The following is a 55,605-nucleotide window of genomic DNA, read 5'->3' on the forward strand; positions in this document are numbered from 1 at the left end:
CCAACCTCACCGCGGCATTTCCGGAGAAGTCGCCGGAAGAAATCGAAACCATCCTGATGGGCGTGTGGGACAATCTCGGCCGCGTCGGTGCCGAATTCGCCCATATGGACCAAGTCTGGGATTACGACCGCGATCATCCGGAAAAGAGCCGGATCGAACTGCCCCAGCGCAGCATCGAGCTGTTCGACCAGATCCGCGACGACGGCAAGCCGGCGCTGATCTTTGCAGCCCATCTCGCCAACTGGGAACTGCCGGCGCTCGCCGCCGTCGCGCATGGGCTGGACACTGCGATCCTCTATCGCCGGCCGAACATCGCCTCAGCGGACCGCATCATCCAGGAGATGCGCCAGGTCAACATGGGCACGCTGATCGCTGCGGGGCGCGACGCGCCTTTGCGCCTCGCGCAGGCGCTGAAGGACGGCAAGCACGTCGCCATGCTGATCGACCAGTATCTGACCGGCGGCGTCGAGGTCACCTTCTTCGGCCGCAAGACCCGCGCCAACCCGATGCTGGCGCGCCTGCTGCGCCAGGTCGAATGCCCGATCCATGGCGTCCGCATCGTCCGCCTGCCCGGCAACCGTTTCCGCGGCGAGCTGACCGAGGAGATCAAGCCGGTGCGCGACGCCGACGGCAAGATCGACATCCAGGGCACGACGCAGGCGATCACGAGCGTGGTGGAAGGCTGGGTGCGCGAGCATCCCGAGCAATGGTTGTGGCTGCACCGCAGGTGGCGGTAGCGAGCCGTCAAACGGCTAACGTGGCTACCTATTCCTCATCCTGAGGAGCGCGGAACGCGCGTCTCGAAGGATGCAGGCCCGGCCGGTGGCCTCGCCCTTCGAGACGCGCGCGAAGAGCGCGCTCCTCAGGGTGAGGGTCTGGCCTTCTCTCTACCGAAAGACTTCGTCCCAAACAAAAAGGCCCCGGCGCATGACCGGGGCCTTCGCGTTCAAGCTCTCGAACCGTTCAGTACTTCGCGACCACCGGTCCACCGAACGTGTAGTTCACACGCACCGTGCCGATGTCGATGTCCTGGCTGATGCGGTGGGTGCTTGGCGGCGCGGCGAAGGGGGCAATGGTGTTCGTGGTCACGTCCCGGCTGCCCATGAACAGATGATCGTATTCGACGGCGACGGACCAGCCCGGCGCGAAGCCGAACTCGATTCCCGCTCCCACGGTCCCTCCCCAGCGCGTCTCGGAGCCGACGGCGCCGGTCTGACCTGCGACGACGGCGAAGAACGGCGCGAGAGCGGCCGCGCCGGCCGGCGTCACCGTGAGCGAGTATTTGTCGTGAACGACGGCCGCACCGCCCTTGGCATAGAGCAGCACATTGTTGAAGGCGTATCCGACCTGCCCCGTGAACAGGCCGAAGGCGTCGACCTTGGTGACGTCGTTGAGGAGAGAGGTGGTGCCAAAGACAGCATACTGGCTCGCGTTGCTGCCCCTAAAATCGGCCCAGTTGCCCTGCGCCTCCAGGCCGAACACCCAGTTGGTCGCCTGCCAGCGATAGCCGATCTGTCCACCGACGGTGGCGCCTGTCGCGTTGTGGCACCCCTCGGGAACTGACGGCACGATCGGGAAGCCGGAATCGTTGAAGATGTCCCAGCAGGTGTGCGCAGAACCGCCGCCACCGTTGATACCGAGATAGAGACCGCCCCAATTGTAGACCGGCGCCACGACAGGAGCCTTGGTGTAACGCGGGGCCATGTCAGCCGCCGACGCCGCGGTGACGAACAGCAACGAGCCGGCCGCAGCCAGAACAAATTTCTTCATCGGGGCAATTCCTATGAACGAATGTATTCCGGTTCCATACACCGGAACAGCGCCGGACGCTGTCACCCCACGGACACATCCGGATACCATCGCAACGACGTCAGGTTGTATGCGCAATCTGAGAAGACCGGCCGCAGATCGGCACCGCGCGCGCTGCTTCAGGTCATTGCGTCCGCGCGTCGATGAAGCCCAGGCGTCATCGCGACTTAAGCACCGCCACCGCCGGCGACCCGCAGGTGACGCTTCTACTGTGCATGGGGTTGTTTTGCAGATTTTGGCTTCCGGGCGGTCCCCAGAGCGACTACCGCCCTGTCTTCACCTTGGTCCACAGCCGATTGATCACCCGCTGGGTCGCAGGCTCACGCGCCGTGATGACGAACAGTTTTGCGAGCGTCGCCTCGTCCGGATAGATGTTCTTGTCGTTCAGGATTTTCGGATCGACCAGCTTCTGGCTGGCGAGGTTGCCGTTGGCGTAGGACAGGAAGTCCGAATTCTTGGCGGCGACATCAGGACGGTAGAGATAGTTGATCAGCTCGTAGGCTTCCTTGACGTTCTTGGCATCCGCGGGGATCGCGAGATTGTCGAAGAACATCTGCGCGCCCTCCTTCGGGATGGCGTAGCCGATCTCGATGCCACCCTTCGCTTCGGCGGCGCGTGCGCGAGCCTGCATGATGTCGCCGGACCAGCCGACCACGAAGCAGATCTCGCCGGTGGCGAGCGCGCTGAGATATTCGGACGAATGAAACTTGCGCACGGAAGGGCGGACCTTCGCGACGATTTCGGCGGCCTTCTCGAGGTCGGCCTGCTTGGTCGAGTTCGGATCGAGCCCGAGATAGTTCAGCGCCGCGGGGAAGATGTCGTCGGCGGAGTCGAGCATGTGGACGCCGCAGTCCTTGAACCTCGCCAAATTCTCCGGCTTGAAGACGATGTCCCAGCTGTCGATCTTCGCGTCGGGCCCGAGGATCTGCTTCACCTTGGCGACGTTGTAGCCGATGCCCGTCGTGCCCCACATGTAGTTGGCGGCGTAGACATTGCCAGGATCGTAAATGCCAAGGCGCTCGGTCACCACCGGCCAGGCATTGGAGAGGTTCGGCAGCTTCGACTTGTCGAGCTTCTGGAGGATGTTGGCCTTGATCTGGCGCTGGAGGAAATAGGCGGTCGGCACCACGACGTCATAGCCGGACTTGCCGGCCATCAGGCGCGTCTCCAGCGTCTCGTTGGCATCGAACGTGTCGTAGACCACCTTGATGCCGGTCTCCTTGGTGAAGGCATCAAGGACGTCAGGCGCCATGTAGTTGGACCAGTTGTAGAAGTTGACGACCCGCTCCTCGGCCCCTGCGGGGCCAGAAAGCAACGTCAGCGCCGCGGCGATTGCAAAACCAAGGCAAAGCCTGGAGCGGCCGACGTTCGTCATCTTTCCTACCTCTTGCGTCCGCGCACCGCGTCCGACAACCGCTCCAGCGCGGTGTCGAGCGTCTCGTCCTTCTTGGCAAAGCAGAAGCGGACCACGGAGGTCACCGCGTCCTGCTCGTAGAAGGCCGACACCGGGATCGCCGCGACCTTGTAGTCTTTCACGATCCGCCAGCAGAACTCGGTGTCGCTCTCGTTCAGCCCGAGCGGCGACAGGTCGACGGTGAGGAAGTAGGTGCCCTGCGACTTCAGCACGGGGAAGCCGAGGCTCTCCAGTCCCCTGGTCAGGCGGTCCCTGCTCCGCGTCAGGTCCTTCCGCATCGACAGGAAGTAGTCGTCGGACTTGCCGAGCCCATAGGCGACGGCGGCCTGGAGGTTCGGCGCGGTGGTGAAGGTCAGGAACTGGTGCACCTTGGCGGCCACCCGCAGCAGCGGCGGCGCGGCGCAGACGAAGCCGATCTTCCAGCCGGTCAGCGAGAAGATCTTTCCGGCCGAGCCGACCTTGATGGTGCGGTCGCGCATGCCGGGGATGGTGATCAGCGGGACGTGCTTGTGCTCGTCGAAGGTGACGTGCTCCCAGACCTCGTCGCAGATCGCGATGACGTCGAACTCCTGGCAGTAGCGGGCGAGCAGCTCGAGGTCCTCGCGCGGATAGACCACTGCGGAGGGATTCAGGGGATTGTTGAAGAGCACCGCCTTGGTCTTTGAATTGAAGACGCTTTTCAGCATGTCCTCATTCAGCCGCCAGTGCGGCGGCTCGAGGCGGACCAGGCGCGGAATGCCGCCGGCCTGGCGGATGATCGGCAGGTAGGAATCATAGACCGGCTGGAAGCAGACCACCTCGTCGCCGGGCTGGACCACCGCGAGGATCGCCGAGGTCAGCGCCTCGGTGCCGCCGGAGGTCACCATCACCTCGCTCATCGGATCGAGCTTGAGGCCGTGCCAGTGACCGTAATGGGTCGCGATCGCCTGGCGCAGCTCCGGCAGGCCCATCATCGAGGGGTACTGGTTGTAGCCGTTCAGCGAGGCATCGGCCGCGGCGCGGCGGATGTCCTCAGGCCCGGGATCATCAGGAAAGCCCTGGCCGAGATTGATGGCGTTGTTGTCGCGCGCGGCCTGCGACATCGCCTCGAAGATGGTGACGGGAAGGTCGGCAAAGACCTTGTTCAGCGAGGAGCTCTTGGTCGTCATCGCGAGGTCAGCCACCGACCTTGCTGGGAAGACCCGCCGCCTTCCACCCCAGCATGCCGCCGGCCAGATGCTTGTCGTAAGGCAGCCCCGCCGCCTGCGCCGCGAGCGAGGCCGTCACCGAGCGTTTTCCGGAGCGGCAGGCGAACACGACCTCCTTGCCCTGGGGATCGGGGATCGCCTTGGGATCGAAGGTCGAGAGCGGCACGACAACGCCGTAAGGATAGGCCTCGGCGTCGACCTCGTTCGGCTCGCGCACGTCGACAAGGAGATAGCGCCCTTCCGCGACACCCTTGGAGACCTCGTCCGGGGTCAGATCCTGTACCTGGTTTGCCACATCATCCTCCAACGTCACGAGCCGCCTGCCGGGGCGATCCCGGCGGGCGGCAACCTCGCCTCTCGGCAGCCGAAAATCAAGCGCTACAAAGGCTTGAGCTGCATGCCGCAAGTTAAAGCTAAATCGCAGCGACTTGAAGTGCGGCTTTCAGGATGCCTGAAACTCCTGCTTCGCATCCCACCACGCGCTCGGTGTCATTCCCCGCGAAGGCGGGGAATCCAGTACGCCGCGGCCTATCAATTCAACCACAACTGTCTCGGAGTACTGGGTCGCCCGGTCAAGCCGGCCGACGACGGCGGTGGGGCTAGATCGTGACCTGGGTACCGACCTCGACCACGCGGCCGGAGGGGATCTGGAAATAGTCGGTGGCGTCGTTGGCGGAGCGGCTGAGCGAGATGAACAGCCGGTCCTGCCAGCGCGGCATGCCGGAATGGGCGGCGGGCTTGAGCGCCCTGCGCGACAGGAAGAACGAGGTCGACATGATGTCGAACTGCCAGCCGAGCTTGCGGGCGATCGCCAGCGCCTTCGGCACATTGGGCGATTCCATGAAGCCGAACTTCAGCGTCACCTTGGAGAAGGTCGGTGAGATCTGCTCCAGCCTCACGCGCTCGGCCGGATCGATCCGCGGTGTCTGCGCGGTCTCGATGGTGAGAATGACGTTCTTCTCATGCAGCACTTTATAGTGTTTCAGACTATGCATCAGCGCGGTCGGGGCGCTGAGCGGGTCTGAGGTCAGGAACACCGCGGTGCCGGGCACGCGCTGCGGCGGCCGCTTCTCCAGCATCGCCACGAGGTCGGCGAGCGGGAATTCGAGCTTGCGCGACTTCTCGAACAGCAGCCTGCTGCCGCGCCGCCACGTGTACATCAGGATGATCATGAGCGCGCCGAGCGCGAGCGGCACCCAGCCGCCCTCGAACACCTTGAGCAGGTTGGCGGCGAGGAAGGTCAGATCGAGGAACAGGAACGGCACGATCAGGGCGGCGGCAGCGAACGGCGACCACTTCCAGACCTTCCAGATCACGACGAATCCCATCATCGCCGTGACCACCATGGTCCCGGTAACGGAGATGCCATAGGCCGATGCCAGCGCGCTGGAGGAACGGAACAGCAGCACCAGCAGCACCACCGCGACCAGCAGAAGCTGGTTGATGCGCGGGATGAAGATCTGGCCCGAATGGGCTTCAGAGGTATGGCGAATCTCGAAGCGCGGCAGCAACCCGAGCTGAATCGCCTGGCGCGTCAGCGAATAGGCGCCGGTGATGACGGCCTGGCTCGCGATCACCGTCGCGGCGGTGGCGAGAACGACCATGCAACCACGGAAAAAGCCTTGCGGGAACAGCTGGAAGAACGGGCTCACGATCGCGCCGGGATCGCCGAGGACGAGAGCGCCCTGCCCCAGATAGTTCAGCGCCAGCGACGGCAGCACGATGAACAGCCAGGCGGTCTGGATCGGCCGCTTGCCGAAATGGCCGAGGTCGGCATAGAGCGCCTCCGCACCGGTGACCGCCAGGAACACGGCGCCCAGCGTCACGAAACCAATGATGCCGTGGTGGAACATGAAGGACACGGCGTAGAGCGGGTTCAGCGCGAACAGCACCTGCGGCTGCTCGATGATCGGGTGGATTGCCGCGATCGCGATCACCGCGAACCAGACGCACATCACGGGACCGAAGAACGCGGCGACGCGGGCGGTGCCACGCGACTGCACGGCGAACAGGCCGACCAGGATGATCACGGTCAACGGAACGATGTAGGGCTCGAAGTGCAGGGTGACGTCCTTCATGCCTTCGATGGCCGACAGCACCGAAAGCGCCGGCGTGATCACGGCGTCGCCGTAGAACAGGGCGCCGGAAATGATGCCGAGCAGGACGATGGTCGCCCCGCCGGTGCCGACCGCGCGCTGGGCCAGCGCCATCAGCGCCAGCGTGCCGCCCTCGCCATTGTTGTCGGCGCGGAGCAGGATCACGACGTATTTGAGCGTCACCACGACGATGAGCGCCCACAGGATCAGCGAGAGCACGCCGAGCACGGCCGCCGGCGTCGGCACCCCCTCCGCGCCCGAGGCGGCCATCACCGCCTCGCGGAACGCGTAGAGCGGGCTGGTGCCGATATCGCCGTAGACGACGCCGATGCTGCCGAGCGTCAGCGCACCGAAACGGGCGGTGGTGTGGGCTTCGCCATGCCCATTGGCCGCCGCCGTTTCCGGGGCGGAAATCGCTACGTCACTTGTCATGGGAGAGCCCAGTGGCCTCTAGAATGCTTCACTGCACAACGGCGGAAGAGCGCGCGGCTTATAGTCCTGCGCTGCCGGCATAGCCTAGCCCGATTTTGGGCCCTTGCCATGCGAAATTTGCATGACTTGACCAATTGCGTTCAGATGGTGACTTGGGTGCCGACTTCAACCACCCGTCCGGTCGGAATCTGGAAATAGTCGGTGGCGTCGTTGGCGGACCGGCTCAGCGCGATGAAGAGGTGGTCCTGCCACAGCGGCATGCCCGACTGCGCCGAGGCCTTGAGCGACCTTCGCGACACGAAGAACGACGTCGACATGATGTCGAACTGCCAGCCCTGCTTGCGGGCGATCGCCAGCGCTTTCGGGACGTTCGGCTGCTCCATGTAGCCGAAGCGCAGTCTGACCTTGGAGAACTTGTCGCTGATCTTCTCCATGCGGAACCGCTCGGACAGCTCGACCCGCGGCGTGTGCGCGGTCTCGATGGTCAGGACCACGTTGTGCTCGTGCAGCACCTTGTTGTGCTTGAGATTGTGCAGCAGCGCGGTCGGCACGAAGGCGGGATCGCTGGTCAGGAACACCGCGGTGCCCTTGACGATGTGCGGCGGGCGCTTCTCGAGGCTGCGGATCAGGTCGTCGAGCGGCACCTCGATCCGGCGCGTCTTCTGGAGCAGGATCCCAGTCCCTTTGCGCCAGGTCCAGATGGTCCCGGCCATGACCGCGCCGAACAGCAGCGGCACCCAGGCGCCCTCGAGCAGCTTGAGCAGATTGGCACTGAAGAAGCTGATGTCGACGACGACGAAGGGCACGATCACCGCCGCAGCCGTCGCGGCGCGCCAGTTCCACAGTTTCCAGATCACGACGAAGCCCATGACGCCGTCGGCGACCATGGTGGTGGAGACCGCGATGCCGTAGGCCGAAGCCAGATTGCTGGGGGTGTGGAACAACAGCACCAGCAGCATCACGCCGATCAGCAGCAGCCGGTTCACACGCGGCAGATAGATCTGGCCAGCATGGGTCTCGGAGGTGTAGCGCACCTCGAAGCGCGGCAGGAGGCCAAGCTGCACCGCCTGATAGACCAGCGAATAGGCGCCGGTGATCACGGCTTGGCTCGCGATCACGGTCGCCGCGGTCGCAAGTCCAACCAGCGGCAGCACCAGACTCTCGGGCACCATGCGATAGAACGAGTGCTCGATCGCGCTGGGATCGGACAGCACCAGCGCGCCCTGCCCGAAATAGTTGATCAGGAGCGCGGGCAGCACGAAGAACATCCAGGCCGACTGGATCGGCTTGCGGCCGAAATGGCCGAGATCGGCGTAGAGCGCCTCGCCGCCCGTCACCGCCAGGAACACGGCGCCCAGCGTGACCAGGCCGATCGTGCCGTGCGACAGCAGGAATTGCAGCGCGTAATAGGGATTGATGGCCGCCAGCACCGACGGATCGTCGGCGATGTGCACGGCGCCCATCACCGCAAGAACCGTGAACCAGACCACCATCACCGGCCCGAAGGCCGAGGCCACCAGCGCGGTCCCCTTGCTCTGGACCGCGAACAGCAACACCAGGATGATGACGGTGAGCGGTACGACATAGTGGTCGAAGGCGGGGGTCACGAGCTTCAGACCCTCGACCGCCGACAGCACCGAGATGGCCGGCGTGATCATGGAATCGCCGATGAACATGGAGGCGCCGACCACGCCGAGCGCCATCAGAAACCAGCTTCGCCGCCCGAGCGCGCGCTGGCCGAGTGCCATCAGCGAGAGCGTGCCGCCCTCCCCGTTATTGTCGGCGCGCAGCAGCAGCAGGACGTATTTGGCGGTGACGACGATAAAGAGCGCCCAGAGAATCAGCGAGAGCACGCCGAGGACCATGACCCGCGAGACCGGCTCGCCATGGGCCGCGCCCCTGACCGCCTCGTGGAATGCGTACAGCGGCGAGGTGCCGATATCGCCGAAGACAACACCGATGCTTCCGAGCGTCAGGCCCCAGAAACCCGAGGTGACCGGCCCGTCCTGAGCGTCGGTCGATGTGATGCTCGCCGTCATGTGAGATGAGAAACGCTTCTTCCCGAGAATTGATCCGGCGCCTTTTGACCGTTCCGGCGCGCCTGTCAATCGGCACACCACCATAGCAGCCGCCGGGGCGGATGCTGTGACGGCGCAGCAACGATCGTTATTAGCGCGACGACATGCCTCAGGTAAGATGGTAGCGCAAGTGTCTAGAGCCGTCCGCTCCTAGGGAAGCGGAACGACGGGGCTCGAGATTCTGGGTTTGACGGGTTTTCTTCACGCGAAACCGGCGGCCGCTTCGCGCGAAACGCTCTACGGCTTCAAATTCGGCGGCAGCGGCGGATCCTCGCGCATCAGCGTGATCGTCACCCGCCGGTTGGCCGCGAGCGAAGGATCGTCTGGAAACAACGGCTGGGTGTCGGCCTTGCCGGCGACGGCGAAGACGTGGGACGGCGGCAGGCCCTCGCGTTCGAGGATCTGACGCACGGCATTGGCGCGATCGGCCGACAGGTCGAAGGCGCCATAGTCGCTGCGGGTCGGCACGAATCCGGCCGCGGTGTGGCCGGCGATGGAGACACGGAGCGGCGTGGCCTTCAGCGGGATCGCGAGCTTCTCGATCAGGCGGCGGGTGCGGTCATACGGCACCTTGGAGCCGTCGGCGAACATCGAGCGGCCATCCTGATCGACGATCTCCAGGTTGAGGCCCTGCTTGGTCTCCTCGAACATGATGTGCTTGGACATCTCGGTCAGTTCCGGCATGTCCTGCAGCGCCTGGCGCAGCGAGGCGGCGGCGAGCGCGAAATTGCGGTCGACCTTGATCTTCGCGCCCGACGTGCGGTCGCGGTCCTCCTGATCCGGCGTCGGCGTGTTGGAGGCGTCCTCGGGCTGGATGTGGTCGACGTTCTTCAGCCGCGGGCGGGTCGGCAGGCCGTCGGACTCGACGATACCGGCGTAGCGCGCCTCGCTCTGCACGCCGAATGCGTCGCGCATGGAGCCGGCAACGATCTTCAGCTTGTTGGCGTCCTGCGTCGAGAACGCGACGAGCATCACGAAGAAGCTCATCATCAGGCCCATCAGGTCGGCGAAGGTCACGAACCAGCCGTGACCGCCACCGTGAGCATCGCCGCGCTTCTTCTTGGCCATCTCTCGAGATCCCGGGCGGCGGCTTTACGCCGGCACCGGCTCGCCCTCGGCGTGACGATGCTTCTCCGGCAAATAAGCCAGCAGCATTTCGCGCACGAGCGTCGGGCTCTTGGAGTCACGGATCATCAGGATGCCGTCGATGATCAGCGTGCGGTTGGTTTCCTCGTCGAGCAGCTTGCCGTGCAGCTTGTCGGCGATCGGCAGACAGAACAGGTTCGCGACGAGCGCACCGTACAGGGTTGCGAGCAGCGCGGTCGCCATGAACGGGCCGAGCTTGGAGGGATCGGTCATGTTGGCGAACATCTGCACCATGCCGATCAGGGTGCCGATCATGCCGAAGGCCGGAGCGCAGTCGCCGATGGCGCGGTAGATCTTGCTGCCTTCGTCGAGGTGCATGAGGAAGTTGTCGCGGTCGCGCTCGAGATTGTCGCGGATGAAGTCGAGGTCGTAGCCGTCGGCGACGTAGCGGATCCCCTTGGCCAGGAACGGCTCGTCGGTCTCGACCTTTTCGAGGCCGACCGGGCCCTGCTTGCGGGCGATCTCGGCGATGCGGGCGAGCTCGTCGACGAGGTCGTGCGCCGACAGGCGGCTCATGGTGAAAGCGAACTTGGCGCCGAGCGGAAGGCCGTGCAGGAGCGCGCTGAGCGGAAAGCGGATCATGGTGGCCGAGACCGAGCCGCCGAAGATGATGATCATGGCATGTTCGGAGATGAACATGTGGAGGTCGCCGCCCATGAAGATCATCGCCGTAATGACGATGATGCCCGCAATGAGCCCGACGCTCGTCATGATATCCATGGGACACTCCAACGCGAACGCAACAACGGCCGTCCTGGCCGCTGGCGCGGCCCAACCCCGAACCGCATCGGAAACCCTAGAGTGCCCCCCTTAAAGCCGCGTAAAGGTTAAGTTGAGCCGGGGCGCCAGACCGGCGCAGCGCGCTGACAGGACGCCGGCTTTGCCCGCGACCGACGGGAATCTCAACACTTCGCTAACCATGATCGCGGGGCGCCAGGACGGCAGCTCAGGACGAAAGCCCGGTCAGCTCGAGGCTGAGTGCCCGCAGGCGCCTGCGCGCGCCGGCATCGTAGGCCTGCGGATTGGCGCGCGTCTCGTTCATGCCGTTGAAGAACATCCCGCTCTTGCCGGCGACATCGTCGCCTTCGACGAGGTGCAGGATCGCCGCACCGCCCTGCTCCACGGTCGAGATCGGCGTGATGCCGCCGGCGCGCACCATCGTGGTGTTCATGTAGGTGGCCGGATGCAGCGCGTTGACGGTGATGCCCATGCGCTTCAATTCCTCCGCGAAATCGATGGTGAACATGATCTGCGCGAGCTTGCTCTGCGCGTAGGCGCGCGAGCCGCTGTAGCCCCTGCCGATCATGACGTCGTCGAAATCGATCGGATGCTGACCGAGGGAGGCAACATTGACGACGCGCGAAGGTGCTGCGGACGTCAACAGCGGCAGCAGCAAGTGCGCAAGCAGGAAGCCCGAGAGGTAATTCACGGCAAAGCGCAGTTCGTAGCCGTCCGGACTCTCCTGCCGTTGCGGTCCGTCGTTCTGCGAGCCGATGCCGGCGTTGCTGACGAACACATCGAGACGCCGGTGATCGCGGAGAACGGCCGCAGCGAGCTCTCGCGTGCCTGACATCGACGACAAGTCGGCCTGGTAGAATGTCGGCGCAGCGTGGCCGGCCTGCACGATCTGGTCGATCAGCGCCTTCGCGCGCACGGCATCGCGGCCGTGGAGCAGGACCCTCGCACCTGCTTCGGCCAGCCGACGCGCGACGTAGCGGCCGACGCCGTCCGTCGAACCGGTGATCAGGACGGTTTTGCCAGTCATCTTCATTGTGCGTCCTCCGACTGCGGCCCTGCGCCACATCCGCGACGAGAGATCATGCAGTATTGTATCGCCGGGCGGCATGCTCCATCGCAGGAGCCGTTTTGCCATGTTGACGCTGTTCGGTCTTCTCACCGCGCTGCCCGCGGTACTGGCGCTCCACCTGCTCGAGCCAGGGCTCGTCCTGCCGGCGTTCAGCGTCTTGCTGTTTGTCGAGGCCGGCTTTGCCGTGATCGCAGCGCGCTTGATTCACGTCCCTGATGGTGGCGACGACATCACCCTCTGGGATCTCGCCGGCGGCTTCACCCTGATCGGATGCGCCGCCGCAGTCTTCGGCGAGCCGGATCAGGCCGCCCTGTTTCTGACGGAACAGGGCGGCCCACGGCCGGCAACGCGGCCCTAAGTCGTTCGGTCGCCCGTTAGTGAATCTCCGTCGAGCGCTTCAGCGCGGCCTTCAGCTTCTCCAGCGAGAAGTCGGGGCTGCGCGCGATCTCCAGGATCGGCGTCTCGCGGCGGCCGCAGAGTTCGGCGGCCTCGGGCAGCTTTGCGGCGATGTCGAGCGGGATCACGATGGCGCCGTGCTGGTCAGCATGGATCAGATCGTCGGACTTCACGGTCATGCCGGCGACGCGCACCTCGCCACCAAAACTTTCCGCATGCACCCAGGCATGCGACGGGCCGATCGAGCCGGCCAGCGCCTGGAAGCCCGGGGCCCATTGCGGGATGTCGCGGATCGAGCCGTCGGTGATGACGCCGAGGCAGCCGAGCGCCTTGTGCACGTTGCTCTGCACCTCGCCCCAGAACGCACCGTAGCCGACGTCGGGACCGTCGATGTCCTGGATCACCGAGATGCGCGGACCGTGGCCGGTGCCAACATATTCGTAATATTCGATGCGCCGCTTGGACTGCTCTTCGGCCGGCAGCGAGGACTTCAGCACCGAGCGGATCGCAACCGTGCGGGCATAGCCGACGATCGGCGGCAGGTCGGGAAATGGGCAGACCAGTTGCTTGGTGGTGTAGCCGATCAACCGGCGCTCCGGCGCCACGATCTCCATGGCATTGCAGATCGTCGGGGTGTCATAGCGGCCCAGCGCTTCGAGGACGGCAGCGGGCAGCGGCCCGGTCGCGGTATCAGTCACGGCGTTCTCTCCCAGATTGGCGGCCGCTGTTGGCGCGGTGCCGCCGGCACAGGGCGATATAGCCGAGATCGGGCGTCAACCCAACTCGGCCGCCTTCATGGCAGATATCCGCGAAAACCGCTCAGTGCATGATCCGGAAAAGTGCGCAGCGGTTTTCCGAAAAGATCATGCTCAAACAACGACCTAAAGCGCGATGACGATTCAGCCAAATCTCATCGCGCTTTAGTGCAGCCGTCCGGGCCGGTCATCGTCGAGCGGCGGCTCCGACAAATTGGCCAGCGTCGGCGCCGAAGGCGGCGACGGGACCTCGCCTCCGGACGGCGCGGTGGCCGCCATCGCGCGCGCCTGGTCGCGGTAGGATTTGTAGCCGAGCGGCAAACCGAGCAGATACAGCACCGTGCCGATCGACAGCACGTGCCAGGGATAGGCGATCAGGATAGCGATGAACACGATCACCGCGACGAACGCCGGCAGCACCAGCTCGGGCGGCACGCGCATGCGCTTGGTCTTGCCGGAGAATACCGGCAGGCGCGACACCATCAGGAAGGCGATCAAGAGCGTGTAGGCCGCCGTCACCGCCGCGGGCAGCCGGCCGAGATCGAGAAACGCGACGTAGATCGGCAGCAGCACGGTGATCGCGCCGGCCGGCGCCGGCACACCGGTGAAGAAATTGGCGGCGAAGGCCGGCTTGTTCGGATCGTCCATGGTGGCGTTGAAGCGCGCGAGCCTCAAGCCCCCGGAGATCGCGAACACCATGGCGGCGATCCAGCCGGCATTGCCGAGCTCGTGCAGCTGCCAGAAGTACAGCATCAAGCCGGGCGCGACGCCGAAATTGACGAAGTCGGCGAGGCTGTCGAGCTCGGCGCCGAACTTGGACTGGCCCTTGATCATGCGCGCGACGCGGCCGTCGATGCCGTCGAGCGCGGCCGCGAACACGATGGCGTAGACCGCAAGCGTCATCCGCCCCTCGATCGACAGCCGGATCGAGGTCAGGCCGGCGCAGATCGCCAGCAGCGTGATGACGTTGGGCACCAGCATCCGCACCGGGATCGGGCGGAACCGCCGGCGGCGCACGTCGGGATCTTTGAAGTCGTAGGGGGTCATGGATTACCTCAAGGCGAGATATAGCAAGCCCCGTCCCCCTCCGCCATTGCGGCGGAAGGCCCTGATGCACCTACCAATGGTTAATTGGCGCGGTAGGCGCGGCTTGGGTCGTCCCCGGCAAGATCGGCCAAAATCGTCTCTCCGGCGATCGCCGTCTGCCCTTCCGACACCAGCGCCTTGGTACCCAGGGGCAGGTAGACGTCGAGGCGCGAGCCGAAGCGGATCAGGCCAAACCGCTCGCCCGCCCCGATCGCCTGCCCTTCCCTGACGAAGCAGACGATGCGCTTGGCGACGAGCCCCGCGATCTGGATCACGCCGATCTTGGCCGTCGGCGTCGTGATCACGAGCGAGTTGCGCTCATTGTCCTCGCTCGCCTTGTCGAGCTCGGCGTTGATGAACAGGCCCGGCCGGTAGGCGATACGGTCCACCCTGCCCGCGATCGGGCTGCGGTTCACATGGCAGTTGAACACGCTCATGAACACCGAGATGCGCGGCAGCGGCCGGTCGCCGAGCCCGAGCTCGGCCGGCGGCAGCGCCATGGTGATCATCGAGACGCGGCCGTCGGCCGGCGACACCACGAGCCCCTCGCGCACCGGCGTCACGCGCACGGGGTCGCGGAAGAACAGCGCGCACCACACGGTCAGGATCGTGCCGATCCACCCGAGCGGCGACCACAGCCAGAACAGGATCAGGCTTGCCAGCGCAAAGCCGCCAATGAAGGGATAGCCCTCCTTGTGGATCGGCGGGATCTGACGCTGGATCGAATCGAGGATGGACATCGCTATCTGCCGCCTGGAAGTTGATGGCGCCGGGTCACCCCCGCGCGGTGGAGTTGTTTAGGCCAGAGTTGGGACCCGAGACAAGGTCACTCCGCGGCCGCTGATGTCGCGAGGGCGTCGTCGACCGGCGGCGGCTCCCGGTTGGGCGCCTCGCTGGAATCCGCCATCTTGGCCAGTTTCTCCCGTGCCGCCTCGGCTTCGCGCTGCCTGTTCCACATGCTGGCGTAAAGGCCGCCCTGCACGAGCAGCTTGGCGTGGGTGCCCCGCTCGGCGATCCGGCCCTGGTCCAGCACGATGATCTCGTCGGCGCCGACGATGGTGGACAGCCGGTGCGCGATCACCAGCGAGGTGCGGTTCTTCGACACGCGGTCGAGCGCGCCCTGGATCTCGTGCTCGGTGTGGGTGTCGAGCGCCGAGGTCGCCTCGTCCAGCACCAGGATCGGCGGCGCCTTGAGCACGGTGCGCGCGATGGCGACGCGCTGCTTCTCGCCGCCCGAGAGCTTCAGGCCGCGCTCGCCGACCTGGGTCTCGTAACCCATCGGCGCCATGCGGATGAAATGATCGATCTGCGCCAGCCGCGCCGCCTCTTCGACCTCGGCATCATCGGCATCCCAGCGGCCGTAGCGGATGTTGTAGCGGATGGTATCGTTGAACAGCACCGTATCCTGCGGCACCATGCCGATCGAGGCGCGCAAGCTGGCCTGCGTGACCTCGCGGATGTCCTGGCCGTCGATCAGGATCTTGCCGCCGGAGATGTCGTAGAGGCGGAACAACAGACGCGAGATGGTCGACTTGCCCGCCCCCGACGGGCCGACGATCGCGACCGTCTTGCCGGCCGGCACCTCGAAGCTGATGCCTTTGAGGATCGGCCGCGTCGGCTCATAGGCGAAGCGCACGTCCTCGAAACGCAGATTGCCGGCCGAGACCACCAGCGGCTGCGCGTCGGGCACGTCCTTGATCTCGGCCTCGCGGCCCAGCACGTTGAACATCTTCTCGATGTCGATGATGGCCTGCTTGATCTCGCGATAGACCATGCCCATGAAATTCAGCGGCTGGTAGAGCTGGATCATCATGGCATTGATCAGCACGAAATCGCCGACCGTGTTGGTGCCGTTGCGCACGCCGATCGCGCACATCAGCATGGTCGCGGTCAGCCCGAGCGTGAAGATCACGGCCTGGCCGGTGTTGAGCACCGCGAGCGAGGTATAGGCCTGAACGCTCGACTCCTCGTAGCGCGCGACCGACTTGTCGTAACGCTGCGCCTCGCGCGTCTCCGCGCTGAAATATTTCACGGTCTCGTAGTTGAGCAGCGAGTCGATCGCCTTGGTGTTCGCCTCGGTGTCGGAATCGTTCATCTTGCGGCGGATGCCGATCCGCCACTCGGTCGCGATGTAGGTGTAGTACATGTAGACCGCGACCGTGATCAGCGTCGCCACGACGTAGCGCCAGTCGAACTGCCACAGCAGCACCGCCAATAGCAGCGTGACCTCGACGATGGTCGGGATCAGCTGCAGGATCACCATGCGCACGATGACCTCGATACCCTCGCGGCCGCGCTCGAGCACGCGCGTCAGGCCGCCGGTCTTGCGCTCGAGGTGAAAGCGCAGCGACAGCTCGTGCATGTGGATGAAGGTGATGGTGGCGAGCTTGCGCACCGCATGCATGGCGACGCGAGCGAAGATGCCGTCGCGCCATTGCGTCAGCACCGCCATCAGGATGCGCGTCACGCCATAGCTTGCGGTCAGCAGCAATGGCGAGGCGATCACCCAGAGGTGCCAGTTGTCGGGCTGCACCGGTGCGGTGTTGGCGCCGGTCAACGCATCCGTCGCCCATTTGAAGCTGAACGGCACGGTCAACGTGATCAGCTTGGCGGCGAGCAGCAGCACCATCGACCAGACCACCCGCATCTTCAGGTCGAAACGGTCGCCCGGCCAGATATAGGGCCACAGATGCGCCAGCGTGCCCATCAGCGTGGCTCGCTCCAGCGATCCCCCTGCGGGAGGATCGGGAACGTCTGCGCCGTCGAACGATTGAGGTTGGTCCATCAAGAAGCCTGAAAGCCCGCCGGGTGCGGGCAGCGTTACGATTTGCGGTTTTCGCCCGTCATATAGAGCCTTCCCGATGCCAGTGCACCCCGCCAGATGGCGAATCTTTGATTGTTTGTCGCCATTTACCGGTAGATTTCCGGGTGATCCGAATCACCGATTGGGCTTGACGCCCCTGCGCTGCAATGCATCATGGCACCAATGAGCACGATCAAAACTGTCTGCGTCTATTGCGGCTCCGGCCCAGGAACCAATCCCAGCTTCACCGAAGGCGCCAAGGCGTTCGGCAAGGCTCTCGCCGAGAACAACGTCCGCCTGGTCTATGGCGGCGGCTCGCTCGGCCTGATGGGCTCGGTCGCGACCTCCGTGCTCGATCACGGCGGCACCGTCACCGGCATCATTCCTGAATTCCTCCGGAAGCGCGAGAACGCGCTGACCCGCGTGCAGGAGATGATCGTCACCCCCGACATGCACGAGCGCAAGCGGCTGATGTTCGAGCGCTCCGACGCCTTCGTGGCGCTGCCGGGCGGCGTTGGCACGCTCGAAGAGCTGGTGGAGCAGCTGACCTGGAAACAGCTCGGCCGTCACGCCAAGCCGGTGCTGCTAGCCAACATCGACAATTTCTGGGAGCCGCTGTTTTCGCTGCTGTCGCACATGCGCCAGACTGAGTTCATCCGCGCCGGCCTTTCGGTCGACATCCTCAAGGCCGATCGCGTCGAGGATATTCTGCCGAAGCTGAAAGCGGCAGCGGCACAGATCGCCGAATCTGAAACGCAGCTCGCCCCGGAAGTGGCGCGCAAGCTCTAGCGCCTTACTCCGCCGGAAACGTCACCGCCTCGATCCGGTTGCCATCGGGATCGGTCACGAAGGCCGCGTAGTAGCGAACGCGGTCATGCGGACGGATGCCTGGCGCGCCGTCGGACGCACCGCCGGCGGACAGCGCCGCGGCGTGAAACGCATCGACCTCGGCCGTCGTCTTCGCCCGCAGGCAGATGTGCACGCCGCTCTCCGCTGCCACGTGCGGCATACCCTCGCGCAGATTGATCCAGAACTCCGGATAGGCCTTGCCGAAGCCGACCGTCCGCGGCCGCACGACGAGGCGCGCGAGCCCGAGGGCCGCGAGCGTCGTCTCGTAGAATTTTGCAGAGCGATCGAGATCGGTGACGCCGACGGAGATGTGGTCGATCATATGCCGTGCTCCCTCCCCTCGTCATTGCGAGCAGCGAAGCAATCCAGAGTCCCTCCGCGGAACGATTCTGGATTGCTTCGTCGCTTCGCTCCTCGCAATGACGGCGTTTGTGGCCGCGCCGTCCCTTACGTTGCCGTCCCCTACGCCGGCGCCCCCGACTTCACCAGCTTGTAGATCACCGAATCCATCAGTGCCTGGAACGAGGCGTCGATGATGTTCGGGGACACGCCGACCGTGGTCCAGCGATCGCCGTTCTCGTCCTCGCTCTCGATCAGCACGCGCGTGACCGCGCCGGTGCCGCCGTTGAGGATACGGACGCGGTAGTCGATCAGCGTCAGGCCCTCGATGTACTTCTGGTACTTGCCGAGGTCCTTGCGCAGCGCGACGTCGAGCGCGTTGACGGGGCCGTTGCCTTCGGCGGCCGAGATCAAGCGCTCGCCGGCAACGTCGACCTTGACCACTGCAAGGGCGACGGTGACGCGCTCGCCGTGCGAATTGTAGCGCTGCTCGACATTGACGTCGAACTGCTCGACCTCGAAATAATGCGGCACCTTGCCGAGCGTCCGGCGCGCCAGCAGATCGAACGAGGCGTTGGCGGATTCATATGCGTAGCCGGCAGCCTCACGTTCCTTCAATTCCTCAACCAGCCGCGTCAGCTTGGGATCGCTCTTCTCGTAGGCAATGCCGGCCCGGTCCAGCTCGGCGATGACGTTGGAGCGTCCGGCCTGGTCTGACACCAGCACCTTGCGATGATTGCCGACCAATTCCGGCAGCACATGCTCGTAGGTCTGCGGGTCCTTCAGCACGGCGGAAGCATGAATGCCGGTCTTGGTGACGAAGGCGCTCTCGCCGACATAGGCCGCATGCCGGTTCGGCACGCGGTTGAGCATGTCGTCGAGGGTGCGCGAGACCTTGACGAGAGTTGCGAGCTTTTCGGGCGTGACACCGATCTCGAAGGCGTCGGAAAACTCCTTCTTGAGCTTCAGCGTCGGGATCAGCGAGCACAGATTGGCGTTGCCGCAGCGCTCGCCAAGGCCGTTCAAGGTGCCCTGGATCTGCCGCGCCCCGGCGCGCACCGCGGCCAGCGAATTGGCCACGGCCTGCTCGGTGTCGTTATGGGCGTGGATGCCGACATGGTCGCCCGGGATGTGCTTCGTCACCTCGGTGACGATGGCCTCGATCTCGTTCGGCATGGTGCCGCCATTAGTGTCGCACAGCACCACCCAGCGCGCGCCGGCCTCATAGGCGGCCTTGGCGCAGGCGAGCGCGAAGGTTGAATCCTCCTTGTAGCCGTCGAAGAAATGCTCGCAGTCGAGCATGACCTCGCGGCCCGCTGCCTTCGCCGCCGCGACGCTGTCGCGGATCGACGCCAGATTTTCTTCCTTCGTCGTCTCCAGCGCGACGCGCACCTGATAGGCCGAGGACTTCGCCACGAAGCAGATCGCGTCGGCCTTCGCTTCGAGGAGCCCGGCCACGCCGGGATCGTTGGAGACCGAGCGCCCTGCCCGGCGTGTCATGCCGAAGGCGGTGAAGCGCGCATGCTTGAGCTTGGGCTTGGTGCCGAAGAACTCGGTGTCGGTCGGATTGGCGCCGGGATAGCCGCCTTCGACATAGTCGATGCCGAGATCGTCGAGCATCGCCGCGATGACCTGCTTGTCGGTCAGGGTGAAATCGACGCCGTTGGTCTGCGCCCCGTCGCGCAGCGTGGTGTCGAACAGATAGAGACGCTCCTTGCTCATTGCGCCGCTCCGAGCGTCTTCTTCATCGTGGTGTTGGCGAGCCACTCGTCGTTGATGGTGATGCTGTTACGCTGCATGGCGACATAGCCGCGCTTGGCGAAGAAGTTTTGCGCGGTGTCGCTGGCATCGACGGACAGGCTAGTCGCGCCACGGCCGCCGGCGAGCTTTTCCAGCGCGTCCACCAGCATGGTCGCGATGCCCTGACCGGTCACGGCGGGATGCACATAGAGCATATGGATGTGATCGGCCCCGCGCAGCGAGGCGAAGCCGACGGGCGAGCCCTCCAGCGTGGCGACCAGCGTGAGATCGGCCGCGAGCCGCTTGCCGAACTCTTCGCTTTCCGCCGCCTCCATCCAGGCCTGCTGCTGCGCCTCGTTGTAGTCTTCGCCGGTCAGCTCCTCGATGCTTGCCGTGAAGATCGCGGCGAGAACCGGCACGTCATCAGGCAGGAACGGTCGCAAGCCGGGCTTTGGCAAAGTCTGTCCCATCGTCTTCACCACATCCCATAGAGTTTCAGCGCCAGCGCCACGGCGGCCACGAGCAGCAGGATCTTCAGCGCGATGTAATAGAGCCAGTGCCGCGGAAAAGGCGTGTCGGGCCGCTTCATCGCGCGACCTCCCAGGTCGTCCCGTCCTTGGAGTCCTTGATCGCAACGCCCATCGCGGCAAGCAGATCGCGAATGCGGTCGGACTCTTTGAAGTCCTTGCGGCTACGGGCGGCCGTCCGCTCCGAGATCAGGCGCTCGACTTCCCTGGCATCGACCCCGCTGGCCTGCTGCTTGCGCCCTTCCCACTGCGCAGCGCTTTCGGAGAGGAAGCCGAGCAGGCGCAACGAGCCCGCCAACGCGATCACGTCGCTGCCACGCAGGCCGTGCAGCGCCGCGATCGCCAGCGGCGTGTTGAGGTCATCGAGCAGCGGCTCGACCACGGACGCGGCCGGCTGGCCGGGCTCGGCGTCGGCCGCGACCCGATACCAGTCGTCGAGCGTCCTGGCGCTCTCCTCCAGCGACTTCAGGGTCCAGTCGATCGGCGAGCGGTAATGCGTCTTCAGCATGTTCAGGCGCAGCACCTCGCCCGGCCAGTCTGCGAGCAATTCGTGGATGGTGACGAAGTTGCCGAGCGACTTCGACATCTTCTCACTCTCGACCTGGAGGAAGCCGTTGTGCATCCAGTAGTTCGCCATGCGCTCCTGGTGGAAGGCGCAGCAGGTCTGCGCGACCTCGTTCTCGTGATGCGGAAACACGAGGTCGATACCGCCACCGTGGATGTCGAAATATTCGCCGAGATGCTTCCAGGCCATGGCCGAGCATTCGATATGCCAGCCCGGGCGACCCTGCGCAGCGATGCCGGCCGGCGACGGCCATGACGGCTCGCCCGGCTTGGACGGCTTCCACAGCACGAAGTCGGTATTGCCCTTCTTGTAGGGCGCGACGTCGACGCGGGCGCCGGCGACCATCTCGTCCAGCGAGCGATTGGACAGCGCGCCATAGCGCGGCAGGCCGGAATTGGCCGCGTTCATCGCCTGCGGCGAGAACAGCACATGGTCCTCGGCAGCATAGGCAAAGCCGCCCTTGATGAGCCTTTCGATGATCTCGCGCATCTCGCCGATATGCTCGGTCGCGCGCGGCTCGACGCTCGGCCGAAGCGCCCCGAGCGCGTCGACGTCGGCGTGAAACTGCTTGCCGGTCTGCTCGGTGACCTTGCGGATCGCCTCGTTGAGCGGGAGCCCCGGAAAATCGCGCGCGGCGCGGTCGTTGATCTTGTCGTCGACGTCGGTGATGTTGCGGACATACGTCACGTGCGCCTCGCCATAGAGATGGCGCAGCAGCCGAAACAGCACGTCGAACACGATCACCGGCCGCGCATTGCCGATATGGGCGAAGTCGTAGACGGTCGGTCCGCAGACATACATGCGGACGTTCTTCGCATCGAGCGGCACGAAGGTGCGCTTGTCCCGGCTCAGCGTATCGTAAAGGCGCAATTCCATATGGATACCCGTCGGCTGTTGGCCGGGCGTCCGAGGCTCTCAATGTTTTTGAGAAAAGACGGCTCCAGCCAGCGAATCGCTAGCTCGTAATCTCGCGGCAAATGCCACAAATGGCGAGGAGACCGTACATGCGGCCACATATGGGCTATCAGGCGCCCCCGCGTCAAGAGAGCCGCGAAAACGCCGTTTTATCTCCGCAAAGCGCGGCCGCCCCGCCTTGATGGTTCATCATCCTTAACCTTTTGAGTTTACTTGGAACCCGGCGGTTCCCTAAAGCCCCGGTGCACCCATGCGATCCCTGCTCGCGCTCGTCTCTTGTGCCTCCATCATCGCGGCATCCAGCGCGCTCGCCGAGACCCGCGTCTTCATCATCGCCAACCAGGCGGACGGCTACGGTGTCGACCAGTGCCTCGCCAAGGGTGAGAAATGCGGCGCACAGGTCGCGCGCACCTATTGCCAGTCACGCGATTTTGCCCAGGCCTCGGCCTATCGCCGGGTCGATCCCGACGAAATTACCGGCTCTGTCCCCAAAACTGGCGCAAACTGCTCCCATGGCCATTGCGACGAATATGTCGCAATCACCTGCCAGCGCTGAATTCCCTCGGAGCTGGCGGACCTTAGGACCAGTTTTCGGCCCCTGAAACGACGTGACGATACCGCAGGAAGCGGCTATTGGAGGGCGCGCGTCGGCCCCCAAAATCACGCTGGGCCGTGACCTCGCTAGAATGGCGGATATGCCTGAATTTTTGTCTCTCTCCCGTGCTCGCTCCATCCTTGCCTGCACCGTGCTTCTGAGCACGGTCGTGCTCGCCAACGGTGCTTTCGCGCAAGCCGGCCCGCCCGGCCCGCCGCCTCAGCCCGGCCAGAACGGGCTCGGCCCCAATCCGATGTGCGTGCGGCTGGAAGGCCAGCTCGCCGGGCTTGATCGTGGCGGCGGCGGTGGCGACCCCGCGCGCGAAGACCAGATCCGCCGCTACCAGGATTCCCAGGCCAAGCAGCAGGCCGAGCTCGACCGCGTCACCATGCAGGCCAAGCGCATGGGCTGCGATTCCTCCGGCTTCTTCTCGCTGTTCAACGGCCAGTCGGCGCAATGCGGTCCGGTCAACACCCAGATCCAGCAGATGCGCGCCAATCTGGACCAGATCACCGGCAATCTCGAACGCCTGCGCGGCGGCGGCCCCGGCGGCTTCAGCCCGGAGCGCGACAACCAGCGCCGCTCGGTGCTGGCGGCGCTGGCGCAGAACAATTGCGGCCCGCAATATGCCAACGCCGCGCAATCGCAAGGCGGCAACTTCCTGAACAATCTGTTCGGCGGCGGCGGCAACAACCCCAACAATCCGCAAGGCGTGCCGCCCTCCGATCTCGGACCGCAATCCGGCACCTACCGCACCGTGTGCGTGCGCACCTGCGACGGCGCCTATTTCCCGGTCTCGTTTGCCACCGTGCCGGCGCGCTTCCCCGACGACGAGAAGACCTGCAAGGCGCTGTGCCCGGCCGCGGAAGCCGTGCTCTACACCCATCGCAATCCCGGCGAGGACATGAACTCCGCGGTCTCCACCAGCGGCCAGCCCTACACGGCGCTGCCGACCGCGTTCAAATTCCGCAGCGAGTTCAACCCGTCCTGCTCCTGCAAGGCCGCAGGCCAGACCTGGGCCGACGCGCTGAAATCCGCCGACGACAAGGCGGCGGCCGAGCAGCAGGGTGACATCATCGTCACCGAGGAGAGCGCCAAGAAGATGCAGCAGCAGCGGCTCAACAAGGGCACGCCTGCGACTGCCAAGAAGAGCGCGGCTCCCGCGCCGACGACGGCCAGCGCACCGGCTGCGGCCGCGCCTGCGGATACCGGCACGGCCACCCCGTCGTCGGAGAACAAGCCGATCCGCTCGGTCGGTCCGACGTTCCTGCCGCAGCAGCAGAAGTAGGCTCTAACCCGTCATGCCCCGCGAAGGCGGCCGCCAGGTGCGGCCGTTTCGCTGTTACTGCTTACCCTCGCGGCTCCACGGGAAGAGATTGGCCGGAAAGTCCGCTGCGTAGCGCTTTCCCTTCGGGGGCGGCGGCGGCTCGTCCGGTGGATTCGGATTCGGCTCGACCACCCGCCGATAGAGGTGCCAGGTGGCATGACCGAGCACCGGCAGGACGACAGCGAGACCGACGAAGAACGGCAGCGAGCCGATCACGAGCAGTGCCGCGACGATGAGGCCCCATCCGGCCATCGCAACCGGATTCGCGGCCACCGCTCGGAGCGACGTGCGGATCGCGTCGATCGCAGTCGCATGCCGGTCGAGCATCAACGGAAACGACACGACGCTGACGCACAAGGCCACAACCGCAAACAGGAAGCCACAACCGCAACCGACGATGATGAGCGACCAGCCCTCCGGTGTCGTCAGCACGCGCGTTGCGAAGTCGGGAATGCTTGCGGCCGCCGCGTGACCGAAGATCGTGACATAGATTGCGTTCGCGACACCGATCCAGGCCCCGAACAGGACCAGCAGGAGCACGCCGAGCTCGACCATGGCGCCGAACGACGGTGCGCGCAGCACCTTGATCGCATCCCATGCATCGACCTCCTCGCCGCGCTCGCGACGCCGGCTGAGTTCATAGAGACCGATCGCGGCAAAAGGGCCGATCAAGGCAAAGCCGGCAGCCAGCGGAAACAGGAGCGGCAGCACCGAATAGCCGAGAACCATCCTGAACAGGACGAGACCGAGAACGGGATAAATCACGCACACGACGATCGCGTGGCTCGGCATCGCCTGGAAATCCTCCCAACCCAGGCGAAGGGCCTCGGTCAGGTCGGACAAGCTGATCTTGCGAATGGGGTAGGAGGCCGCTTCGCCGAACAGGTGCCGCTTTATGATGTTGTCGGGATAAAGAGTGGCCATGGACACACCCTCCTCTGCTGAAAGTCGCGGCGGCAAACGGCGCGCTTTCCGGCCGCGCGTATCCGCCCTTATGTGCGGGAGACGCGATCGAGCCGAGTACGGCAGTTCCAGGCTCAACGAGGAAGGAGCTTAGCCGGACGAAACCCGTCGCGACCTGCGCCCCGAGCTTAGCGCGCGCGATCTGGAATGACCAGCGCTCCCGGCTGGGTGAATTGTGCGTCGCATATTTTGTGCGATGCATCACATCGAGAATGCGACCGAGGCTCGCCAGCTCGCACGGCAACATCGATCGCCCACGCCGCGTAAGCGTGTTGACATGCTATTGACGCCGGGTTCGCGGGGGATCATTTTAAATGCCTGGACGCCCCCAGCGGTCGCGGTCTTCCTCTTGAATATCGCGACTGGTTGAATGGGCGAGGCAAGAGGCGCGGTGATGGCGCATATGTCAGCATAGATGTCCGCGTAGAGAAAGTCCGCCATCGCGACAGACGTGAGCTCCGCCCTGGATTCGTATCCGTAGCCTTCGATGGCAAGGATGGATCAGGATGGCTGTCGCACTGATACTGCTTCTGGTCGCGATCGGCTCGGTGCTGTTTCACCTCTACAGCCCGTGGTGGTGGACGCCGATCGCCACGAACTGGGCCTATATCGACCACACCATCAGCATCACGTTCTGGATCACGGGCTTCGTTTTCGTCGCGGTCATCGCCTTCATGGCCTATTGCGTCTTCCGCTTTCACCACAAAGAGGGACGACGGGCTGACTACAATCCGGAAAACAAAAAGCTCGAATGGTGGCTGAGCGTCGGGACCGGCGTCGGCGTCGCGGCCATGCTGGCGCCTGGCCTTGTGGTCTGGCACCAGTTCGTGACGGTGCCAGCGGATGCCACCGAGGTCGAAGTCATGGGCCAGCAATGGCAATGGAGCTTCCGCCTTCCGGGCAAGGATGGGCGGCTGGGCACATCCGATGTCCGCAACATCGCTTCCGACAATCCGATGGGACTCAATCGTGACGACCCGCATGCGCAAGACGACGTCGTAATCGAGAACGGCGACCTGCACCTTCAAATGGGAAAACCGGTCAAGGTTCTCCTCCGCTCGGTTGATGTCCTGCACGATTTCTACGTGCCCGAATTCCGCGCCAAGATGGACATGGTCCCTGGCATGGTGACCTATTTCTGGATAACGCCGATCCGAACCGGAACGTTCGACGTTCTATGTGCGGAGCTTTGTGGCGCGGCTCATTATCAGATGCGGGCCAAGGTCATCGTCGACGAAGAGCGTGAATATCACGCTTGGCTGGAGCAACAAAAGACGTTTGCCGAATTGTCGCCGGCAAGGGCTGTCGTGAAGGCGACGTACCAATCCGGTGGCAAGTAGCAAAACTGCCGCCGCGAAGATAGATCGGGTGCACGAGGCCAACGCCTCACCCCGATGGAAGCGACCGAGGAGGTTTCTATGGTCGATATTCCATATGAAGGGATCGCAGGCATCCCGCCTGCCGAAGTACCTGAAGTCGAGCTCTATCATCCAAGGAGCTGGTGGACACGGTATGTCTTCTCGCAGGACGCCAAGGTGATCGCCATTCAGTATTCGCTGACGGCCTCGGCCATCGGGCTGGTGGCCCTGGTGCTGTCGTGGCTGATGCGCCTGCAACTGGGATTCCCCGGCACCTTCTCTTTCATCGATGCCAACCAGTACCTCCAGTTCATCACCATGCACGGCATGATCATGGTGATCTATCTGCTCACCGCATTGTTCCTCGGCGGCTTCGGCAACTACCTGATCCCGCTGATGGTCGGCGCCCGGGACATGGTCTTCCCTTATGTGAACATGCTGAGCTACTGGGTCTACCTGCTCGCAGTCCTGGTGCTGGCCTCGACATTCTTCGTGCCCGGCGGCCCCACCGGCGCCGGCTGGACGCTATACCCGCCGCAAGCCATCCTCTCCGGAACGCCCGGGCAGGATTGGGGCATCATTCTCATGATGTCGTCCCTGATCCTGTTCATCATCGGCTTCACCATGGGCGGGCTGAATTACGTGGTCACGGTGCTGCAGGCGCGCACCCGCGGCATGACGTTGATGCGCCTGCCCCTGACGGTGTGGGGCATTTTCACGGCGACCGTCATGGCGTTGCTGGCATTCCCTGCACTGTTCGTTGCCTCGGTCATGCTGCTGCTCGACCGTCTCCTGGGAACCAGCTTCTTCATGCCCTCCCTCGTCGAGATGGGCCAGCTGTCGAAATATGGCGGCGGCAGCCCGCTGCTCTTCCAGCATCTGTTCTGGTTCTTCGGCCACCCCGAGGTCTACATCGTCGCCCTGCCCGCCTTCGGCATCGTCTCGGATCTGATCAGCACGCATGCGCGCAAGAACATCTTCGGTTATCGCATGATGGTCTGGGCGATCGTGGGGATTGGTGCGCTCAGCTTCGTCGTGTGGGCGCACCACATGTATGTGAGCGGCATGTTCCCGCAATTCGGGTACTTCTTCGCCACCACGACGCTCATCATCGCAATCCCCACTGCGATCAAGGTCTATAACTGGGTGCTGACCCTGTGGCGCGGCGACATTCATCTCAGGGTGCCGATGCTGTTCGCCCTCGGCTTCATCATCACCTTCGTGAATGGCGGCCTCACCGGCCTCTTCCTCGGCAACGTCGTCGTGGACGTGCCCCTCTCGGACACCATGTTCGTGGTCGCGCATTTCCACATGGTGATGGGCGTGGCACCGATCATGGTCGTGCTCGGCGCGATCTATCATTGGTACCCCAAGGTCACGGGACGGATGCTGAACGACCTCCTGGGCAAGTTTCACTTCTGGGTCACCTTCCTCGGCGCCTACCTGATCTTCTTCCCCATGCACTATCTTGGACTGCTCGGGGTTCCGCGCCGGTATTTCGAACTCGGCGACACGGCGTTCATCCCGTCCTCGGCCCATACACTGAACGCCTTCATCTCCGTGGTGGCTTTGACCGTCGGCTTCAGCCAGATGGTGTTCCTGTTCAATCTTGCCTGGAGCCTGTTCAAGGGTGAGGCCTCAGGCGGCAATCCGTGGCGGGCGACGACGCTGGAGTGGCAGACGCCGGAGACGCCCCCAGGGCACGGCAACTGGGGCAAGGAGCTCCCGGTCGTGTACCGCTGGGCCTATGACTACAGTGTGCCCGGTGCTGCGGAGGACTTCATTCCGCAGAACCAGCCGCCACGCGCGACGCAGCTCGTTCAGGGAGCTGCTTCGTGAGCGCCATCATCCTGTTCCTGGCTGTGCTTGCGGTGATCGCCGGATGGTGGCTGTCGCAGCAGCGGCTGATGGCCAAGCCCTGGCTGGAGGAAGGCTCGGTCGGTGACTTCCCCGGCGGCGATAGCATGACCTGGCCGGCAGCGAAGGTCGGACTTGGCGTGTTTCTCGCTGTCGCGAGCACACTGTTCGTCCTCTTCATCAGCGCCTACTCGATGCGCATGAGCGTGGTGGACTGGCGGCCGCTGCCGGTCCCGCGGCTGCTGTGGGTCAACACGGGCGTCCTGGTCCTGAGCAGTGTCGCGCTGCAATGGTCGTACGTGGCTGCCGGGCGAGACGATACCGAGAGCGTCAAGATCGGTCTGCTCGCCGGCGGAGCATCTGCCGTGATCTTCCTCGCCGGACAGCTCCTGGCCTGGCAACGGCTCGGGGCTGCCGGATATTTCATGGCGTCCAATCCGGCCAATTCCTTCTTCTACCTGTTGACTGCGGTGCACGGGCTGCATCTGACGGGCGGCCTGGTGGCCCTCGGGCGAACCTCGGCCAAGGTGTGGCGCGGCACCGAGATCGCCGACATGCGCTTGAGCGTGGAGCTGTGCGCCATCTACTGGCACTTCCTGCTGTTGGTCTGGCTTGTCCTGCTCGGTCTTCTCACGGGCTGGACCGACGATTTCGTCAACATCTGCCGTCAATTGCTGAGCTAGGGAGGCGAGACCAGATGGCTGAAACCGTGCTGACACATTCGGGCCAATCGCCTGCGCGGCTTGAAGGCTGGCGCGGCATCGCCGCCGACTGGGCGTCCGATCAGCGCGCCTTCAAGAACGTGTCCTGGGGCAAGGCCATGATGTGGATCTTCCTCCTCAGCGACACCTTCATCTTCAGTTGCTTCCTGCTCTCCTACATGACGGCGCGCATGTCCACGACCGTGCCGTGGCCGAATCCCAGCGAAGTCTTCGCCCTCAATATCGGGGGCAACCACATCCCCCTGATCCTGATCGCCATCATGACCTTCGTCCTGATCAGCAGCAGCGGAACAATGGCGATGGCCGTCAATTTCGGCTACCGCCGGGATCGCGTGAGAACCGCAATCCTGATGCTGGTCACGGCGGCATTCGGCGCAACCTTCGTCGGAATGCAGGCGTTCGAATGGACCAAGCTGATCATGGAGGGCGTTCGACCCTGGGGCAATCCATGGGGCGCGGCGCAGTTTGGCTCAAGCTTTTTCATGATCACCGGTTTCCACGGCACCCACGTGACGATCGGCGTGATCTTCCTGATCGCGATCGCGCGAAAGGTCTGGCGTGGAGACTTCGACGTCGAGAGGCGCGGCTTCTTCACAAGCCGCAAGGGCTATTACGAGATCGTCGAGATCACGGGCCTGTACTGGCACTTCGTCGATCTCGTGTGGGTGTTCATCTTTGCATTGTTCTATCTTTGGTGAGGTCGGCGCATGACAAACGCGGCGGTACACATGGAAGGCCAGCTCCACGCTCCGGCGCATGGCGCAGTCGCAACAGCAGCCGTGCACGCCAAGGGGCAACAGCACCCGATCAAGCTCTACCTCGTGGTCTGGGGCTGGCTGTTCGTCCTCAGCACGTGCTCCTACCTCGTCGACTACTTTGGCCTGCACGGCTACCTCAGGTGGTCGCTGATCCTGGTGTTCATGGTGCTGAAGGCTGGCCTGATCGTCGCCGTCTTCATGCACATGGCCTGGGAGCGACTGGCCCTCGCCTATGCCATCCTGCTGCCGCCGATCGCGGTGATGGTGTTTGTGACCATCATGGTGCTCGAATCCGAATACACCCACTTGCTTCGGGTGATGTTTTTCGCAGTCCCGTCGTAGCAGCAAGCTGATTTCGCACTGTCATGCCCCGCGAAGGCGGGGCATCCAGTAACCCGTGTCAGCAGTCGGTTCCTACAATGCCCGCCACGGAGTACTGGATCATCCGCCCTCGCGGATGATGACAGCGGTGGGGCGCCATCGCCTGCCCCGCCGCGCGGCTCGCATCAGCCCTCGAACGCGTCGATCGACGCCTTGCTGCCGCGTGAGACCAGCGTCTCGTCCGCCGCAGGCAACGGCTCGCCCTTGTCGCGAAAGCGGTTGGTGATGGGATAGCGGCGGTCGCGGCCGAAATTCCTGGCCGTCACCTTCACGCCCGGTGCGGCCTGGCGGCGCTTGTACTCGGCGACGTTGAGCAGATGATCGATGCGGGTGACCGTCTCGCGGTCGAAGCCGGCGGCGATGATCTTGTCGAGCGGCTCCTCGCGCTCAATGAGACGCTCCAGGATGGCGTCGAGCACGTCATAAGGCGGCAGCGAGTCCTGGTCGGTCTGGTTCTCGCGCAGCTCCGCCGTCGGCGGGCGCGTGATGATATCGGGCGGAATGACCTCGCCCGCAGGCCCGAGCGCGCCGTCGGGCTTCCAGTGGTTGCGCAGTGCGGCCAGCCGAAACACCTGCGTCTTGTAGATGTCCTTGATCGGATTGAAGCCGCCGTTCATGTCGCCATAGAGCGTGGCGTAGCCGACCGACATTTCCGACTTGTTGCCTGTGGTCACCACCATCAAGCCGGTCTTGTTGGAGATCGCCATCAGCAACGTACCGCGGGTGCGGGCCTGCAGGTTTTCCTCGGTGATATCGGGCGGCAGGTTCTTGAAGATGCCGGACAGGATGGTCTCGAAGCCGGTCACGGCTTCAGCGATCGGCAGCACCTCGTAGCGGATTCCGAGATGCCCGGCGAGCTCGCCCGCGTCCGCGATCGAGCTCGCCGCGGTGTAGCGATAAGGCAGCATCACGCCATGCACCTGGTCGACACCGAGCGCATCGACCGCAATCGCCGCGCAGAGAGCAGAGTCGATGCCGCCGGAAATGCCGAGCAGCACGCCGGGAAAGCCGTTCTTGGCGACATAGTCGCGCAAGCCCAGCACGCAGGCGGCGTAGTCGGCGTGGTCGCCCTCGGGCTGCGCGGCAATCGGCCCCGCGCAGCGCCAATCCCCGCCGTTCCTGGTGAAGCGCAATGTGGTGACGCTCTCTTCGAACGCCGGCAATTGCGCCGCGAGCGAGAGATCGCCGTTGAGCGCGAAGGAACCGCCGTCGAACACCAGCTCGTCCTGGCCGCAAACCTGGTTGAGATAGACCAGCGGCAGACCGCTCTCGGTGACACGCGCCACGGCGACAGAGAGGCGCACGTCGCTCTTGTCGCGGGCATAGGGCGAGCCGTTCGGCACCAGGATGATCTCGGCGCCGGTCTCGGCCAGCGTCTCGACCACGTTCTCGTAATCCTCGGACTCCTCCAGCCAGATGTCCTCGCAGATCGGCACGCCGATCCGCACGCCGCGCACGGTCACGGGACCTGCGGCAGGGCCGCGCGAAAACAGCCGCTTCTCGTCGAACACGCCGTAATTCGGCAGATTGCACTTGAAGCGAAGTGCGGCGATTTTTCCGCCATCGAGCAGCGCGCAGGCATTATGGAGCCTGCCGTCCTCGATCCAGGGCGTGCCGACCAGCACCGCCGGGCCGCCATCCGCGGTCTCGCGCGCGAGCGCCTCGATCGCGGCGCGGCAGGTGTCCTGGAACGCCGGCTTCTGCACCAGATCTTCCGGCGGGTAGCCGGCGATGAACAATTCCGGAAACAGCACGAGATCGGCGCCGTCGGACCTGGCTTGCGCGCGCGCGGCACGTACCTTCGCGGCATTGCCCTCGATGTCGCCCATGGTCGGATTGAGCTGGGCGAGCGTGACCGCGAATACGTTGAGACGTTCGGTCATGGCCGCCGCACTCCGCTTCAGAGGAACCCCAATCGCTCGATGATGGCGATGATCCAGAACGCGCCGGCCATCAGCAGCGCAACGCCGACCGCGGCCGAGCCCATATCCTTGACCCGCCCGATCTGCTTGTCGTGATCCATGGTCAGGCGGTCGGCAAGCTTCTCGATCGCGGTGTTGAGCAGCTCGACCGTCAGCACGAACGCAACCGAACAGACCAGCTCGACCGCCCGCAGCGCCGTCGCGGCGACGAACCAGGCCAGCGGCACCGACAGGATGAGCGCAAAAATCTCCTCGCGAACGGCCTGCTCCGACCGGAACGCGAAGGCCAGACCGTTGCGTGAATTGATCGTCGCCTTCCAGATCCGCAGCAAGGTGTTAGAGCCCCGCGGCGACCGGCATCGGCCTGGCCTTGCCGGCGCGTTCCTGCTTGAGGAGCTCCGCGATCAGGAAAGCCATGTCGATCGATTGCTCGGCATTGAGGCGGGGATCGCAGACCGTGTGGTAGCGATCGTTGAGATCCTCGTCGGTGATCGCACGGGCGCCGCCGATGCACTCGGTGACGTCCTGACCGGTCATCTCCAGATGCACGCCGCCGGCGTGCGTGCCTTCCGCCGCGTGGATGGTGAAGAACGACTTCACCTCCGACAGGACGCGGTCGAACGGGCGCGTCTTGTAGCCTGACGTCGAGGTGATGGTGTTGCCGTGCATGGGATCGCACGACCAGACCACAACCCTGCCCTCGCGCTTCACGGCGCGGATCAGTCCCGGCAGATGGTCGGCGACCTTGTCGGAGCCGAACCGGTTGATCAGCGTCAGCCGGCCAGGCTCGTTGTCGGGGTTGAGCACGTCGATCAGCTTCAAGAGCTCGTCGGGCTTGAGCGACGGGCCGCACTTCAGGCCGATCGGGTTCTTGATGCCGCGGAAATATTCGACATGGCCGTGATCGAGCTGGCGGGTACGGTCGCCGATCCAGATCATGTGGCCCGAGGTCGCGTACCAGTCGCCGGTGGTGGAATCGACGCGGGTCATGGCCTGCTCGTAGCCGAGCAGCAGTGCCTCATGGCTGGTGTAGAAATCGGTCGCGCGCAGCTCCGGATGGCTCTCGAGGTCGAGGCCGCAGGCCTGCATGAAGTTGAGCGCGTCGGAGATGCGGTCAGCCAGCTCCTTGTAGCGGCGGGACTGCGGCGAGTCCTTCAGGAAGCCCAGCATCCATTGATGCACGCTGCCGAGATTGGCAAAGCCGCCAGTCGCGAACGCACGCAGCAGGTTTAGCGTCGCAGCCGACTGGCGGTAAGCCATCAGCTGGCGCTGCGGGTCCGGCACGCGCGCTTCCCTGGTGAAGGCGATGTCGTTGACGATGTCGCCGCGATAGCTCGGCAGCTCGACGCCATCAATCTTCTCGGTCGGCGACGACCGCGGTTTTGCGAACTGGCCGGCAATGCGGCCAACCTTCACCACCGGCACCGCGCCGGCATAGGTCAGCACCACCGCCATCTGGAGCAGCACGCGGAAGAAATCGCGGATGTTATTGGCGCCGTGCTCGGCAAAGCTCTCGGCGCAATCGCCGCCCTGGAGCAGGAAGGCCTCGCCGGCCGCAACGCGGGCCAGCGACTTCTTCAGATTGCGCGCCTCGCCCGCGAACACCAGCGGCGGAAAGGTCGCAAGCTGCGCCTCGACGTCGGCCAGGGCCTTGGCGTCGGGATAATCGGGCACCTGTAGCACCGGCTTGCTGCGCCAGGACTCGGGCGTCCACCGCTCGGACATCGCAATCTCTCCGTGAAGTAAAAAAGCACAACCTGATCTGTGGGTTGCGAGGGCCGCCTTATACACAGCCCGGTCCCCCGCCGCCAGTTGTAAATCCATTTCGCACTGCAAACCCTTGCGGGGAAAGCCGAATTCGCATTTGCTGAGGGCTGGCAAGGAAACCGGCAGGACATCGGCTGCCCATGGACGCGGCGCGCGACGACGTTTTCATCGACGAGATCACCTTCCCGGCGACGGACGGGTATCCGCTGGCAGGCACCCTGTTCCTGCCGCGCGGCTCCAAACGCCATGCCGTGCTGATCAACTCCGCCACCGCCGTCCCGCGAAAGATCTATCGCGGCTTTGCCTCCTACCTCGCCCATCGCGGCTGCGCGGTCCTGACCTACGATTATCGCGGCATCGGCGATTCCCGGCAGCCGGCGATGGTCGGCTACAACCAGCCGAAATCGCTGGTCGGATTCAAGGCCTCGATGTCGGACTGGGCCGCGCAGGACGTCACCGCCGCGGTGCGCTGGATGCGCGAGCGCTACACCACCCTGCCGCTCGCCTATGTCGGCCACTCCTTCGGCGGCCAGGCGCTGGGGCTGATCGACAACAACAGCGATATTTCACGCGCCGCCTTCGTGGCCTCGCAGGCCGCGACCTGGCGGCTGATGGCGTCGCCGGAAAAATATCGCGTCTACGCCTTCATGAATTTCGTCGGCGTGCCGCTCGTCCACACGCTCGGCTACGCGCCGGGCTGGGCCGGCATCGGCGAGGATCTGCCCAAGGGCGTCTTCCTGCAATGGGCCGACTGGGTCTCCAGCCCGCGCTATCTGTTCGACTCCAAATTACCGGCGCTGGAGAACTTCGCAAAGTTCAAGGGCGAGCTGCGCGCGCTCTGCTTCTCCGACGATCCCTGGGCGACGCGGCCTGCGGTCGAGCTGCTCGCGAGCGGCTTCTCCGCGATCAAGCCGGAGGTGCTGACGGTGAAGCCGTCCGACGTCGGCGCCAAGGCGATCGGCCATTTCGGCTTCTTCCGCCCCGAGCACCGCGACACGCTGTGGCGCGGCGTGGCGGAATGGATCCAGGGGGAGTGACATTACGCGGCCGCCGCGGGCAGTTTGATGACGATCCGCAATCCGCTTCGTTCGCCCTCCGTGATGTTCGCAGCGTCGATCAATCCCCCAAGTCGATCGACAATCCGCTTGACGATCGAGAGGCCCAGACCGACGCCCTCGCCTTCCGGCCGCTGCCCACGGAAGAACGGCTCGAATATCCGGCCGATCTCTTCGGGGGACACGCCTGGTCCATTGTCCTCGATCTGAAGCACAGCCTTGGTGCCGTCCCGGTAAATCGCCACATCGATCCTGCCGCCCGCCGGCGTGAAACGGAGCGCGTTATCGAGAAGATTGCGGATCATGGCTGCGAGCATGACCGGCTCGCCGCGCACCGGAGCTGACTCGGCCCGTTCGAAACCAAGATCGACGCCGCGGCTGATCGCCTCCCGCAAGAGATCGGCGATGACGCTCTTCGCCGCGTGATCGAGCTCCACAACCTCCCATTGCCCGCAATCGGTGGGCGCAGCGTCGTGTCGCGCCAGCGCAAGCAACTGCTCCAGAAGATGCTTGCTGCGACTCATGCCCTGCCGAAGCGCTGCAAGGCGCTCGCGCGCGGCCGGTGGCAGTTCGACGTGATCGAGATTCTCAGCCTGTACGCTCAACGCCGTCAGCGGTGTGCGCAGTTCGTGCGCGGCGTCCGCGATAAACCTTCGCTGCTGCCCTATCATCTCGTGCATGCGCTGCAACAGGCCGTTGATGGAAGACACGAACGGATTCAGTTCGCTTGGGAGGTCGCGAAGCGGCAACGCCGTCATGTCATCCGCACGCCGTGCGTTGAGTTCGTCCGCCAGCCGGACCATGGGCCGAAGCGATCCGGCAATGACAATGGCGATCACCAGCATCAGGCAAGGGATCAGCGCGGCGATCGGAAGCACGGTGCGGAGCGCCATGTCACTTGCGATCTCATCCCTGACCCCCGTGCTCTGGGCCACCGCAAACCGGCTGGCGTCGGATCGCGTCTTCAGCACCACCCGGACCGGCTTTCCCTGTCGCGTTGCATCGCGCATCCCATCCTGAAGCCGCCACAACTGGCGCTCCTCGGGTGTGCCTTGCGGCGCCCTGCCCAGCTCCATCAGCCAGACTTCGGAATTCTCATCGACCCCATGGAGGTCCTGAGCTCCGGTGAAGCCACCGCTCTGAACGAGGCCCGCGATCTGGATCAGCACGGAGTCCTGCGTCTCGATCGCCTCATCGAATGCCCACCGGTGTGCGAAGACGCCTCCGATGAGGCCGGTCACCAGCACGATCGTCGTCAAGCTGATGAACAGCCGGCCGCGCAGCGAGTTGATCATGGCGCGCGATCCACCATCCATCCCATCCCGCGCACGTTGCGGATCGCCTCCGTACCGAGCTTCTTTCGGATGGTGTGGATCAGGAATTCGACCGCGTTGCTTTCGACCTCCTCGTTCCAGCCGTAAAGCTGCCGCTCGAGCTCGCTCCGCGACAGGATGGTGCCGGGGCGCGTCAACAAGGCCTGCAGCAGCGCGAACTCGCGCGCGGTCAGGAGGGCCGTTTGGCCACACAGCGACGCCTCGCGGGTCGCAGGATCGAGACTGAGCCTGCCGTTGCCAAGCACAGCGGGCGCACCGCTGCCTTCGCGGCGAAGCACCGCCCGCATCCGTGCCAGCAATTCGCGTATCTCGAACGGCTTGACCAGATAATCGTCGGCGCCGAGATCGAGGCCTTCGATCCTGTGATCGACGCCATCCCGCGCGGTGACGATAATGACCGGGCACCTGCAGCCATTCGCGCGCAACTGCCGCAGGATATCCCGACCGTCCGCATTCGGCAGTCCGAGATCGAGCAGCAGCACCTCGTAAGACTCGGCTGAGGCGGCAAGCAGCGCGGACTCGCCATCCCTCACCCAGTCGACGGCGTAGGCAGCATCCTTGAGCGCTTGTTCGACGGCGGCTCCAACCATCCTGTCGTCTTCGATCAGCAAAACCCGCAAAGCTCGATCCTCGAAACCGCCGGGCCATCCGGCCGTCAAAATCATGACCGTTCCGACTTAGCGCAGAGTTAGGGAGCGCCAGCAGGCCCAAAATGCGGCGAAGGCCGCCCCGCATTGAAGATTCTCGTCCCTAAGCCCGGCCTAAGTCGCCTGCGCGACGGTCCCGCATCGCTTCGGCTTTGGGAGATTTGGGCGTGTCGCAATATTCAGGTTTTGGCGCAAGACGGATGCTGAACAAGGTTCCGGAAGTCACGGCGATCTTCTGGGCCATCAAGATTCTCTCGACCACGGTTGGCGAGACCGGCGCCGACTATCTCGCGGTGCATGTCGGCCTCGGCGCCAGCCTGACCGCGATCTGCATGAGCGGCCTGCTGGTCGCAGCACTGTTGCTGCAACTGAACCGCCGCGTCTACGTGCCCTGGATCTACTGGCTGACCGTCGTTCTCGTCAGTATCGTCGGCACGCAGCTTACGGATCTCCTGACCGACAAGCTCGAGATCAGCCTCTACATCAGCACAGCGGCGTTCGCTTGCGCGCTCGCCGCGACCTTTGCGGTCTGGTACGGCGTCGAGCGCACGCTATCGATCCACAGCATCGTGACGACGCGGCGCGAGCTGTTTTATTGGACGGCAATCCTGTTCACCTTCGCGCTCGGCACGGCCGCAGGCGATCTTGCCACCGAAGCACTTGGTCTCGGTTTCCAGCTCGGCGTCGCCGCCTTCGGCGTGCTGATCGCGGCGGTGATGATGGCCTATTACTTCGGCGCCAATCCCGTCCTCACCTTCTGGCTTGCCTACATCCTGACCCGCCCGCTTGGCGCCTCGCTCGGCGATCTGCTCTCGCAATCGCGCGAGTACGGCGGCATCGGCCTCGGCACGAGCCAGACCAGCATCGCCTTCCTGACCGTGATCGTCGGCCTCGTCGCCTGGGTGACCTTCGAGGGCGACGGCAGGCGCCGTGCCGATCCGGCGCAATAGCTTCAACCGCGAAATCCCGCTCTCTGCATGAAGCAGGAGCTCCACCAGGAGAAACCACATGATGAAACTGATTTCCGCCGTCGCCGTCTGTCTGCTGACGACCTTCACGGGCGAACCGCACATGCACGCGAGCCAGCACTTCACCTTCGTGCCCCTCGCGGAAGCCGCGACCGCAAAGCTCGGCGATCTCACGCAGTTCCGGAGCATCGTGGTCGACGTCGCCGCGCTGATCGACAAGGGCGACCTCCCCGCTGCCAAGACAAGGATCAAGGACCTCGAGACCAAATGGGACGAGGCCGAAGCCGGATTGAAGCCGCGCGCGGCAGCCGATTGGCACACCGTCGACAAGGCGATCGACCGCGCGCTGGAGGCGCTGCGCGCGAGCGCGCCGGATGCGGCGAAGTGCAAACAGGCAGTCGCTGATCTGCTCGCGACCATGAATACCGCCACGAAGTCCTGACGCCTCTGCGCGCCATCATCCCGTCAGCCGCGGATCCCGGTCCGCGGCTGACGCATCAACGAGGACACCATGGAAGATCAGACCAAAAGCAATATCATCAGCGAGAGCAAGGTCCCCGAGGTCACGCTCGGTTTCTGGATCATCAAGATCGCCGCCACCACGCTCGGCGAGACCGGCGGTGACACCGTCACCATGACGCTGAACTGGGGCTATCTGGCCGGGACCTGCCTGTTCCTCGCGGCCATGATCGTCCTGGTCGCGGCGCAGGTCCGCGCGCGCAAATTCCATCCAGCACTGTATTGGGGCACCATCGTCGCATCGACCACCTTCGGCACCACGATGGCTGACTTCGCCGACCGGTCGCTTGGCATCGGCTATACCGGCGGCTCGACGCTGCTCCTCACTTGTCTCGTGCTGGTGCTCGGCCTCTGGTATCGCGCCGAGGGAACGATCTCGGTCAACAGCGTCAGGACACCGCGCGTTGAGGCCTTCTATTGGGGCGCGATCACCTTTTCGCAAACACTGGGTACTGCGCTCGGCGACTGGATCGCGGATACCGGCGATATGGGCTATCGCGGCGGCGCATTGATCTTCGCGGCCGGACTCGCCGTTATCGCAGCACTTTACTTCTGGACCCGCGTCTCACGCGTCACGCTGTTCTGGGCCGCCTTCATCTTGACGCGTCCGCTGGGTGCGACCGTCGGCGACTTTCTCGACAAGCCGCTCGACCACGGCGGGCTGGCGCTGAGCCGGCCGCTGGCCTCGGTCGTGATCGCAGCCTTTATGCTGGTGTGCCTGCTGCTGATTCCGCAACGCGCGGGGCAGCATCCCGGTGACGCCCCGGCGCCGGAGCAAGCCTGAATAGCCGAACGTTAGCGAATGATCGTCGTCAGAGACGAGTAGCGCCGGTTCGGCTTGGCCTCGCCCGGCGCAAACTGCGCGAAGGCCTCGCTGACGCGGACCGCCGGCGGCGTGTCGCTGGCGAAGCGGAATTCCTTCGGCCGCGGCGCGTAGAAGCTGGCGCTGTAATAGGCGTCGTCGAAACGCGCCTCGCCGACGCCGAACAATGCGTCGCAGACGAACAGGAGCGCGTAGACTCCCGCAACCGCCGCAACGATCTCCCTTAGAACAGACATGCCGATGCCCCAACCTTTTGCAGGCAGGAAGCACGCCGGTTCCAAAGCCGAGGTTTAAGGCAGCGGCCTTCTTGTCCGCAGGGTTTGCCGCCGCTGAGCGGAATGCAGACAATTTTATCGATGTCGAAAAGAGAGCCCGCCTGACCGGACGATCAGGCGGGCCCAGGATTGGCCGATCGGGAGGTTATCAGACGGCCAGATTCATCCAGACAGCCTTGGGCTCGGTGAAATTGTCGAGCGCGGCGGTGCCGTGCTCACGGCCGAGGCCGGAGTCGCGCTCGCCGCCCCAGGGCAGGCGCACGTCGGTGTAGCCATAGGTGTTCATCCAGACCGTGCCCGCACGCGCCCGCTTGGCGAAGCGCTGGAGCTTGCCGATATCGCGGCTCCACACGCCGGCGGCGAGGCTGTAGGCGGTGCCGTTGGCGATCCTGAGCGCATCGGCCTCGTCCTTGAACTTGATGACGCTGACAACGGGGCCAAAAATCTCCTCCTGCGAGATACGCATCTCGTGTGCGACGCCTGCGAACACCGCGGGGCTGATGAAATAGCCGCGATCGCCGACTTTCTCGCCGCCGGTGACGAGGGTCGCGCCCTCCTTCTGGCCGATGTCGACATAGTCGAGGATCGACTTCATCTGCTTCTCGGAGATGACGGGGCCGAGCACCGTCTTGCGATCGAGCGGATCGCCGATCCTGAGCGACTTTGCGCGCGCCGCGAGACGCTCGACGACTTCGTCGTACGCCTTCTCCTGCACCAGCACGCGGGAGCCTGCCGAGCACACCTGGCCGGCATTGAAGAAGATGCCTGAGGCCGCAGCCTTGGACGCCGCTTCGAGATCGGCATCGTCAAAGATGACGTTGGCCGACTTGCCGCCGAGCTCGAGCGAGACGCGCTTGAAGTTGCTGGCCGCGCCCTTCATGATTCCACGGCCCACGCCGGGCGAGCCGGTGAAGGTGACCTTGTCGACATCGGGGTGATTGACCAGCGCGTCGCCGACGACCCGGCCCGGACCGGTGACGACGTTGAAGACGCCCGCCGGCAGGCCCGCTTCAAGTGCGAGCTCGGCGATGCGCAGCGCCGACAGCGAGGTCAGCTCGGCCGGCTTCATCACGATGGTGCAGCCGCAGGCCAGCGCCGGCGCGAGCTTCCACATGCCGATCATCAGCGGGAAATTCCACGGCACGATCGCCGCGACCACGCCGACCGGCTCGCGCACGGTGTAGGTCAGGGCATCGTCGCGCACCGGCACGACATCGCCGCTGATCTTGTCGGCCCAGCCGGCGTAATAGATCAGCGTGTCGACGGCAGCCGGAAAATCCTGGCGCGTCGTCGCGGAGATCGGCTTGCCGGCATCGATCGACTCGAGCTCGATGATTTCTTCGGCGTGCTGCTTGAGCAGGTCCGCCCAGCGCAGCAGTATCTGGCCGCGCTCGGAGGCACGCATCGTACGCCACGGACCTTCGAAGGCCCGGCGCGCGGCGGCGACGGCGTGTTCGACATCGGCCTCGCCGCCTTCGGCGACGACGGCGATGACCTGCCCGGTGGCGGGATTGAGGGATTTGAAGGTGCGGCCGGAGCTCGCGGGGACGCGGCGGCCGTCGATGAGCAGATGCTGCGGCCGGGCCATGAATTCGGTGGCCGGCGAATGCGCAAAGTCATATGCAACAGACATCATATTTCCTCCTGTTCTGGTATACCAGACTAGGCGCCTATTTCCTGGAGTAAATATGATATAGTTTGCAAATGGACGCCTCACATATGAAGCGCAGTTCATAAGGATTTCAGATGCTTCAGATCGAGATCGAGGCCGTCTGGCGATTTCGCCACGAGGGCAGCCCGCGCACCGCCGTGATCATGCTCGGCGTGCTCAACGAGATCCGGAAGACCGGAAAGATCACGAGCGCGGCCAGCGATGTGCACCTGTCCTACCGGCACGTCTGGAATCTGATCGAGCAATGGTCGGAGTTCTTCGGAACCCCACTGGTCGAAACCCAGCGCGGCAAGGGCTCGAAGCTCACGCCGTTCGGCGAGCGGCTGGTATGGGCCGGCGAACGCATGCAGGCCCGGCTCGGGCCGCAGCTCGAAAACCTGGCGCAGGAGCTGGCGAGCGAGATCAAGCCGTTCCTCGAACAGCGCCCTTCGGTGATCCGCGTTCATGCCAGCCACGGCTTTGCCGTGGCAAAACTGCGAGAATTCCTCGATCGCGAGCCCGGCATCGGCGTCGATTTGCGCTATGTCAGCAACCAGCATTCGCTGGTCGCACTGGCGCAGGGCGCCTGCGATCTCTCGGGCCTGCATCTGCCGCACGGCGCGTTGCGGGCCCAGGGCATCAAGGCGGCGCGCGAATGGCTGGATCCGCGCGAGGATCGCATCATCAGTTTCGTCACGCGCGAGATGGGGCTGATGGTCGCGCGCGGCAATCCGCTGCGCATCGCTTCGCTTCGTGACCTCACCGGGCCAAAAGTCCGCTTCGTCAACCGCGACCATGATTCCGGCACGCGGCTGTTGTTCGACCAGCTGCTTGCCGCGAACGGCATCGACGAGAGCAAGATCAACGGCGCGCAGCAGATCGAGTTCACCCACGCCGCCGTCGCGGCCTATGTCGCGAGCGGCATGGCGGATGCGAGTTTTGGTGTCGAGGCGGCCGCCCGCCACTTTGGCCTCGATTTCATCCGCATCCTCACCGAGGATTATTTCTTCGTCTGCAAGCGCGCCTTCCTCGATACCGGGCCGATGCAGCGCATCCTGGAGATCATGCGTAGCGCCGATTTCCGCGCCGCCGTCGCCACCCTGCCCGGCTACGTGCCGTCGGATACCGGCAACGTAACCGGCGTGAAGGCGTTTCTGGAGCTGCACGCCGTGCGATGATGCTCGGCTCGGCAACGATCTCACGTCCGGCCGCTGGGACGCGCGGTACGGGCACTATCGGCAGCATCCGACCTTCGTCGGCTCGCTCAAGCTGATCGTCAACCACATCTGACCCGGCGCGGCACCTTATTGCCGAGCGCTCGGACTCAGCAGGCAGGCCGCAAGCTCGGTGCGGTTGTGCACGCCGAAGCGTCGGCACAGGTTCGCGACGTGCTCCTTCACGGTCTGATCGGAAATCCCCATCTCGCGGGCGATTTCCTTGTTGGTCTGGCCGCGGCAGACCCGGATGGCGACGTCCGCGGACCGTGGCGGAAGCGATGCCGAGAGCGTCGCCACCGGCGTCGCTGCCGGCTCGGGGACGCGGATTGCGGCAGGATGGGCGTCGATCGCGCCCGCGTTCGTCATGTTGGTCAAAGCGAGCGAGCCCGCCCGACACAGCATCTCCATGCGCTGCCGCGACCGCATCGTGTAGGGCGCGTCCGTATCGGTCGTCGCCGTAAACAGCACGCCGACGATCTTCTGCCCGCACCACAACGGGCCGCCCATGTTGTATGCAAAGCCCCACTCGTGCAGCATCTCGAAGGACGGACTGTGCCGCCATTGCTGCGGACCGATCACCGTTTCGCCGTCGACCGCGCGGCCTTGGGTCATGATGCAGTCGAGCACGGGGTCGCGCTTCCAGAAGCCGGCCCTGTAATTGTCGAGCAGGCCTTCTGCGACGTGCCGGCTGTAGACCAGTTCCGGTTCGAGCCCGTCGAGCAAATAGAGGCCGACGGTCGGCGATCCCGTCAATTCCGTGATCGCCGAGCAGCAGGCAATGCCAAGGGCGCGCACCGAGCGGCTCTCGGCGATGGACATCAGCCGATCTGCGAGCTGGCGCTCGGGCAGACCATCCAAATGCTCCTGCTCGGCTCTCACCGCCACTCCTCGCGCGAACGCGCGGTGCCCTCGGACACACGCGCGTCATTGCCGATTGTTATAGGCTTAAAATTTCTGCCTCGCCTGACCTTTGGTCAAGCGAAAAGAAGCGGCAAAACACGGCTCTCCCGGCCCAGCTTTGCGGCAGAGCAGCATGGCCAACACCCCCCATGATGGGGGATTGCTGCTTTAGCCGCCTCATCTCTAGCATCCTGGCCTTCGGGATCGCGTAACGACGTTCGCGCGGTTCCGACGGGGACATCTCGACACCAACGCGAGCCGTTCGTCGCGCGCACCAACAGTCTTTGGCGCGTGTGGGCGGAGTCTTGCCCGCGACCGGCGTCTGTTCCGCCCGACCCAGATCTTCGCGTGCAGCAGCGTTGCGCGAAGAACCAACAGCCCGACGTGGAGACACCGACCATGAGCCCTTCCGTGCAACTCGCCGTAAAGCCTTCCGCGACCCCGACGGTGGCCGAGTTCCATGCGCGCCTCGACGCGCTGCTACCGCTGGTCGAATCCAGGGCCGCGGAGGCTGAGACACAGGGCTATATGACTGACGACGTGGTGGCGGCGCTGCGCAAGGCCGGCATCTACACCATGCTGTTCCCGAAGGAGGTCGGCGGCGCCGAGCTCCTGCCTTACGACGCCATGACCGTGATCGAGCGGCTCGCTTACGCACACGCCTCCGCCGGCTGGTGCGTCATCGGCAACAACATGGAAGGCACGACGCTCGCCATCTACATCGAGGACGAAGGCATCAAGAAAGTCTTCGCGGGCGGGCCCGACATCACGATTGCCGGCAACGGCGTGCCGCGCGGCTTCGCCCGACCGGTCGATGGCGGTTACATGATCCGTGGCAACTGGGCCTATGGCAGCGGCATTCAGCACGCCGAGTGGGTCCATTCAGGCTGCTTCGTCACCGACGCATCCGGCAAGGACATGGTGTTCGGCCCGAACGGCCAGCCCAAGATCGTCGTCACCCACCATCCGCGCGCGACCATCAAGTTGATGGGCAATTGGGACGTGCTCGGCCTGCGCGCGACGGGAAGTTTCGACTACACTTTGAGCGAGGGCGACGAGTTGTTCGTGCCCACGCACATGACCTACGATTTTGACATTGGTGCGCCGCGCCGAGGTGGTGTGCAGGGTGCACTGGGGCTGGCAGGCTACAGCGCCTGGGCGCATTCCGCCTGGGCCGTCGGTGTCGGCCGCCGCATGCTCGACGAACTCGTCAAGGTGATCGTCCAGCGCCAGGATCCATTCGGCAAGTCGCGCGACAGCGCGAGCTTCAAGTTCCAGTTCGCGCAGGCCGAAGCTCGTTTCCGCGCAGCACGTGCGTTGGTCCACGAAACCTGGAAGGACGTCTCGGAGACTTGCGCCGGCGGTGAAAGTCCGTCGCTGGAGCAGATGACGATGATCAAGCTGTCACTGCGCCACGTCCACGACGTTCTGTCGGATGTCGCCACCTTCGCGCATCGCGCCGCGCGCGGCGCCTCGCTGCACAACACGCCGATGCAGCGGTTCTATCGCGACATCCATTCGGGCACGCAGCACATCCTGATGGCCGACCAGATCGTCGAAGAGTGCGGCCGTGCGCTGCTCGGCCTCCCCGGCCCTGGTGCGCAATGGACGGTCTTCGGGGTGACGGGCTGAGCAAGCGACCAGACACGAGGGCGTCGACGTGAGGACATCCCGCATCGTTGGCTTCTGCGGCAATAGTTGGCGCCCGGCGAAGTCGCGCATGCTGGTGGAAGCCGTCGCCGCCGATCTTCAGGCGCAGCATGGACTGAAGACCACCGTCATCGATCTTGTCGATGCCGGTTGCGGCATCGCCGGCTTCACCCGGACTGCACTCGATGACAACGCGCGCACCGTCGTCGAGGCCATCGAACAGGCCGACGGTCTCGTGATCGGATGCCCGGTGTTCCAGGGCTCTTATCCCGGATTGTTCAAGCACGTATTCGACTTGATCGAACCCAGCGTGCTGCGCAACCGTCCGGTGCTGCTGACCGCGGTCGGCGGCGGCCTGCGCCACTCGCTGGTGGTCGAGCACCAGCTCCGCCCGCTGTTCGGCTTCTTCGAAGCCTGCACCGTCTCGACGGCGATCTACGCCAGCAGCGGCGAGATCGTACCAGGCGAGCCGCTCGCACCAATGACGGCCGCGCGGCTCGCCAACGCCGTCGAACAATTCGCCTCACTTCTCAGCGGTCGCCAGGAAGCCGCCGCATGACTCACCAACGCCCGGCTCTGCCGCCTTCAACCGGAGACGACCATGCTTGATACCGTCAAACCCTCGCCCGATCTCACCGGCTTCTCCCGCGCGGAACATACGATCAACGGCGTGCGGACCGTCGTTCACAGCATCGGAAGCGGCCCGGTGCTGGTGTTCCTGCACGGCACCGGCACCTTCACCGGCTTCGAGATGGCGCGCGATTGGGCGAAGCGGCACACGGTCATCATCCCCTATCATGCGGGCTTTGGCGATTCCGGCGACGCCGAGGCGATCGACACCGTCGAGGATCACGTCCTTCACTACATGGATCTGTTCGACAAGCTTGGCCTTGAGCAGTTCGACCTCGCCGGGTTCTCCCTCGGCGGATGGCTTGCCGCGGAGTTCGCGATCCGTCAGCCGCATCGGGTCCGCAAGCTGGTGCTGGTTGCGCCCGCCGGTCTTGTGGTCGGAAGCGCGCCTGCGCCCGGATTGTTCGAGATCGCACCGCAAGAACTGCCAACCTATCTCGCGCACGATCCGGCCGCGGCACTCCGTTACTTTCCCAAGGCGCCCGATCCGGCCTTCGACGCCCGGCTTGGACGCGAGGTCACGGGCTTTGCCAAGCTGATCCGCAGCGAACCGCAGGGCAATCCCAAGCTCGCGCACTGGCTGCATCGAATCACGATGCCGACGCTGGTGCTGTGGGGGGCCGCAGATCGCTTGCGCCCGACCGCCCAGGCAGATGCCTGGAAAGCAGGGCTCCCCGACGCACGCGTGACGCTGGTGCCGGCGACCGGTCATCTCGTGTTCGAGGAAACGCCGTCTTCCGCACACTACGTCACCGATTTTCTCGCCGATTGATCCGCACACAACAGAGGACACCACCATGATCGAGATGCCTCCGGGCGTGACCCCTGCCAAAGAAGGCTTTGGCAACGTCATCTGGAACATTCTGGGCCAGACCTACACGCTGAAGCAGCATTCCGAGGCGTCGATGGCCTGGCATGCCGTGTTTCCGGATGGCACCTTCGTGCCGCCGCACGTGCATCCGACCCAGGATGAATTCGTCTATGTGCTGAGCGGCCGCTACGACCTCTGGCTCGACGGCAAGGACTTTGTCGCCAAGGCCGGCGACCTCGTCCGCATGCCCAAAGGCATCCCCCACGGCATCTTCAACAAGTCGGGTGAAACCGCCACCAGCCTGTTCTGGGTCGCACCGACGCGGTCGCTGAAAGAGCTGTTCGAGCGCATCCACAATCTCCCCGATCCGCAGGAGGTCGTGCGACGTGCCGCCGAACACGAGGTCAACTTCCTGCCGCCGCCCGCCTGAGGCCACGCCGATTCCGTCGACACGCAACCGCGAGAACCGATGATGACCATGCTGACAACAACTTGGACGTCCATCTCCGAGAACGACCGCCGTCGGATAGCCCGGTGGCAAAAAGGCATGCTGGCCCTCGCCATCCTCTGCGAGATCTTTCTCGCCGCCGACTGGTATGCCTTCGCGGCCGTACTGCCCTTCGTCTCCGAGAGCCTCAAGCTCAATCCCGCCGAGGCTGGGCTTGCGCAAGGCATCTTTGCGCTGACCTACGGTATCGGCATGGTGGTGTGGTCTCCGGTCAGCCGGTCGATGACGGCGCGCAACATGCTGCTGATCGGGCTTGCCGGCACTGGCATCGGCATGGTGCTCCAGGTGTTCGTACAAAGCTACACACAGCTCGTGATGCTCCGGCTCGTGATCGGCTTCTTCGACGCCGGCATCTTCATCGGCAACATGAAGCTGATCTTCGGCTGGTTTCCGCAAAGTCGGCGTGGCTCGGTGGTAGGCATCATCCTCGCCGCCTACAGCCTCGCCATCACCATGGATTTCGCGCTCGGCATTCCCCTGACGATTGCGACCGGTTGGCGGACCTTCTTCGCCGTGCTGGCAATCGGCACGCTGCTCGTTGCAGCCGTCGACGCACTCGTCGTCCGCAACGATCCGCGCGAGCTCGGCATCGACGGTTTTACCTGGGGCAATGAAACACCGCAGGAGCACCTGCCGCTCGGCGAGATCTTCCGCTCGAAATGGATCGCGGTCGGCGGCTTCGGCATCGTAGCCTGCACCTTCGCGATCGCCGGCACCGCCACCTGGGTGGTGCCGGCCTTCATCACAGTACAGCACATGCCGCCGGAAGCCGGCGCTGTCATCGGCACCGTCATGGGGTTGTCGCAGGTGCTATTCCTGGTGATTGGCGGCTACATGTCCGATCGGCTCGGCAAGCCCTTCATGATCAAACTCACCGCATGTCTCGCTTTCCTGACCGCGCTGATGTTCCTGTGGAGCGTGGTCACACCGATGTCGTTCTCGATGCTGGTGCTGTTTGCAGCACTCAGCGGTATCGCGCTGCTCGGCGGCGGCGCTATCTTCGCCCTGCTCAGCGAAAAATACTCCGACGCGCTCGCACCGGCCGCGATTGGATACGCCGAGGTATTTGGCATCTTCTCGGCCTTCGTGGCGCCCTGGATGATGGGCGCCATCATCAACGCCTCGGCCGGCTCGTTCACCGGCGCCTTCATTGCTTTCGCGGTGGTCGAGCTCATCATCGTCGGCCTTTTGATGATCCTCGCCCGCGAGGACGTCAGTCAGGGCGCGGTGGTCGGAAGCCCCGCGGAATAAGATGCAGCGATCAGGGCACGGGCTAAAGCCCGTGCTCTGCGGACCTCGACAAAGGTCCATCTTCTGGGAAATCGGGCGCCCTCACCTTGTCCGCGACGGGCAAGAGTGGCAATCTCGCGAGGCAGAGCCCAAGAGACCCCGTCATGCCGCGCGTGAGCGCCAAATCCCTCCCCCAGCTGAGCCTTCGCATCGACCTCGACGGCGAGGATCGGATCGGGCCCGGCAAGATCGAGCTTTTGGAGCAGATCCGCGAGCAAGGCTCGATCTCGGCGGCCGGCCGCGCCATGGACATGTCCTACAAGCGCGCCTGGGACCTCGTCGACGAGATCAACCGTATCTGCGGACATCCGGTGGTCGAGCCGCAGGCCGGCGGCAAGAACGGCGGCGGCGCGATGCTGACGCCGTTCGGCGAAAAGCTTGTCGCGCGCTACCGCAAGATCGAACGCGACGCCGCGCGCGCCGTGCACAAGGAGTTGGAAGCGCTCAAGAGCGACATCGGCCGTTCGCGGAAATCGTGAACGGACGGGCGCGCATGGGCGGGGAGCAACCCGGCCGCTGACGGCTCGCTATCGCATCCAGCGTGGCAGTGGCAGATTTTTCTTGCGCAGGAATTCCGGGTTGAACAGCTTGGATTGATAGCGCTGTCCGCCATCCGCGAGGATGGTCACGATGGTTTTGCCTGGACCGAGGTCGCGCGCAAGTCGCATGGCTCCAACGATATTGATCGCGCTTGAGCCCCCCAACACCAGTCCTTCATGCTCGATCAGGTCGAACAGAACGGGCAAGGCTTCCTCGTCCGTAATCTGATATGCCGTATCGATGGACGTGCCTTCGAGGTTCCGGGTGACACGGACTTGCCCGATCCCTTCGGTGATGGAGTCTCCTTCTGTCGTCAGCTCGCCTTTGGTGAACCAATTGTAGAGAGCGGCCCCCATGGGATCGCTGAGCGCAATCTTGATGCCGGGATTTCGCTCCTTGAGGGCTCGCGCGATCCCACCCAAGGTACCGCCGCTCCCAACGGCACATGTGAAGCCGTCGATTCTTCCATCCGTCTGCTGCCAAATCTCGGGACCGGTCGTGCGATAGTGCCCCTCCCGATTGGCGACATTATCGAACTGATTGGCCCAGAAGGCACCGAGCTCCTCGGCGAGCTGGCCGGAATAGCGCGCGTAATGACCCGGATTGGAATAGGGTACGGCAGGCACCAGGCGCAGGTCGGCACCGCACAACCGCAACATGTCCTTCTTCTCCTGACTTTGCGTGTCAGGCATCACGATCACGCTTCGATAGCCGCGTGCATTCGCCACGAGTGCTATGCCGATTCCGACATTGCCGGCTGTTCCTTCGACGATGACACCTCCCGGCTCAAGCTTGCCGCATCGTTCGGCATCGTTGATCATGGCCAGCGCCGCGCGATCCTTGATCGAGCCGCCGGGATTGAGAAATTCGGCCTTGCCATAGATCTCGCAACCCGTGGCCTCCGACGGCATTCGCAGCCTGATCAATGGCGTGTTGCCGATAGCGTCCAGGAAACCCGTTCGAACATCTCTCATCGCTTGCCACCTCTGCCCGCCCGCAACTTTAGGCTGGCGAACAGGCAAAGCGATTCTCTAGTTCAGGCGACGCGTGCAACATTTCCGGCGTTCGACCGGCCCAATCGGCAATTCCATTCTTAGGCGGTGTTTTGTTTGCGCCTTTGGCCCAAGCCGCTAGTTCGGCCGCACCGACATTTCCGGCGTCGGCTGGGTCAGCGCTTCGCCGAGTAGGCTCTGCTCGGCTTTCGGGATCGAGAAGCGCACCTTGAAGCCGTCCTCGGTCTGAAGCGTGATGATGCGCTGGGTCGTGTCGGTCGCCTGCTCGATCGCCCAAGACGCCAGCGGATAGGCGTAGCGCAGGCTCTGGTCGCCGTAGCGGGCCTTCAGCGCCGCCTCGAGCAGCCCGGGCAGCGTCATGATGAGGGCGCCGACCTGGTTGAGCGAGACGCTGACCGCGGCGGGGTTGCCCGCCAGATCCTCGAAGCCCAGCGAGATCGCGCCGCCGTCGGACGCCACCTCGCAGGTCGTGAGCTGCCTCACCTTGATTTCCATCGTCAGTCCCGGAACGCGGTTCGCTATATCCATCACGATATATCGATATGTCCACCCGCGTCCAGCCCTGCTTTTCTGGAATTGATCGAACCGGCCGCCATAGTCGGCCCGGCGAAGTCGTGATATATAGTTCGATATAACGAGGCCCCGAACGGCCCGTTTCTGCAAGGGAGCGCAAAGCCAATGAGTGACTACAATCTTCTCATCGACGGCAAGATGGTGCCCGGCGACCAGACCATGCCGGTTCTCAATCCCGCGACCGAAGAGGTGCTGGCGCAGTGTCCGCGTGCCTCGAAGGCGCAGCTTGATGCCGCCGTCGCCGCGGCGAAGGCCGCCTTCCCGGCCTGGGCCGCGACCCCGATGGCGGAACGCCGCAAGCTCGTGAACGAGATGGCCGACGTGATCGAGGCCAATTCGGGCGAGCTCGCCCACATCCTCACCAGCGAGCAAGGCAAGCCGCTTGGCGACGCCACCGGCGAAGTTTTGGGGATGGCCGCGTTCTTCCGCTACCTCAGCTCGCTCGAATTGCCGATGAAGGTGATCGAGGATTCCGGTGACCGCAAGGTAGAAGCCTATCGCCGCCCGCTCGGCGTCGTCGGCGCCATCATTCCTTGGAACTATCCGCTGCTGATCCTCAGCTTCAAGCTGCCGTCGGCGCTGCTCGCCGGCAACACGCTGGTGGTGAAGCCGGCGCCGACCACGCCGCTCGCGACCCTGCGCTTCGCCGAGCTGATCAAGGACGTCCTGCCGAAGGGCGTGCTCAACTTCATCACCGACGCCAACGATCTCGGCGGCGAGATGACCAAGCATCCTGATATCCGCAAGATCTCGTTCACCGGCTCTTCCGCCACGGGGCAGAAGGTGATGGCGAGCGCGGCGCAGACGCTCAAGCGCATCACGCTCGAGCTCGGCGGCAACGACGCCGGCATCGTGCTCGACGATGTCGACCCGAAGAAGGTCGCTCCCGGCATCTTCGAGGGCGCGTTCCAGAACTCCGGCCAGGTCTGCCTCGCCATCAAGCGTCTCTACGTCCACGAGTCCGTCTATGACGAGCTCTGCAACGAGCTGGTCGCGATCGCCAAGAGCACGGTGGTCGACGACGGCGCCAAACAGGGCACCAAGCTCGGGCCGCTGCAGAACAAGATGCAGTACGAGAAGGTGAAGACGTTCCTCGAGGACGCGCGCAAGAATGGCAAGGTGGTCGCCGGCGGTTCGGCGATGGACCGTCCCGGCTATTTCATCGAGCCGACCATCGTGCGCGACATCCAAGAAGGCTCGAAACTGGTCGACGAGGAGCAGTTCGGCCCGGTGCTGCCGCTGATCAAGTATTCCGACAAGAACGATGCCATCCGCCGCGCCAACGCCACCACCTACGGCCTCGGCGCTTCGGTCTGGTCGTCCGACATCAAGCGCGCGCACGAGGTCGCAACGTCCGGCACGGTCTGGATCAACAAGCACCTCGACATGGCCCCGCACATCCCGTTCGGCGGCGCCAAGCAGTCGGGCATCGGTACAGAGTTCGCCGAGGAAGGCCTCGCCGAATTCACCCAGCTGCAGATCATCAACGGCCCGCCGGCGGCCTGATCCGACATCCGGGGCCGCGGCAAAACCGCCGCGGCCCCGTTCTCTTTGCGACGAAGCAGAGGCCGACCATGTTCGATGCGCAATGCGACCTCGCCGCCCTCGTCTACGAGGCGCATCAGGACCCCGACGCGGTCCTGCGCAGCTTCGCGGCGGATCTGAATGCGCGTGGCTGTCGCGTCGTCGGCATGGTTCAGGCCGGCCAATGCGCGGATTCGAGCCTGTCGGCCGTGCTGCTTCACAGCGGCGAGACGCTTCTGCTCGCGCAGGATTTCGATCCGGCCGCCCGCGGCTGCCGTCTCGATCTCGCGCGGCTGCAAAATGCGGGGATGCGGATCGCGGACGCCCTCTCGCATGGCGCCGATCTCGTCATCATCAACCGCTTCGGCAAGCGCGAGCGCGACGGCAAGGGCCTGTCCCATCTGATCGGACGCGCGCTCGACGCCGACATTCCCGTGGTGATCGCGGTTGGCAGAGACCATTTCGCCGACTGGATCAAGTTCGCCGGCGGCATGAGCGTCAGGCTCGGCTGCGAGCCCGACGCGTTGGAGGCGTGGTGGCGGAGCATCTCCACAAGCAACACGCGGCTTGACGTCGGATCACATCCTACGGTGTGCGAAATTCTGAAGTGAACGATCTGAGCCTGCCGGACTCGCGTACTTGTCCGTGAAGTCCTCACAGCGGCGCGCCGACTTCCCTGTCGCTGCCGCGCAGGCAGTAGTTTCCCGGAATATGGCCGACGGTCGGGCCTCTGATACGCTTGTGCGGATTCAACCCGCTCCCCCCGACATGCCCTGGGATCCCGAAATGCCGGTCCGTCGGCTAAAGCCATCGCGCGTCCTCGGCGTCGAGCGCTTCTCGGACTTCGACGAATTCCGCGCCAACGAGGTGCTCGGTCTCGGCACCAGCACGCCGCTCCATCCGCGGGAATTCTCGCTGTCTCGCGCCATCCTGCCGCTCCGCGACGGGCTCTTCGTGCTCCAGCGCTCCTTTGCACGGCGGTTTGAGGCCGAGATCGGCACGGACAACGGCGTCGGCCTCGTTGTTCCCCTCACCTTTCACTCCATCGCCAATGGCCGCGAGGTCGATAGTTCGATGATCGCCGTCATGCGCGGCAAAGCCCCCGTCAAGGCGATCGAGCATCACCCCAACACTTACCTGATGCTGCGCTTCAACTCGGACATGCGCCATCGCGGCTGGGCGGATTTCGACACCGGCCTCGCCTATGTCCGCACGCAGGACGATCCGATGACGCGCCTGCGCGCGGCTATCGTGGAGATGTTCTCGCTGGCGTCGGCATGCAACGATCCCCGGCAATTCGAGGCGCTCTACCGCCCGATCCAGGAAACGCTGCTCGCCGGCCTCGACGCCACCCTGCTGCCGGCAGGCGCACGCAGCGCCCGCCCCGGTTCATTCGACAAGCACCGCAAGCTGATCGCGCATCTCGACGACGTCGTTGCGCTGTTCGGCAGCAAGCCGCTCTACAGCGACGACCTCGCCGCCGCGCTCGGCGTGTCCGTGCGCACGCTCCAGGTCGCGACGCACGCGGTGCATGGCGTGAGCCTGCATCACTATCTGCGCCTCAAACGGTTGTGGGCCGTTCGCGTCCAGCTCATGACCGGGGGCGATGGCTTGACCGTCAAGGCCGCCGCACTCGGCAACGGCTTCTGGCACCTGGGCGACTTCTCAAGGAGCTACAGACTGGCCTTCGGCGAAGCGCCGTCCGAGACGCTGGCACGCGGACGGCGTCCGTTGCATCTGGCCATCGGCGCCTGAGAGTGCGGATCGCCCCTCAGGCGTGACCGTTCTCCTTGCGGTGCCCGCTCTCGCTGATGCGGTCGACCCAGGCGATACCGATTGCGGAAATGATGAAGGTCAGGTGGATCAGCACCTGCCACATCACGCCGGACTCGGTGAAATTGCTGCGCGTGGTGCCGAGATTGCCGGCCTCGATGAAGGTCCTGAGCAGCGAGATCGAGGAAATGCCGATGATCGCCATCGCGAGCTTGATCTTCAGCACGCTGGCATTGACGTGGCTCAGCCATTCCGGCTCGTCCGGATGGCCGTTCAGGTTCAGGCGCGAGACGAAGGTCTCGTAGCCGCCGACGATTACCATGACCAGCAGGTTCGAGATCATGACGACGTCGATCAGTCCGAGCACGACCAGCATGATCTGCTGCTCGCTGGCGTCGAACGAGTGCGCAACCAGGTGCCAGAGCTCTTTCAGGAACAGCAGCACATAGACGCCCTGCGCGACGATGAGGCCGACATAGAGCGGCACTTGCAGCCAGCGCGAGCCAAAGATGAGTTGGGCGAACAGGCCGATTTTCGGTCGCGGCCCGGCGTCCGCCGAAGGTGCTTTGGGTTCAGGCGTCATGGATCACTCCGGATTGCAGGCTGGAATTGTCGCCTCAGAGACTCGCGATGACAGGCGCGAGCTCGAGCGAACCGCGATAGATCATCTCGAAGGCGACGTAAACGATGATGGCGAGACCGACATAGGCGATCCAGCGCTGCTTCTGCAACACCCGGCCCAGCAGATCGGCGGCGACGCCCATCATCGCGACCGACAGCAACAGTCCGAACGCGAGGATGTAGGGATGCTCGCGCGCGGCGCCTGCGACCGCGAGCACGTTGTCGAGCGACATCGAGACGTCGGCGGCGACGATCTGCAACGCCGCCTGCCCGAAGGTCTTGCGCGACGCCGGTGCGCTGCCCGCGCTGCCGCCATGGCTCAACGCGAGCTCGGTGTGCGCGGACTGCTCGCGCAGCTCGCGCCACATCTTCCAGCACACCCACAGCAGCAGCACGCCGCCGGCGAGCAGCAGGCCGATCACCTGCAGGAGCTGGGTCGCGACGCCGGCGAAGACGATGCGCAAGGCTGTGGCGGCGACGATGCCGACGATAATGGCGCGGCGGCGCTGCTCGGCCGGCAGGCCGGCGGCGGCAAGGCCGATGACGACGGCGTTGTCGCCGGCCAGCACGAGGTCGATCAGGATGACCTGGAGCAGCGCGGTCAGCGCGTCGGCGGTGATGAATTCAGTCATGATTGATCATTTTTCGATGCGGACGGATCGAGCCATTGCGGCTTCTTCCGCTCGACCCAGTCAAGGACCTTGGAGCGCGAGGCGCGCAACGCGGGGACGTCTTCGGCGAGCAATGCGAGGCCGAGCGGCAGCATCCAGACTCCGAGCACCGGCAGGAAGGAGAGCACGCCGCCAACAATGAGCAGCGCGCCCGACGGGATCCTCACCCAGCGGCTGGACGGTTTCAGCAGATAGGTGACGGTGTCGCCCATGCGCGGCGGCAGGCGGCGGACGAGCTTGTCGAGACGCGGGTCGCCACCGGCCATCTGGCCGGTGGTGCCCCCATTTCCTGCCGTACGCTCGTCCGATGCTGCACTCATGCTCACTCCTGCGTGGCGGCGCGCCGTTCAACGCCTGCGCTGCCTGGCGCCACCGGTTTTGCGCGCGGCAGCACCAGCGTCAGCAGGCGCAACAGCTTGATCGCCTGCACCTCATGGGGATGCACGTCCTCGTCCGCAGCCGCGACGCGCTCCGACAGTTCCATCAAATGGGCCGACAGCGGCAGGTCCGAGACCGGACGCAACGTGTCGATCACCACATTGGCAAAGTCGGGCTCCTCGAGCCGTTCCGCCAGTTCGTCGAATATCGCAAACAGCCGCTCGTCACTCATGTGCGGTGCCAGTCCGCGATCCCTGATGAAGCGGATCACCTCGTCGCGCTCGACCGGCGAAACGCGCCGGTCTGCGACGGCGACGAGCGCGCCGGCGATCACCAATGCGACCGCAGCCTGCTCGTTCAGCCTGGACGGTTCCGTGATCTCGATCTCGGTCGGATTTGAAGTGGCGGCGTCGGACATCGTAGCTCCCTTACGTTGCGAAATGACCGCGCGGGGCTGAGATGGGGACGATTGAGTCGGAGAGAACTCGAGAAGGCCCGACGATCGGCCGATCCATCGCATTCGCGCGGGACAGGTCATCCGACATCGCGAGGTTTTGCCGACATGGTCAGCGTCCTCGCCAGAGGGGCCCGGATTCTTGTTCGCTCCAGACATAAAGATGGGTGGGCCGGAATCAAGGCG

Annotated in this window: 55 protein-coding genes and 1 pseudogene (1 of these 56 running past the window's edge); 24 read left to right on the forward strand and 32 right to left on the reverse strand. The window is 64.5% G+C overall.

The window, feature by feature from the left end:
• Positions 1–737, forward strand: partial view of a lipid A biosynthesis lauroyl acyltransferase gene (locus AB7Z56_RS27140; RefSeq protein ID WP_441256542.1) — the 3' portion only. Its footprint begins 196 nt before the window's first position; only the last 737 of its 933 coding nucleotides appear in the window; the start codon falls outside the window, past its left edge; the stop codon is at positions 735–737.
• A 226-nt stretch (positions 738–963) separates the two neighbouring features.
• Here the strand turns inward: AB7Z56_RS27140 and AB7Z56_RS27145 are convergent, their stop codons facing one another.
• From AB7Z56_RS27145 to AB7Z56_RS27185, 9 genes are all read right to left on the reverse strand, one after another.
• Positions 964–1,770, reverse strand: coding sequence for an outer membrane protein (locus AB7Z56_RS27145; protein WP_441256543.1), 807 nt, complete (start codon positions 1,768–1,770; stop codon positions 964–966).
• Between the two features lie 301 nt (positions 1,771–2,071).
• Positions 2,072–3,184: a polyamine ABC transporter substrate-binding protein gene (locus AB7Z56_RS27150; RefSeq protein ID WP_231144586.1), complete on the reverse strand. Its 1,113-nt coding sequence runs from the start codon at positions 3,182–3,184 to the stop codon at positions 2,072–2,074.
• Positions 3,185–3,189: 5 nt separating this feature from the next.
• On the reverse strand, positions 3,190–4,371 hold the full coding sequence (locus tag AB7Z56_RS27155) for an aminotransferase (RefSeq protein ID WP_063986450.1): 1,182 nt from the start codon (positions 4,369–4,371) through the stop codon (positions 3,190–3,192).
• Between the two features lie 7 nt (positions 4,372–4,378).
• Positions 4,379–4,705: a rhodanese-like domain-containing protein gene (locus AB7Z56_RS27160; protein WP_028170872.1), complete on the reverse strand. Its 327-nt coding sequence runs from the start codon at positions 4,703–4,705 to the stop codon at positions 4,379–4,381.
• Between the two features lie 304 nt (positions 4,706–5,009).
• A complete protein-coding gene (locus AB7Z56_RS27165; protein ID WP_028146684.1) occupies positions 5,010–6,938 on the reverse strand; it encodes a potassium transporter Kup in 1,929 nt (642 codons plus the stop codon).
• A gap of 140 nt (positions 6,939–7,078) precedes the next feature.
• Positions 7,079–8,977 (reverse strand): potassium transporter Kup, encoded by a 1,899-nt coding sequence (locus tag AB7Z56_RS27170; RefSeq protein WP_063983972.1) that lies wholly within the window; start codon positions 8,975–8,977, stop codon positions 7,079–7,081.
• A 276-nt stretch (positions 8,978–9,253) separates the two neighbouring features.
• Entirely contained in the window at positions 9,254–10,084 is an 831-nt protein-coding gene (locus AB7Z56_RS27175; RefSeq protein WP_063983973.1) for an OmpA/MotB family protein, read from the reverse strand.
• Between the two features lie 24 nt (positions 10,085–10,108).
• Entirely contained in the window at positions 10,109–10,882 is a 774-nt protein-coding gene (locus tag AB7Z56_RS27180; RefSeq protein WP_028146686.1) for a motility protein A, read from the reverse strand.
• A gap of 226 nt (positions 10,883–11,108) precedes the next feature.
• A complete protein-coding gene (locus tag AB7Z56_RS27185) occupies positions 11,109–11,933 on the reverse strand; it encodes an SDR family NAD(P)-dependent oxidoreductase (RefSeq protein ID WP_441256544.1) in 825 nt (274 codons plus the stop codon).
• A gap of 100 nt (positions 11,934–12,033) precedes the next feature.
• Between AB7Z56_RS27185 and AB7Z56_RS27190 the strand changes: the two genes are divergently transcribed.
• Positions 12,034–12,327, forward strand: a complete 294-nt coding sequence (locus AB7Z56_RS27190; protein WP_063983975.1) for a hypothetical protein — start codon at positions 12,034–12,036, stop codon at positions 12,325–12,327.
• 16 nt (positions 12,328–12,343) lie between these two features.
• On the opposite strand, the gene AB7Z56_RS27195 is transcribed toward AB7Z56_RS27190, so the two are convergent.
• The 4 genes and pseudogenes from AB7Z56_RS27195 to AB7Z56_RS27210 all read right to left on the reverse strand — a co-directional run bounded on the left by AB7Z56_RS27195 (position 12,344) and on the right by AB7Z56_RS27210 (position 16,991).
• Entirely contained in the window at positions 12,344–13,063 is a 720-nt protein-coding gene (locus AB7Z56_RS27195; protein WP_063983976.1) for an RraA family protein, read from the reverse strand.
• Positions 13,064–13,285: 222 nt separating this feature from the next.
• On the reverse strand, positions 13,286–14,167 hold the full coding sequence (locus AB7Z56_RS27200) for a CDP-alcohol phosphatidyltransferase family protein (protein ID WP_028146689.1): 882 nt from the start codon (positions 14,165–14,167) through the stop codon (positions 13,286–13,288).
• Positions 14,168–14,247: 80 nt separating this feature from the next.
• Positions 14,248–14,955 (reverse strand): annotated as a pseudogene (locus tag AB7Z56_RS27205) (phosphatidylserine decarboxylase); the annotation flags it as partial.
• A 77-nt stretch (positions 14,956–15,032) separates the two neighbouring features.
• Positions 15,033–16,991, reverse strand: a complete 1,959-nt coding sequence (locus AB7Z56_RS27210) for an ABCB family ABC transporter ATP-binding protein/permease (protein WP_441256545.1) — start codon at positions 16,989–16,991, stop codon at positions 15,033–15,035.
• A 201-nt stretch (positions 16,992–17,192) separates the two neighbouring features.
• Between AB7Z56_RS27210 and AB7Z56_RS27215 the strand changes: the two genes are divergently transcribed.
• Positions 17,193–17,798, forward strand: coding sequence for a TIGR00730 family Rossman fold protein (locus AB7Z56_RS27215; protein WP_071915130.1), 606 nt, complete (start codon positions 17,193–17,195; stop codon positions 17,796–17,798).
• 4 nt (positions 17,799–17,802) lie between these two features.
• On the opposite strand, the gene AB7Z56_RS27220 is transcribed toward AB7Z56_RS27215, so the two are convergent.
• The 4 genes from AB7Z56_RS27220 to cysS all read right to left on the reverse strand — a co-directional run bounded on the left by AB7Z56_RS27220 (position 17,803) and on the right by cysS (position 21,905).
• On the reverse strand, positions 17,803–18,180 hold the full coding sequence (locus AB7Z56_RS27220; RefSeq protein WP_441256546.1) for a VOC family protein: 378 nt from the start codon (positions 18,178–18,180) through the stop codon (positions 17,803–17,805).
• A gap of 140 nt (positions 18,181–18,320) precedes the next feature.
• Complete coding sequence (gene cimA / locus AB7Z56_RS27225) at positions 18,321–19,919, reverse strand: citramalate synthase (RefSeq protein ID WP_439036190.1); 1,599 nt, start codon at positions 19,917–19,919, stop codon at positions 18,321–18,323.
• Entirely contained in the window at positions 19,916–20,407 is a 492-nt protein-coding gene (locus AB7Z56_RS27230; protein WP_166352298.1) for a GNAT family N-acetyltransferase, read from the reverse strand. Before AB7Z56_RS27230 ends, cimA begins: the two co-directional genes overlap by 4 nt.
• A 115-nt stretch (positions 20,408–20,522) precedes the next feature.
• Positions 20,523–21,905 carry a cysteine--tRNA ligase gene (cysS, locus tag AB7Z56_RS27235; protein WP_441256547.1) on the reverse strand — a complete coding sequence of 461 codons (1,383 nt, stop codon included), beginning with the start codon at positions 21,903–21,905 and terminating at the stop codon, positions 20,523–20,525.
• Positions 21,906–22,194: 289 nt separating this feature from the next.
• Here cysS and AB7Z56_RS27240 point away from each other — a divergent pair, with 289 nt between their 5' ends.
• Together AB7Z56_RS27240 and AB7Z56_RS27245 are read left to right on the forward strand one after the other, a co-directional pair.
• A complete protein-coding gene (locus AB7Z56_RS27240; RefSeq protein ID WP_063983982.1) occupies positions 22,195–22,500 on the forward strand; it encodes a hypothetical protein in 306 nt (101 codons plus the stop codon).
• Between the two features lie 130 nt (positions 22,501–22,630).
• Positions 22,631–23,827: a DUF2865 domain-containing protein gene (locus AB7Z56_RS27245; protein ID WP_441256548.1), complete on the forward strand. Its 1,197-nt coding sequence runs from the start codon at positions 22,631–22,633 to the stop codon at positions 23,825–23,827.
• 54 nt (positions 23,828–23,881) lie between these two features.
• Here the strand turns inward: AB7Z56_RS27245 and AB7Z56_RS27250 are convergent, their stop codons facing one another.
• Entirely contained in the window at positions 23,882–24,790 is a 909-nt protein-coding gene (locus AB7Z56_RS27250) for a DUF2189 domain-containing protein (protein WP_166105719.1), read from the reverse strand.
• Positions 24,791–25,335: 545 nt separating this feature from the next.
• Here AB7Z56_RS27250 and AB7Z56_RS27255 point away from each other — a divergent pair.
• From AB7Z56_RS27255 to AB7Z56_RS27275, 5 genes are all read left to right on the forward strand, one after another.
• The gene (locus AB7Z56_RS27255) at positions 25,336–26,169 is read left to right on the forward strand and encodes a cytochrome c oxidase subunit II (protein WP_071915136.1); all 834 of its coding nucleotides are present in this window, start codon (positions 25,336–25,338) and stop codon (positions 26,167–26,169) included.
• A 78-nt stretch (positions 26,170–26,247) separates the two neighbouring features.
• Positions 26,248–28,026, forward strand: a complete 1,779-nt coding sequence (locus AB7Z56_RS27260) for a cbb3-type cytochrome c oxidase subunit I (protein WP_441256549.1) — start codon at positions 26,248–26,250, stop codon at positions 28,024–28,026.
• On the forward strand, positions 28,023–28,727 hold the full coding sequence (locus AB7Z56_RS27265; protein WP_441256550.1) for a cytochrome c oxidase subunit 3: 705 nt from the start codon (positions 28,023–28,025) through the stop codon (positions 28,725–28,727). The genes AB7Z56_RS27260 and AB7Z56_RS27265 overlap by 4 nt, the downstream gene beginning before the upstream one ends.
• A gap of 14 nt (positions 28,728–28,741) precedes the next feature.
• On the forward strand, positions 28,742–29,464 hold the full coding sequence (locus AB7Z56_RS27270; protein ID WP_439034579.1) for a heme-copper oxidase subunit III family protein: 723 nt from the start codon (positions 28,742–28,744) through the stop codon (positions 29,462–29,464).
• A gap of 9 nt (positions 29,465–29,473) precedes the next feature.
• A complete protein-coding gene (locus AB7Z56_RS27275) occupies positions 29,474–29,866 on the forward strand; it encodes a cytochrome C oxidase subunit IV family protein (protein ID WP_441256551.1) in 393 nt (130 codons plus the stop codon).
• A gap of 164 nt (positions 29,867–30,030) precedes the next feature.
• Here AB7Z56_RS27275 and AB7Z56_RS27280 read toward each other — a convergent pair whose 3' ends face one another.
• The 3 genes from AB7Z56_RS27280 to AB7Z56_RS27290 are packed head-to-tail and all read right to left on the reverse strand — an operon-like array spanning position 30,031 to position 33,552.
• Positions 30,031–31,788 carry an NAD+ synthase gene (locus AB7Z56_RS27280; RefSeq protein ID WP_441256552.1) on the reverse strand — a complete coding sequence of 586 codons (1,758 nt, stop codon included), beginning with the start codon at positions 31,786–31,788 and terminating at the stop codon, positions 30,031–30,033.
• Between the two features lie 17 nt (positions 31,789–31,805).
• Positions 31,806–32,159 carry a diacylglycerol kinase gene (locus tag AB7Z56_RS27285; RefSeq protein WP_063983991.1) on the reverse strand — a complete coding sequence of 118 codons (354 nt, stop codon included), beginning with the start codon at positions 32,157–32,159 and terminating at the stop codon, positions 31,806–31,808.
• A 4-nt stretch (positions 32,160–32,163) separates the two neighbouring features.
• Complete coding sequence (locus tag AB7Z56_RS27290; RefSeq protein WP_441256553.1) at positions 32,164–33,552, reverse strand: class II 3-deoxy-7-phosphoheptulonate synthase; 1,389 nt, start codon at positions 33,550–33,552, stop codon at positions 32,164–32,166.
• A 182-nt stretch (positions 33,553–33,734) separates the two neighbouring features.
• Between AB7Z56_RS27290 and AB7Z56_RS27295 the strand changes: the two genes are divergently transcribed.
• Positions 33,735–34,631 (forward strand): alpha/beta hydrolase family protein, encoded by an 897-nt coding sequence (locus tag AB7Z56_RS27295; RefSeq protein WP_441256554.1) that lies wholly within the window; start codon positions 33,735–33,737, stop codon positions 34,629–34,631.
• Positions 34,632–34,633: 2 nt separating this feature from the next.
• Here the strand turns inward: AB7Z56_RS27295 and AB7Z56_RS27300 are convergent, their stop codons facing one another.
• Both AB7Z56_RS27300 and AB7Z56_RS27305 read right to left on the reverse strand, forming a co-directional pair.
• Positions 34,634–35,944 (reverse strand): ATP-binding protein, encoded by a 1,311-nt coding sequence (locus tag AB7Z56_RS27300; RefSeq protein WP_441256555.1) that lies wholly within the window; start codon positions 35,942–35,944, stop codon positions 34,634–34,636.
• Entirely contained in the window at positions 35,941–36,603 is a 663-nt protein-coding gene (locus AB7Z56_RS27305) for a response regulator transcription factor (protein WP_441256840.1), read from the reverse strand. The genes AB7Z56_RS27300 and AB7Z56_RS27305 overlap by 4 nt, the downstream gene beginning before the upstream one ends.
• A 227-nt stretch (positions 36,604–36,830) precedes the next feature.
• Between AB7Z56_RS27305 and AB7Z56_RS27310 the strand changes: the two genes are divergently transcribed.
• The 3 genes from AB7Z56_RS27310 to AB7Z56_RS27320 all read left to right on the forward strand — a co-directional run bounded on the left by AB7Z56_RS27310 (position 36,831) and on the right by AB7Z56_RS27320 (position 38,901).
• Positions 36,831–37,580 carry a COG4705 family protein gene (locus tag AB7Z56_RS27310; protein ID WP_441256841.1) on the forward strand — a complete coding sequence of 250 codons (750 nt, stop codon included), beginning with the start codon at positions 36,831–36,833 and terminating at the stop codon, positions 37,578–37,580.
• Positions 37,581–37,701: 121 nt separating this feature from the next.
• Positions 37,702–38,040 carry a hypothetical protein gene (locus AB7Z56_RS27315; protein WP_441256842.1) on the forward strand — a complete coding sequence of 113 codons (339 nt, stop codon included), beginning with the start codon at positions 37,702–37,704 and terminating at the stop codon, positions 38,038–38,040.
• Between the two features lie 69 nt (positions 38,041–38,109).
• Positions 38,110–38,901, forward strand: coding sequence for a COG4705 family protein (locus AB7Z56_RS27320; protein WP_441256556.1), 792 nt, complete (start codon positions 38,110–38,112; stop codon positions 38,899–38,901).
• Positions 38,902–38,912: 11 nt separating this feature from the next.
• Here the strand turns inward: AB7Z56_RS27320 and AB7Z56_RS27325 are convergent, their stop codons facing one another.
• Together AB7Z56_RS27325 and AB7Z56_RS27330 are read right to left on the reverse strand one after the other, a co-directional pair.
• Positions 38,913–39,176 carry a hypothetical protein gene (locus AB7Z56_RS27325; protein ID WP_063983997.1) on the reverse strand — a complete coding sequence of 88 codons (264 nt, stop codon included), beginning with the start codon at positions 39,174–39,176 and terminating at the stop codon, positions 38,913–38,915.
• Positions 39,177–39,363: 187 nt separating this feature from the next.
• The gene (locus AB7Z56_RS27330; RefSeq protein ID WP_441256557.1) at positions 39,364–40,848 is read right to left on the reverse strand and encodes an aldehyde dehydrogenase family protein; all 1,485 of its coding nucleotides are present in this window, start codon (positions 40,846–40,848) and stop codon (positions 39,364–39,366) included.
• Positions 40,849–40,961: 113 nt separating this feature from the next.
• On the opposite strand from AB7Z56_RS27330, the gene AB7Z56_RS27335 reads away from it, so the two are divergent.
• Positions 40,962–42,044, forward strand: a complete 1,083-nt coding sequence (locus tag AB7Z56_RS27335; protein WP_441256558.1) for a substrate-binding domain-containing protein — start codon at positions 40,962–40,964, stop codon at positions 42,042–42,044.
• A 126-nt stretch (positions 42,045–42,170) separates the two neighbouring features.
• On the opposite strand, the gene AB7Z56_RS27340 is transcribed toward AB7Z56_RS27335, so the two are convergent.
• Positions 42,171–42,962: a response regulator transcription factor gene (locus AB7Z56_RS27340; protein WP_155795275.1), complete on the reverse strand. Its 792-nt coding sequence runs from the start codon at positions 42,960–42,962 to the stop codon at positions 42,171–42,173.
• 420 nt (positions 42,963–43,382) lie between these two features.
• On the opposite strand from AB7Z56_RS27340, the gene AB7Z56_RS27345 reads away from it, so the two are divergent.
• From AB7Z56_RS27345 to AB7Z56_RS27370, 6 genes are all read left to right on the forward strand, one after another.
• Positions 43,383–44,615 (forward strand): acyl-CoA dehydrogenase family protein, encoded by a 1,233-nt coding sequence (locus AB7Z56_RS27345; RefSeq protein ID WP_441256559.1) that lies wholly within the window; start codon positions 43,383–43,385, stop codon positions 44,613–44,615.
• Positions 44,616–44,643: 28 nt separating this feature from the next.
• On the forward strand, positions 44,644–45,192 hold the full coding sequence (locus AB7Z56_RS27350; RefSeq protein ID WP_354117375.1) for an NAD(P)H-dependent oxidoreductase: 549 nt from the start codon (positions 44,644–44,646) through the stop codon (positions 45,190–45,192).
• Between the two features lie 42 nt (positions 45,193–45,234).
• Positions 45,235–46,035, forward strand: a complete 801-nt coding sequence (locus AB7Z56_RS27355) for an alpha/beta fold hydrolase (protein WP_441256560.1) — start codon at positions 45,235–45,237, stop codon at positions 46,033–46,035.
• Between the two features lie 25 nt (positions 46,036–46,060).
• Positions 46,061–46,504, forward strand: coding sequence for a cupin domain-containing protein (locus AB7Z56_RS27360; RefSeq protein WP_028159377.1), 444 nt, complete (start codon positions 46,061–46,063; stop codon positions 46,502–46,504).
• 117 nt (positions 46,505–46,621) lie between these two features.
• Complete coding sequence (locus AB7Z56_RS27365; protein ID WP_166094212.1) at positions 46,622–47,833, forward strand: MFS transporter; 1,212 nt, start codon at positions 46,622–46,624, stop codon at positions 47,831–47,833.
• A gap of 143 nt (positions 47,834–47,976) precedes the next feature.
• The gene (locus AB7Z56_RS27370) at positions 47,977–48,351 is read left to right on the forward strand and encodes a winged helix-turn-helix domain-containing protein (protein ID WP_354248258.1); all 375 of its coding nucleotides are present in this window, start codon (positions 47,977–47,979) and stop codon (positions 48,349–48,351) included.
• A 48-nt stretch (positions 48,352–48,399) separates the two neighbouring features.
• Here the strand turns inward: AB7Z56_RS27370 and AB7Z56_RS27375 are convergent, their stop codons facing one another.
• On the reverse strand, positions 48,400–49,386 hold the full coding sequence (locus AB7Z56_RS27375; RefSeq protein ID WP_441256843.1) for a cysteine synthase A: 987 nt from the start codon (positions 49,384–49,386) through the stop codon (positions 48,400–48,402).
• Between the two features lie 156 nt (positions 49,387–49,542).
• Positions 49,543–49,920 carry a hypothetical protein gene (locus tag AB7Z56_RS27380; protein ID WP_441256844.1) on the reverse strand — a complete coding sequence of 126 codons (378 nt, stop codon included), beginning with the start codon at positions 49,918–49,920 and terminating at the stop codon, positions 49,543–49,545.
• A 183-nt stretch (positions 49,921–50,103) separates the two neighbouring features.
• Here AB7Z56_RS27380 and AB7Z56_RS27385 point away from each other — a divergent pair, with 183 nt between their 5' ends.
• From AB7Z56_RS27385 to AB7Z56_RS27395, 3 genes are all read left to right on the forward strand, one after another.
• Positions 50,104–51,504, forward strand: a complete 1,401-nt coding sequence (locus tag AB7Z56_RS27385; protein ID WP_441256561.1) for an aldehyde dehydrogenase family protein — start codon at positions 50,104–50,106, stop codon at positions 51,502–51,504.
• 68 nt (positions 51,505–51,572) lie between these two features.
• Entirely contained in the window at positions 51,573–52,133 is a 561-nt protein-coding gene (locus AB7Z56_RS27390) for a DUF2478 domain-containing protein (protein ID WP_441256562.1), read from the forward strand.
• A 175-nt stretch (positions 52,134–52,308) separates the two neighbouring features.
• Positions 52,309–53,277, forward strand: a complete 969-nt coding sequence (locus tag AB7Z56_RS27395; protein WP_208086110.1) for a helix-turn-helix domain-containing protein — start codon at positions 52,309–52,311, stop codon at positions 53,275–53,277.
• A gap of 16 nt (positions 53,278–53,293) precedes the next feature.
• On the opposite strand, the gene AB7Z56_RS27400 is transcribed toward AB7Z56_RS27395, so the two are convergent.
• The 4 genes from AB7Z56_RS27400 to AB7Z56_RS27415 are packed head-to-tail and all read right to left on the reverse strand — an operon-like array spanning position 53,294 to position 55,383.
• The gene (locus tag AB7Z56_RS27400) at positions 53,294–53,878 is read right to left on the reverse strand and encodes a TIGR00645 family protein (RefSeq protein ID WP_441256563.1); all 585 of its coding nucleotides are present in this window, start codon (positions 53,876–53,878) and stop codon (positions 53,294–53,296) included.
• A 34-nt stretch (positions 53,879–53,912) separates the two neighbouring features.
• Positions 53,913–54,548, reverse strand: a complete 636-nt coding sequence (locus AB7Z56_RS27405) for a TerC family protein (RefSeq protein ID WP_247307055.1) — start codon at positions 54,546–54,548, stop codon at positions 53,913–53,915.
• Positions 54,545–54,907, reverse strand: a complete 363-nt coding sequence (locus AB7Z56_RS27410; RefSeq protein ID WP_439034565.1) for a hypothetical protein — start codon at positions 54,905–54,907, stop codon at positions 54,545–54,547. Before AB7Z56_RS27410 ends, AB7Z56_RS27405 begins: the two co-directional genes overlap by 4 nt.
• A 2-nt stretch (positions 54,908–54,909) precedes the next feature.
• On the reverse strand, positions 54,910–55,383 hold the full coding sequence (locus AB7Z56_RS27415) for a TerB family tellurite resistance protein (protein ID WP_441256564.1): 474 nt from the start codon (positions 55,381–55,383) through the stop codon (positions 54,910–54,912).
• Between the last annotated feature and the right edge of the window lie 222 nt (positions 55,384–55,605).

Source organism: Bradyrhizobium sp. 482_C4_N1_8, from assembly GCF_052075965.1.
Taxonomy (GTDB): Bacteria; Pseudomonadota; Alphaproteobacteria; order Rhizobiales; family Xanthobacteraceae; genus Bradyrhizobium; species Bradyrhizobium barranii.

Excerpts from the sequence above, each read along its gene's own strand:
- AB7Z56_RS27145 (WP_441256543.1), bottom strand. The coding sequence starts at position 1,770 with ATGAAGAAATTTGTTCTGGCTGCGGCCGGCTCGTTGCTGTTCGTCACC.
- AB7Z56_RS27150 (WP_231144586.1), bottom strand. The coding sequence starts at position 3,184 with ATGACGAACGTCGGCCGCTCCAGGCTTTGCCTTGGTTTTGCAATCGCC.
- AB7Z56_RS27155 (WP_063986450.1), bottom strand. The coding sequence starts at position 4,371 with ATGACGACCAAGAGCTCCTCGCTGAACAAGGTCTTTGCCGACCTTCCC.
- AB7Z56_RS27165 (WP_028146684.1), bottom strand. The coding sequence starts at position 6,938 with ATGACAAGTGACGTAGCGATTTCCGCCCCGGAAACGGCGGCGGCCAAT.
- AB7Z56_RS27170 (WP_063983972.1), bottom strand. The coding sequence starts at position 8,977 with ATGACGGCGAGCATCACATCGACCGACGCTCAGGACGGGCCGGTCACC.
- AB7Z56_RS27175 (WP_063983973.1), bottom strand. The coding sequence starts at position 10,084 with ATGGCCAAGAAGAAGCGCGGCGATGCTCACGGTGGCGGTCACGGCTGG.
- AB7Z56_RS27180 (WP_028146686.1), bottom strand. The coding sequence starts at position 10,882 with ATGGATATCATGACGAGCGTCGGGCTCATTGCGGGCATCATCGTCATT.
- AB7Z56_RS27185 (WP_441256544.1), bottom strand. The coding sequence starts at position 11,933 with ATGAAGATGACTGGCAAAACCGTCCTGATCACCGGTTCGACGGACGGC.
- AB7Z56_RS27190 (WP_063983975.1), top strand. The coding sequence starts at position 12,034 with ATGTTGACGCTGTTCGGTCTTCTCACCGCGCTGCCCGCGGTACTGGCG.
- AB7Z56_RS27200 (WP_028146689.1), bottom strand. The coding sequence starts at position 14,167 with ATGACCCCCTACGACTTCAAAGATCCCGACGTGCGCCGCCGGCGGTTC.
- AB7Z56_RS27210 (WP_441256545.1), bottom strand. The coding sequence starts at position 16,991 with ATGGACCAACCTCAATCGTTCGACGGCGCAGACGTTCCCGATCCTCCC.
- AB7Z56_RS27215 (WP_071915130.1), top strand. The coding sequence starts at position 17,193 with ATGAGCACGATCAAAACTGTCTGCGTCTATTGCGGCTCCGGCCCAGGA.
- AB7Z56_RS27220 (WP_441256546.1), bottom strand. The coding sequence starts at position 18,180 with ATGATCGACCACATCTCCGTCGGCGTCACCGATCTCGATCGCTCTGCA.
- cimA (WP_439036190.1), bottom strand. The coding sequence starts at position 19,919 with ATGAGCAAGGAGCGTCTCTATCTGTTCGACACCACGCTGCGCGACGGG.
- AB7Z56_RS27230 (WP_166352298.1), bottom strand. The coding sequence starts at position 20,407 with ATGGGACAGACTTTGCCAAAGCCCGGCTTGCGACCGTTCCTGCCTGAT.
- cysS (WP_441256547.1), bottom strand. The coding sequence starts at position 21,905 with ATGGAATTGCGCCTTTACGATACGCTGAGCCGGGACAAGCGCACCTTC.
- AB7Z56_RS27240 (WP_063983982.1), top strand. The coding sequence starts at position 22,195 with ATGCGATCCCTGCTCGCGCTCGTCTCTTGTGCCTCCATCATCGCGGCA.
- AB7Z56_RS27245 (WP_441256548.1), top strand. The coding sequence starts at position 22,631 with ATGGCGGATATGCCTGAATTTTTGTCTCTCTCCCGTGCTCGCTCCATC.
- AB7Z56_RS27250 (WP_166105719.1), bottom strand. The coding sequence starts at position 24,790 with ATGGCCACTCTTTATCCCGACAACATCATAAAGCGGCACCTGTTCGGC.
- AB7Z56_RS27255 (WP_071915136.1), top strand. The coding sequence starts at position 25,336 with ATGGCTGTCGCACTGATACTGCTTCTGGTCGCGATCGGCTCGGTGCTG.
- AB7Z56_RS27260 (WP_441256549.1), top strand. The coding sequence starts at position 26,248 with ATGGTCGATATTCCATATGAAGGGATCGCAGGCATCCCGCCTGCCGAA.
- AB7Z56_RS27270 (WP_439034579.1), top strand. The coding sequence starts at position 28,742 with ATGGCTGAAACCGTGCTGACACATTCGGGCCAATCGCCTGCGCGGCTT.
- AB7Z56_RS27275 (WP_441256551.1), top strand. The coding sequence starts at position 29,474 with ATGACAAACGCGGCGGTACACATGGAAGGCCAGCTCCACGCTCCGGCG.
- AB7Z56_RS27280 (WP_441256552.1), bottom strand. The coding sequence starts at position 31,788 with ATGACCGAACGTCTCAACGTATTCGCGGTCACGCTCGCCCAGCTCAAT.
- AB7Z56_RS27290 (WP_441256553.1), bottom strand. The coding sequence starts at position 33,552 with ATGTCCGAGCGGTGGACGCCCGAGTCCTGGCGCAGCAAGCCGGTGCTA.
- AB7Z56_RS27295 (WP_441256554.1), top strand. The coding sequence starts at position 33,735 with ATGGACGCGGCGCGCGACGACGTTTTCATCGACGAGATCACCTTCCCG.
- AB7Z56_RS27300 (WP_441256555.1), bottom strand. The coding sequence starts at position 35,944 with ATGATCAACTCGCTGCGCGGCCGGCTGTTCATCAGCTTGACGACGATC.
- AB7Z56_RS27310 (WP_441256841.1), top strand. The coding sequence starts at position 36,831 with ATGCTGAACAAGGTTCCGGAAGTCACGGCGATCTTCTGGGCCATCAAG.
- AB7Z56_RS27315 (WP_441256842.1), top strand. The coding sequence starts at position 37,702 with ATGCACGCGAGCCAGCACTTCACCTTCGTGCCCCTCGCGGAAGCCGCG.
- AB7Z56_RS27320 (WP_441256556.1), top strand. The coding sequence starts at position 38,110 with ATGGAAGATCAGACCAAAAGCAATATCATCAGCGAGAGCAAGGTCCCC.
- AB7Z56_RS27325 (WP_063983997.1), bottom strand. The coding sequence starts at position 39,176 with ATGTCTGTTCTAAGGGAGATCGTTGCGGCGGTTGCGGGAGTCTACGCG.
- AB7Z56_RS27330 (WP_441256557.1), bottom strand. The coding sequence starts at position 40,848 with ATGTCTGTTGCATATGACTTTGCGCATTCGCCGGCCACCGAATTCATG.
- AB7Z56_RS27335 (WP_441256558.1), top strand. The coding sequence starts at position 40,962 with ATGCTTCAGATCGAGATCGAGGCCGTCTGGCGATTTCGCCACGAGGGC.
- AB7Z56_RS27345 (WP_441256559.1), top strand. The coding sequence starts at position 43,383 with ATGAGCCCTTCCGTGCAACTCGCCGTAAAGCCTTCCGCGACCCCGACG.
- AB7Z56_RS27355 (WP_441256560.1), top strand. The coding sequence starts at position 45,235 with ATGCTTGATACCGTCAAACCCTCGCCCGATCTCACCGGCTTCTCCCGC.
- AB7Z56_RS27360 (WP_028159377.1), top strand. The coding sequence starts at position 46,061 with ATGATCGAGATGCCTCCGGGCGTGACCCCTGCCAAAGAAGGCTTTGGC.
- AB7Z56_RS27365 (WP_166094212.1), top strand. The coding sequence starts at position 46,622 with ATGCTGGCCCTCGCCATCCTCTGCGAGATCTTTCTCGCCGCCGACTGG.
- AB7Z56_RS27370 (WP_354248258.1), top strand. The coding sequence starts at position 47,977 with ATGCCGCGCGTGAGCGCCAAATCCCTCCCCCAGCTGAGCCTTCGCATC.
- AB7Z56_RS27375 (WP_441256843.1), bottom strand. The coding sequence starts at position 49,386 with ATGAGAGATGTTCGAACGGGTTTCCTGGACGCTATCGGCAACACGCCA.
- AB7Z56_RS27380 (WP_441256844.1), bottom strand. The coding sequence starts at position 49,920 with ATGGAAATCAAGGTGAGGCAGCTCACGACCTGCGAGGTGGCGTCCGAC.
- AB7Z56_RS27385 (WP_441256561.1), top strand. The coding sequence starts at position 50,104 with ATGAGTGACTACAATCTTCTCATCGACGGCAAGATGGTGCCCGGCGAC.
- AB7Z56_RS27390 (WP_441256562.1), top strand. The coding sequence starts at position 51,573 with ATGTTCGATGCGCAATGCGACCTCGCCGCCCTCGTCTACGAGGCGCAT.
- AB7Z56_RS27395 (WP_208086110.1), top strand. The coding sequence starts at position 52,309 with ATGCCGGTCCGTCGGCTAAAGCCATCGCGCGTCCTCGGCGTCGAGCGC.
- AB7Z56_RS27400 (WP_441256563.1), bottom strand. The coding sequence starts at position 53,878 with ATGACGCCTGAACCCAAAGCACCTTCGGCGGACGCCGGGCCGCGACCG.
- AB7Z56_RS27405 (WP_247307055.1), bottom strand. The coding sequence starts at position 54,548 with ATGACTGAATTCATCACCGCCGACGCGCTGACCGCGCTGCTCCAGGTC.
- AB7Z56_RS27410 (WP_439034565.1), bottom strand. The coding sequence starts at position 54,907 with ATGAGTGCAGCATCGGACGAGCGTACGGCAGGAAATGGGGGCACCACC.
- AB7Z56_RS27415 (WP_441256564.1), bottom strand. The coding sequence starts at position 55,383 with ATGTCCGACGCCGCCACTTCAAATCCGACCGAGATCGAGATCACGGAA.